Origin of the sequence: Delftia sp. WY8, assembly GCF_018437695.1 — a bacterium.
GTDB classification, from domain to species: Bacteria; Pseudomonadota; Gammaproteobacteria; order Burkholderiales; family Burkholderiaceae_C; genus Comamonas; species Comamonas tsuruhatensis.
Genome location: NZ_CP049795.1, coordinates 4302226 through 4359896 on the forward strand (window position 1 = coordinate 4302226; position 57671 = coordinate 4359896).

Genomic DNA, 57671 nt, shown 5'->3' on the forward strand with positions numbered 1-57671 from the left:
GCGGAACAGCAGCCACTCCAGCCCCAGCTTGGTCCTGCCCACCCAGGAATTGAGCTGGTCATTGGTGGTGATGGGCTGGCTGCATTCGTAGCCCAGGCGGATCTGAAGATGGTCCTGCAGGTTCTCGCCCACGCCCGGCAGATCGTGCACCACGGGAATCCCCAGGGACTGCGACAGCGCGGCCGGGCCTATGCCCGACAGTTGCAGCAGCTGCGGCGACTGGATGGCGCCTGCCGACAGAATCACTTCGGCCCGCGCCTGGGCCTGGCGCTCCTGCCCGCCTTGCAGGTAGCGGATGCCGGTGGCGCGCCGGCCGCGCAGCACCAGCTGCGTGGCCATGGCATCGGTCTCTATGCGCAGATTGGGGCGGCGCCGGGCCTCGCCCAGATAGGCCTTGGCCGTACTGCAGCGCAGGCCCTTGTGGGTGGTGAGCTGGTAGTAGCCTGCGCCCTCCTGGTCGCGGCCGTTGAAGTCCTCGGTGCGGGGCACGCCGACCTGGCCTGCACCGGCAATGAAGGCCTCGATCAGCGGATGCCGGGCGCCGATGTCCGAGACCTTGAGCGGCCCGTCCGCGCCATGGCCCGGGAAGGCGCCGCGCGCATTGCCTTCGGACTTCACAAAGTAGGGCAGCACCTCCTCATACGACCAGCCCGCATTGCCCAGCGCCGCCCAGTGGTCGTAGTCCTCGCGCTGGCCGCGCACGTAGATCAGGCCGTTGATCGAACTGCTGCCGCCCAGCGTGCGGCCGCGCGGCCAGTAGATGCGCCGGCCGTTCATGTTGGGGTCCGGGTCGGTCTCGAACTTCCAGTTGTAGACGGGGCTCCACATGGTCTTGCCGTAGCCGATGGGCAGGTGGATCCAGGGCGAGCGGTCCGGCGGGCCGGCCTCCAGCAGCAGCACCCGCGTGGCCGGGTCCTCGGACAGGCGCGCGGCCAGCACGCAGCCGGCAGAGCCTGCTCCCACGATCACGTAGTCATAGCTGTCGATGGGGTCCGGCATGCGGTGGCTCCTTTTGAGTTTCTTTTTAAGGAACTATTTGTTCCTTTGAATGAAACTTATTCGTTGCCGTCGTGGACTGCAACCCCGCGCAAACCCTTGCCGCCTCCTGGCGATCAGGCATGATCGAAAGCGTTTCCGGCCTTCCACACGACACGACACCGCCCCATGCCGCCATCCCTTGCCAGCGCTGCCCCGGACCCCACCCCTGCACGGCAGGACGAAGCGAACTCGGTCTCCGACCGCTCGCTGGCCGTGCTCGATTTCGTGACCCAGGCCGAGGCCCCGCCGGGCCTCATGGACATCGCAGCCGCGCTCAACCTGCCCAAGGCCACGGCCTCGCGCCTGTGCTCCCACCTGGAGGCGCGGCAATGGCTGCTGCGCCACGAGGGTGACCGCAGCTTCTCCCCGGGCCCCAAGCTGCTGAGCCTGGCGGTGCGCGCCCTGCAAGCCGACCCACGCCAGGCCCTGCGCCATGAGCTGCTGTCCCAGCTGGTGGCCCGTCTGGGCGAGACCTGCAACCTCACCGTGCTGGACGGCACGCGCGTGCGCTACCTGGACCGTGTCGAGACCCACTGGCCGCTGCGCATCCAGCTGGAGGCCGGATCGATGGTGCCCATCCACGCCACGGCCAGCGGCAAGCTGTTCCTGGCCCATATGCCTGCGGCCCGGCGCGCCGCCATCCTGGACAGCGTGGAACTCACCGCCTGCACGGCCAACACGCTGACCACGCCCGAGGCGCTGTCGCAGGAGTGCGCGCGCATCGTGCGCGAAGGCCACTCCTGCGACCGCGAGGAATTCATGCGCGGCATGATCGCCGTGGCCGTGCCCGTGCGCGATGCCAAGGGCCAGTGCCGCGCCACGCTGGCCGTGCATGCGCCGGAGGCGCGCATGCCGCTGGCGCAGGCGCTGGAGGGCCTGCCGCACCTGAAGGAAACGGCCCAGCGCATGGCTGGCCTGCTCTTCTGAGGCGCTGGGCACCCCGGAAAAAAGGCCCCCACGCTACCCTTGCTGCGCAAGGTCCGTTGCCCCCAGGGGGCCGCTTCTTGCCTTGGGGCGGCCCGGCGGCAAAAAAAAGGGCCTCACTCGGAGGCCCTTGTCGTCACTGGAAGCCCAGTGTATGCGGCAACCAGGTGGACAGCGCGGGGATGAAGGTCAGCAGGCACAGCACCACGAAGTGGGCCAGCAGGAACAGCGGCATCTCGCGCGTGAGATCGGTGATGGACACGCGCGTGGCCACCGAGGTCACGAACAGCAGCCCGCCCACGGGCGGCGTGATCATGCCCAGCGTCAGGTTCACGATCACCACCATGGCGAAGTGCGTGGGATCGATGCCCAGGCTGAACGCAATGGGCGCCAGGATGGGCACCAGGATCATCACGCCGGGCAGCGGCTCCATGAAGATGCCGAACACCAGCAGCAGGATGTTCACCGCGATCAGGAACAGGGTGGGCGACAGCTCCCAGCTCACGATCAGCTCGGACAGGTACTGCGGAATGCCCTCCACCGTCAGCACCCAGGCAAAGGCCGCCGAAGTCGCCATCACCAGCAGCACCGAGGCCGTCAGCATGGCCGAGCGCGCCGCAATGCCCGGCAGCGCCGACCACTGCAGCGTGCGGTACACCCACTTGCCGCAGACCAGGGCGTAGAACACGGCCACCACCGAAGCCTCGGTGGGCGTGAAGATGCCGAAGCGGATGCCCACCACGATGAGCACGATCAGCATCAGCGCGGGAATCGCCTTGAAGCTGTTGATCCACATCGTGCGGCCGTCGGGGCGCGGCTCGGTGGAGCGGTAGTCGCGCTTCCTGCACACCCACCAGTTCACGGCGGCCATGGCCAGAGCGATCAGGATGCCGGGGATGAAGCCGGCCATGAACAGCCCGCCCACCGACACGTTCTCATCCTGCAGCGCGTAGATGATCATGCTCACCGACGGCGGAATGATGGGCCCCACGATGGCCGTGCTGGCCGTCAGCGCCGCCGCGTAGGAGCGCGCGTAGCCGGCCTTGTCCATCATCTTGACCATCATCGAGCCGGGGCCGGCCGCATCGGCCAGGGCCGAGCCCGAAATGCCCGAGAACAGCGTCAGCGACAGCACATTGGCATAGCCCAGGCCGCCGCGCAGATGGCCCACGAACTGCGCGGCAAAGCGCAGCAGCACATGCGTGAGCGCCCCGCCCGACATCAGCTCGGCCGCCAGGATGAAGAAGGGCACGGCCATCAGCGGAAAGCTGTCTATGCCCGTGAACATCTCCTTGAACACGATGAGCTGCGGATAGCGGCCCCCCACGAAGACGGCCAGCGCGGCGGAGATCGCCAGCGCGAAGGCCACCGGAAAGCCCAGCGTGAGCAGGACGATGATGGCGATGAAAAGCGTGATACCCATGATGTGCGTTCGAATCAGTTATTCATGGCAGAGCGATGGAACTGACACGCTCCAAGGCAGGAGACACCAAGCAAGGGCCTGGGCCGGCCGCGCCGCCCCGCAGCGAGGGTGTCGTCCCCTGGGGGAAGGCGCGCAGCGACTCAGGGGGGTCATATGGATGCGGCTGCGTCGGCATCCATCTCGTCGGATTCGGCGAACGAGCCGTCTGCGATATAGCCGCGCGCAATGAACAGCAGATGCACCAGCATCAGCACGAAGCCCACGGGCATGGCCGCGTAGACGAAGGAGATGGGAATGTCCGTGGCCGCCGTGGTCTGGAAGCGCGTGGCCCAGACGTACTGCGACGAGGCCACCGCCATCACCGCGCAGAACAGGCCCACGCCCAGCACCACGAGGCGGCGTAGCCACTGCGCCTTGCGCGTGCCCACCGAGCGGTGCAGGTTGTCGATGGCCACATGGCCACCGAAGCGCAGCACCAGGCCCGCGCCCAGGAAGGTGACCCAGATCATCATGTGCCGGGCCACTTCCTCGGCCCAGACAATGGAGTCGCCCGTGGTGTAGCGCAGCACCACATTGGCAAACACGATGCAGGCCATGGCCAGCAGCAGCACGATCAGCAGCCAGCGGTTGCAGGCCACAAGGGCGCGTTCGATTCGGTTGAGCATAGGAGTGGGCGAGGGCAGGAGGGCAGGGGCAAAAAGCCGCAAGAGCCGCGATAGCGGCAAGGGCCGGGCTGCCGTCGGAGGTCAGATCATCGGCGCGGGCGCCGTGCGGGGCCACAGGTGTTGCCCGCAGCGGGGCGCCCTGCATTGCGGGCCGCAGCCCGCAATGCGTCAGGGGATTACTTGGCGTTGGCGATGGTGTCCAGCGTCTTCTGGCCGAACTTCTTCGCGTATTCCTTATAGGCCGGCTCCAGCGCGGTGCGGAAGGCGGCCTGGTCCACCTTCTCCACCACCTGCATGCCGTGGCTCTTGGCCTCTTCCACGCCCTTCTTCTCCACCGTGTCCACGAACACGCGCGAAGCGATGGCGCCCGACTTGGCGCCCTGCGTGAAGGCCGCCTTCTGGCTGTCGTTCAGCGTGCCCCAGAACGAGGGCGACACCAGCAGGGCCATGGGCGCGTACACATGGGCGGTCAGCGTCAGGTGCTTTTGCACCTGCCACAGCTTGGCCGAGGCCAGCACCGAGATCGGGTTCTCCTGGCCGTCGATCGTGCCCTGCTGCAGCGCACCGATCACCTCGGGCCAGGACATGGGCGTGGGCGATGCGCCCAGCGTGCGGAAGGCCGTGATGTGCACGGGGTTCTCGGTCACGCGGATCTTCAGGCCCTTGAGATCGGCCACGCCGTTGACGGCGTGCTTGTTGTTGGACAGGTGGCGAAAGCCCTGCTCGCCCCAGGCCAGCGCGACCAGGCCGCGCTTGCTGAACTTGGCCAGCAGCTCCTGGCCGAAGGCGCCGTCCAGCACGGCGCGCGCATGCTGCGTGTCGCGGAACAGGAAGGGAATGTCCACCACGCCCACATCGGGCACGAAGTTGCTGATGGCGCCCGTGGAGACGATGGCCGCCTCCACCGTGCCCAGCTGCAGGCCCTCGATCAGCTCGCGTTCGCCGCCCAGGGCGGACGCGGGGAACTGCTTGAACTTGTAGGCGCCGTTCGTGCCCTTTTCCACCGCATCGGACCAGGCCTGGGCGGCCGCGCCGTAGTGCGAATTCACGGCCAGGGCGTAGCCCACCTTGACCTCCTTGGTCTGGGCCAGGACGGCGCCAGCCGAGGCAGCCGCCATGGCGGCCACGCAGGTCGAAAGAAGGGTGCGGCGGATCATTTGCATAGCGGCAGTCTCACTTGTTGTGTGTTGAAAAATGGCCCCCACGCTCTCCTTGCAGGGCAAGGTCTGCGGTCCCCCGCAGGGGGCCGCTTTTCATCCTGGGGCGGCCCGGCGATGAAAAAAGAGCCCCTGGATTGTAGTGACCACTCCCCTTGTGGCGACCACGTACAAAGCGCTCGTCATGTGCGTTGAGGTGCATCTGATTTGGCGATGTCATAGGTGCTGAAATGACAAACGCCCGATGCGCGCAAGCGTCATCGGGCGTCGGGTTCAGGCGGAGCGGGTCAGCTCATTGCCACTCAGCGTGCCCCGATCCGCTCGAACTCGCTCTCCACCGCCGCATGCGCCTTCAGGATGCTTTGCGAAGGCGCAGGGCCCATGCGGCTGACGACCACCGTGGCCAGCCAGGCCAGGATGAAGCCGGGGATGATCTCGTACAGGCCCAGCCAACCGAACTGCTTCCACACCAGCACCGTCACGGCGCCGGTGATGATGCCGGCCAGCGCGCCGCCGCGCGTCATGCGGCTCCAGAACAGCGACAGGATGATCACCGGGCCGAAGGCGGCGCCGAAGCCGGCCCAGGCGTAGCTGACCATGCCCAGCACCTTGGAGTCGGGGTTGCTGGCGATGGCGATGGCGATCAAGGCCACCAGCAGCACCATGGCACGGCCGATCCAGACCAGTTCGATCTGGCTGGCGTTCTTGCGCAGGAAGGTGCGGTAGATGTCTTCGGTCAGCGCGCTGGAGCACACCAGCAGCTGGCACGACAGCGTGCTCATCACGGCCGCCAGGATGGCTGCCAGCAGCGCGCCCGAGATCCAGGGGTTGAACAGCTGCTTGGTGATTTCCATGAACACCGTCTCGGCATTGGCGTTCACGGCGGCCGCGCCAGCGGGGTTGGCCGCGAAGTAGGGGATGCCGATGAAGCCCACGGCCACGGCGCCGGCCAGGCACAGGATCATCCAGGTCATGCTGATGCGGCGGGCCGAGGGAATGGTCTGCACCGACGATGCCGCCATGAAGCGCACCAGGATGTGCGGCTGGCCGAAGTAGCCCAGGCCCCAGGCCAGCAGCGAGACCACGCCCACGAAGCTGGCGCCACGGAACAGGTCGAACTTCTCTGCCGCCACGATGGCGTGCAGGTCCTGGCCCGGCTGCAGATGGCCTTGCACGGCCAGCCAGGCGATCACGGGCGCCAGGATCAGGGCCGTGATCATCAACGATGCCTGGATGGTGTCCGTCCAGCTCACGGCCAGGAAGCCGCCGATGAACACATAGGCGATGGTGCACAGCGCGCCCACCCACAGGGCCGTGCTGTAGGGCATGCCGAACATGTTCTCGAACAGGCGCGCGCCCGCCACCACGCCCGAGGCGCAGTACAGCGTGAAGAACACCAGGATCACCACGGCCGTCACGATGCGCAGCACGCTGGAGTGGTCCTCGAAACGGTTGGCCAGGTAGTCGGGCAGCGTCAGCGCATTGCCGGCACGCTCGGTGTACAGGCGCAGCCGCGCCGCCACCAGGCGCCAGTTCAGGTAGGCGCCCAGGATCAGGCCGATGGCGATCCAGGCTTCCGACAGGCCGGACAGGTAGATGGCTCCGGGCAGGCCCATCAGCAGCCAGCCGCTCATGTCCGAGGCACCGGCCGACAGCGCCGTCACGAAGCTGCCCAGGCTGCGGCCGCCCAGGATGTAGTCGGAAAGATTCTTGGTGCTGAAGTAGCCGATGGCGCCGATGCCGAGCATGGCGACCAGGTAGATGGCGAACATGATCGCCGTCGGGTCGTTCCAGTTGAATTGCATTGAAGTGTCCTGCGTTGGTCGTGTTTTTTCGGGTGGTGCGGGGCGCTTGCCAGGGGCCGGTTGTGCCGGCCCCGGCGGTTCAAGCCATGGTCATCAGTTGAGCGTTTCCGCCTGCGGCAGCGGTATTGGTGCTGATGGATTGCTCGTGGAACAGCGCGGCCAGGTCATAGCCGCGGCCCGCATGCAGCTCGTCGCTGTTGCGGCTTTCCACGCGCACCAGGGCACCGTCGCGCGCGGCGACCTGGGCGCAGACCTGCAGCAGGGCGTCGCCATCGCCCTCGAACAGCAAGGCCGCCATGGGCGCTGCCGAATCGCCCAGGGAGTCGGCGCTGGCGCTGTGCAGCCATGGCACACCGGCATCGCCCGCAGCGGCGCGCAGCGCCTGCCAGGTGGCGGCGCAGCCGCTGTCGGCGCCTGTTCCGTTGTCGGGCAGCACCGCATGGCAGGCGTTGCCGCTGGCCAGGGCTGCTGCCACCTGGGCCACCAGGCCCAGCGGCGTACGCGGCAGTGCCCAGACGGGGCCGCGCGGCAGCAGGCGGTAGCGGTTGGATTCGCCCGTGGGGCCGGGCAGCGGCATGGCCGCGTCCAGGCGCGATGCGGAGGCTGCCGCGTCGCAAGCGGCCAGGGCCTGCACCTGCTCGTCGGCGGACATGGCATCCGGCGGCGCCTTGGACAGTGTCTCGCGCAGCAGGCCCAGCAGCTGCAGCGGCGCCTGGACGGGCGACTCCGCCCGTGCGAAGACCGACAGCGCCGCGCTGGCAGGCCCCTGCACCAAGCGGTGCAGATACAGCGGGCCGCCGGCCTTGGGGCCCGTGCCCGACAGGCCCATGCCGCCAAAGGGCTGCACGCCCACCATGGCGCCGATCACATTGCGGTTCACATAGATGTTGCCCGCATGCACGCGCTGGGTGAGGTGGGCAATGGTCTCGTCGATGCGGCTGTGCACGCCGAAGGTCAGGCCGTAGCCGGTGGCGTTGATGCCATCGACCAGCGCGTCCAGCTGCTCACGCCTGAAGCGGATCACGTGCAGCACGGGGCCGAAGACCTCGCGCTGCAGGCGCTCCGTGCTGTCGATCTCGATGAGGGCGGGTGCCACATAGTGGCCGTTGAGCACGCCGTCCTTGCGCTCCACGCGGGTGACCTTCTGGCCCGCTGCGGCCATCTGCTCTATGTGCTCCTCGATCTGGCGGCGTGCCGCGTCGTCGATCACGGGGCCCACATCGGTGCTCAGGCGGTCGGGGTTGCCCAGCGTCCACTCCTGCAGCGCATCGCGCAGCATGGTCAGCGTGCGGTCGGCCACCTCTTCCTGCAGGCACAGCAGACGCAGGGCAGAGCAGCGCTGGCCGGCCGAATCGAAGGCCGAGGCCAGCACATCGGCCACCACCTGCTCGGCCAGGGCCGAGGAGTCCACCACCATGGCGTTCTGGCCGCCGGTCTCGGCAACCAGCGCAATGGGGCGGCCTGCGGGCGACAGGCGGCGCGACAGCTGGCGCGCAATCAGGCGTGACACCTCGGTGGAGCCCGTGAACATCACGCCGGCCACCAGCGGATGCGCCACCAGGGCGGCGCCCACGGTCTCGCCCGCACCGGGCACCAGCTGCAGCGCATCGCGCGGCACGCCGGCCTCGTGCAGCAGGGCCACCATGGCGGCGGCCGTCAGCGGGGTCTGCTCGGCGGGCTTGGCCAGCACGGTATTGCCGGCAGCCAGGGCTGCGGCCACCTGTCCGCAGAAGATGGCCAGCGGAAAATTCCAGGGGCTGATGGCCAGCACCACGCCCAGCGGGCGCTGCGTGGCGTTGTCGAAATGCGCAGCCACCTGGGCGCCGTAGTAGCGCAGGAAGTCCACCGCCTCGCGGATCTCGGCCACCGCGTTGGGCAGGGTCTTGCCGGCCTCTCGCATGATCAGGCCCATCAGCGGCTGGCTGCGCTGCTCCAGCAGATCGGCGGCGCGGGCCAGCGCATCGGCGCGGGCGGCAGCAGGCGTGCCGGCCCAGATCGGCGCGGCCTGGGCGGCGCGGGTGGCGCAGGCCTCGGCCTCCGCAGCGGTGGCCTCGCGCACCCAGCCCACGATGTCGGACAGCTCGGCCGGATTGCGCATGGCCTGCCAGCCCTCGGCACGCGCCGGGTCGGCAGGCAGGTCGGCCTCTGCGGGCGCGGCCAGATAAGTCTGGCGCGTGCTGTGCAGCAGTGCGGCGGCCAATGAGGCCAGCTGCTGCTCGTGCGCCAGATTCAGCCCCTGGGAATTGGCGCGGGCCTGCGCGTCTTTCTCGCCCTGCCGTGCAAACAGGTCGGCCGGCAGTGCAATGCGCGGGTGCGGCGCACCCAGCCGGCCTTCAACGCGGGCGATCTTCATCACCTCGTCCACCGGGTCGGCCACCAGCTCGGAGACCGGCACGGAGGCGTCGCCGATGCGGTTCACGAACGAGGTGTTGGCACCGTTTTCCAGCAGGCGGCGCACCAGATAGGCCAGCAGCGTCTCATGGCTGCCCACGGGCGCATAGATGCGGCAGGGGCGGGCCAGCTTGCCTTCGGAGGCCGGGCCCGTCACCTGTGCGTACAGCGGCTCGCCCATGCCGTGCAGGCACTGGAACTCGTACTGGCCGCTGTAGTAGCTGCCGCCCACAGCCTGGGCCATGTGGTAGATGCTGGCCAGCGTCTGCGCGTTGTGCGTGGCGAACTGGGGGTAGATCGCATCGGGCGCATCCAGCAGCTTGCGCGCGCAGGCCAGGTAGCTCACGTCCGTATAGACCTTGCGCGTATAGACCGGGTAGCCGGCCTGGCCGCCTTCCTGGGCGCGCTTGATCTCGCTGTCCCAATAGGCGCCCTTGACCAGCCGCACCATCAGGCGGCGGCGGCTGCGGCGGGCCAGGTCCACCAGGTAGTCCAGCACCTGCGGGCAGCGCTTTTGATAGGCCTGCACCACGAAGCCTATGCCGTTCCAGCCCTTGAGCGAGGGCGCCGCGCACAGCGACTCCAGCAGGTCCAGCGACAGCTCCAGCCGGTCGGCCTCTTCGGCGTCGATGTTCATGCCGATGTCGTACTGCTTGGCCATCTCGGCCAGCCGCAGCACGCGCGGCAGCAGCTCGGCCATCACACGCTCGTACTGCGCGCGGCTGTAGCGCGGGTGCAGGGCCGACAGCTTGATGGAGATGCCCGGCCCCTCGAAGATGCCGCGCCCGTTGGACGCCGCGCCGATCGCGTGGATGGCCTGCTCGTAGGCCTGCAGGTAGCGCTGCGCGTCCGCCTCGGTGGCGGCCGCCTCGCCCAGCATGTCGTAGCTGTAGCGAAAGCCCTGCTTTTCATAGGCGCGGCTGTTGGCCAGCGCCTCGGCGATGTCCTGGCCCGTCACGAACTGCTCGCCCATCAGCTTCATGGCGCGGTGCACGCCCTGGCGGATCAGGGGCTCGCCGCCCTTGCCGATCACGCGCGTCAGCGCCGAAGACAGGTTCTTCTCGCTGCTGGTGGATGTGAGCTTGCCCGTCAGCACCAGGCCCCAGGCCGCCGCGTTCACGAACAGCGAGGGCGAGCGGCCCACATGGGCACGCCAGTCGCCCTTGCTGATCTTGTCGCGGATCAGCGCATCGCGCGTGGCACGGTCGGGAATGCGCAGCAGCGCCTCGGCCAGGCACATCAGCGCCACGCCTTCCTGGCTGGACAGGGAAAACTCCTGCACCAGCGCCGCCACGCCGCTGCCGGCCGGCGCATCGCGCAGGCCCTGTACCAGCCGGGTCGCCAGCTCGCGCACCCTGTCGGCCTGCTGGGCATCCTGGGCGCGTGCCAGCGGCAGCAGCACGGGCAGGCACTCGGGCTCGGGCCGGTGCCAGGCGGCCGTGATCGCGGCGCGCAGCGGCGTCTGCGGCAGGATGGATTGGGCGAATTCCAGAAAGGGTTGCACCTCTTGGCTGGCGTTGGGTTGCGCCTCTTCGATCGCGACATCGCCAGGGCTGTCGCCTGCGCCTGCAAGCCGGATGGTGGTTGCGCCGCGCTCCAGGGCATCGACGTACTGGACGACGGCCTGTTTGATCAGCCAGTGCGGTGTGCGACCCATCTGCTGGGCTGCGACGCGGATGCGCTCGCGCAAGGCGTCGTCGACTTTGATGCCTACGGTGGTGGACATAATGGATTGGAAAGGGAAAGTGGTTTTTCGATGACTGGGGTGCAACCGGATTCGGCGTGATTTCACATGGGTTGCACCTTTTTTGATAGGGGGTAAACCCTTTGTGTTTACCCAGGTAAGCTGGGTCCCGTGGAGCCCGTCCAGGCGGGCCGCTCTCACGGCCTCTCGGGTCTTCCCCCGGATGGCTCCAGCGCCTGCGCTTACTGATAGTGGATGGTGAACTCTGCGGAAGCATTGGCGCTGCCGGGTACAACCCGTTCTTCCGTTTGAACGTAGCGCCCCTGCAGCGGAATCGAGAACGCCGTCTGCCCTTGCGGAACGTCGCCAGCCAACCATCGGCTGGTGCCGTCCGCCTCTGAGCCGAACCGCACCGGCTTACCGTTGCTGAGGATTTGCGCGGCAATGCCGCGTGCCGTGGAGGTCCTGTTCAGCGTGAGGTTGGAGGACGTGTTGTTGCGGTCGGTCACATCGGTCAGCGTCACGTACACCTGCGTTGCGGTCCCTGTATCGCCGCCCGAGCAGTCCAGCTGAATGTTCTGTTCCTCGCTGCTGGCGCTGGTGGCTCCCACGCCACCGGACGACCTCATGAGCACGGCGCCCATGTCGAACCTTATTTCTTTCATCCTGACCTTGCAGGTAGGAACGCGGGGACGAATGACGACCGGGCCCGCGAAACGAAAATCGACCAGCAATTGTCCGGTCGCATCATTGGCACGGGATTGAGCGAATGAGCCAGATAATGTGCCCCCACTGGAGATGGGGCCCGTTTTGATTAATTCGATGTCATAATAAAAACTCGCTTCATTCCAATTACCGCTTGTCTTTGGAACTGTTGAGTAGACCAAAAAAGGGAACGGAATTGTGAAGGCGCTTAATTTTAACTTGATGTTCTTGATGGTTCCAGGGGCTGCATAGAGACCATTTTCATGAGGGCCGATGCCTGTGAGGTAGTCTTCTATTCCAGGAACACATTCAAACTGTGGCTTCTTGGATTCTGGGATTTTATTGGTAAGTTTCAACGGACCGCTGTATTTGTAGATGGTGCTTCCAATGTTGTAGTCACCAGGCGCGAATTCGGGAACTGTCATGCCGGAGAGCTCGGCCGTAAAGTACGGCAAGCCGTCGCTGGTGTTCAATTTGCACAAGGCCCATGTTGAAGGGGTAGTCAAGGCCCAAGTCAATGGAATAAATGAACTTTTGAGGAGGCGAAGTGCATTTTTCACGGAGTTTCCTTTCGAGCATCAGGTAAGGGCTGCCCAATGCACGCATGAACGTTGTTTCCCCAAAAGCTCAGAAGTACCAGACCGTGCTACTGATAGCTCATCGTGAATGTGGCCGCACCATTGGCCTTGCCAGACATCACCTGGGCGACGGTCTTCAGATAGCGGGCCTTCAAGGGGATGTCCAGTTTGCCTTGCCCAAATACGGCGTTGCCTGCAAACCACTGGTTTGTATTGCCCGCGGCTGCGGAGTTCTGGCCGAATTTCAGTGGAGTATCGAGCCTGGTGATCTGGATGCCTACGCCTGTTGCGTTGGATGCCTGGGACGCCGTTGCGATGTTGCCCCCAGCGCGATTCAGCGAAATATTGAAGGCTTGTTCGCTGGCTGTGGTGCCCACGGGCGTGGAAGACGGAAAGAACACATTCCCCAAAGGAAGATTTATGGTGGAGGCGGATACGCGGCAGGTTGGCACCTGAGGGATGATTTGTACTGGTGTGATTGTTTGAAAATCGACCAAGAGTTGGCCAGAATTGCTGCCGGCACGGTATTGCAATATTGAACCGCTCAATTTTTCAATCTGCTGCGTGCCGCTGGCGCGTAAATGGGCGCTATCGAAAAGCTTGTCGGTTGCCGCACCATGTGGTGTTTCCTGGGCGAGCGCGAACCCTCTTTTGGGAAGAGGGCTCACCTCGGGTTCAGGTCTTGTCCGCCGCCTTCAAGGCGCTGATCTTCAGGCTGGGCTGCAGGATGGCCAGCGGACGGTCAGCCCGCAAGGTTTGCTGCGGCGGCTTGTGCTTGCCGGTGCCTGCGTCGTGCCCTGCCGCTACGGGAGTTCTGCCCGCGTTGCCGATGACTGGTGCAGTGGTGGGCAAGGCGCTGATCTTGACGCTCATGCGCAGGCCGTCCAGGTTGCGCTCCAGCTTCAGTGCCTGCTGGCTGTCGCTCGGCTGTGTGGCACGAGCGGGCAGCACTGCAGCCGCAGTGACTGCCGGCGCGCTGGCGACTACCGTGGCCGGTGCCGTTGCTGCCGTGCGTTCCTGGGTCATGCCGGCCAGAGCCACGGCCGACGCCGCGTTGGAGGCCGGGGCGCCGGCCACGGCTGTCTTGGCATTGGTGGTTGCGGTTGAGGTTGCCGCGGTCTTGCCCGGCTTGGCAGATGCCACGTCGGTGGCCGCAGGCAGCAGCTTGTTGCTGGCCACGCAGGGCAGTTCCAGGCTTTGCGGCGGCTGGTGGGTGGTGCTGCGCTTTCTTTCAGGCAGGGTATAGGAGAGGTTGCAGCCCACCATGCCGGTGTCGGTCTTCCACTGCACCTGCAGCTCACCCTGGTCTGATAGCCCGCGCGCCAGCAGCTTGCCGGCCTGGCCGATCACGCCCAACTCCTTGCCGTCCATGTCCAGCACGCTGGCGCCAAAGGGCACAGGCATGTTGCCGGCCTGCCGCGCGCGGATCACGGCCGAGCGGCCGTAGGCCGTCTTGAAGACCAGCAGCGGCACGGCACCGGCCAGCGGCGCGACGTGCTGGCTGGTTTCCTTGAGCTCAACGTCGGTGGAAAGGCCCTTTGGATCAATGGAGACCTCGTTCATCGAGAACGGTGTGAGGTAGGGCACGACGGCATAGCCCCGGCTGTCCACCTTCACTCCGGGCGCGTTGTTGATGCGCGCGCCTTCCGCGTTCTTGGCCTCCACGATGGCAAAGGTGTCAGACACCGATTGCGACAGCGTCACGCCGCCCGGGTGGGCCACGATGGCGCCACGCGCGCCTACCGAGAACTGCTGGTAGCCGCTGCTGGCGCTGACGCTGCCGCTGAGTTCGGTCTGCGATGCGCGGTAGGTGGCGTTGGCGCTGGCACTGGTGCTGCTGCCATTCATGCCACCGGTGTTGTGGTTGGCGCTGAGGCCGTAGGAGATGGCGTTGTCGTCGCCCAGCAGCCCGGACAGGTTGGCCTGGGCCTGCACGCGGCCGCGCGAGTCGCGGTTGGTATTGGTGGAGAGCATCATGCCGCGCTCCATGCTGAGCGGAATCGACAGGCCCACGTGCAGGAACGTGTTGGACTGTCCCCAGGCATCGCGCTGGCGCGCCGCAGAGAGGTTGTAGGAGATGTTGCGGAACGAGTTGCTGTAGCCAATGGCGTAGTCGACGTTGGAGCCCTGTCGGTTCCAGTACTTGGCAGTGGACGCCGTGAGGCTGAGACTGCCTCCCCCGGGGCCAAACTGCTGGCCCATGACCAGAGAGGCGCGGTTGCGAGGCCGGTACAGGTCCGTGGAGGGCCGTAGCAGATTGGCCTGATCCCGTGCGCGCATGGCGTCGTTGAGGCCGAAGAATCCGTTGGTGGAGTAGCGATAGGCGGCAATGGCCACGTGGGTGCCGGTCTGCGCAAAGGACTTTGCGTAGCTGGCCCGCAGGCTCTGCCCGGAAAAGGAACCGTCGTGGGGGATGCTGGTGGAGGCGTGCGTGATGTCTGCACCGAAGGCGCCCCAGGGCGTGGTGAGCGCTGCGCCAATCATGGGCGAGATATGGCCCTTGGCCAGGGACAGGCCGCCGTAGCCTGTCAGCATATTGGTGAAGCCGTGCTGCCACGTGGCCTGGGAGAACATGGGCGAGGTGTTGGGCAGGTGGCGTACCACGCCCGCAGTGAGGCTGTATCGGTTCTGCCCTTCACGCAGCGACAGCGGCACGGCCGCGTAGGGAACGGAGAAGCTGCGCACGGCGCCATTGGCCTCGGTGATGCTGACTTGCAGGTCGCCACCGTAGCCCGTGGGATAGAGGTCGTTGATGACGAAGGCGCCGGGCGCCACCGTGGTTTCGTAGAGCTTGATGCCGTTCTGCGTGATGGTGACTCGGGCATTGGTGTTGGCCACGCCGCGCACCACGGGCGCGTAGCCGCGCTGGGAGTCGGGCAGCATGCGGTCATCACTGTTCAAGCGTATGCCGCGAAACGAGGTGGAGTCCATCAGGTCGCCACCCGTGTAGGTGTCGCCCAGTATGAGCTGGGAAGACCAGTCGGCAATGTCGCGCTGTGCGTAGGTGGAGATGTTCTGGTAGTTGCCCCGTCCAGTGTCCGCCCAGCTGAAGGAGCCGTTGTGCCGGAAATGCCAGCGGTCGATGTTGACGCCGCCGTTCAGGCCCAGGTAGCTCTGCGTGGTGTTTTCTGCGTTGCTGGAGCGCCCGTGGTAGGTGTTGAACTGGTAGCCGAGCAGGCCGACAGGCACGCCGGCGCTCCATTGGTCGGGACTGACATAGCCGCGCACCGAACGGCGTAGCGAGGCCTGGGGCACGCTCAGGTCCAGTCGCTGCTTGCCGAAGTCGAAACTGGTCAAGGCGCCCGCAACGATCTGGTCCAGACGGTTGCAGCCACCGTCGGCCGCCAGCTTCAAGGCGGCCTCGGGCGGCAGGCGTGAGAGGTCTATGCCCACCTTCTCCAGCAGGGCCTTGTCCAGGCAGGGCAGCGCGTCCTGTGAGCCGGACTGGGCCTTGAACTGCACTTCGCGGCGGCCAACCCAGTTGCCGTTGATGTAGATGTCGGGGCTGTAGTTGCCGGGCGTGACCACGTTGGCGCGCGAGTAGCGCGAGACGTCAATGGTCTGCTTGCCGGTGTTCAGAAAGCTGGGGTCGAAGTCGACGGCAGCCGGCGTGGGCTGCCACTGGCCGGTGGACGTGGAGGTCGTGACTTCCTTGACCTGCTGCCCCTGCTGGGCCTCGGACTGCCAGCACACCAGCACGGAGAGCAGCAGCGCATGGCCGGGCTTCAGTTGGAAATATCCGGCAGGGCCTTGGCCTGGCCCCGGCATTGTTCCTTTTCCTTGCCTTGTATGCCGGCTTTTGATTCCCTTTTCTGAATCTGGAAAGACTGGCCTGATCATTTGCTTATCTCCTAATGCTGTGCGCCCGATGCAAAGCGAACGGCCAAGGCCGATGTGCCAGTCCCGGTAAAGAGACCGATGCCGTTTCGCCGGGTATTAACGCTGGGTATCGGTGTGCTGACCGGGCTGAAAATGCAGTGGCATTAGATAATCAGGCCGGAAAGGACGGGGGATTCGCGTGGCTTTGCTCGCATTGCCCTGTTTATTGGGCGGAATTTCCGATTCTGGCTTCGTGGTTGAGACTGGCGCCCCAATCATTGATGCTGCTGAACATCACCGTGGCACCTGCCGCGCCAGCCATATTGACACCCGCAGGTTCCTTGATTGGAAAGGTGGCCACCTGGCCGGGAAGAACGGGCCCGACGCCTGCCTCGAAGGATTTGCCGCCGAGTTGCACTTCAACGCCAGCCACATTGACCACAAAGGCGCTGGGATTGCGTGCTTTCAACACAGGCTGGTTTTTGGCGTCAACGTCTACCGACCATTGAAGCTGGGCAGGAGCTTCCTGGGCATTGCCGGGCAGGTTGCTGGGTCGGTACATGAGCTTGACACGGGTGCGAAAGGCGAACTGGAGATTGTTGGAGTCGCCTTCCATTTCCGCCTTGGGCGGGACGTCCAGCACGTTGAGCCAGAACAGGGATTCCTTGTCGGCAGGCAGTGCTTCGCCCGAATAGATGATGCGCAACGTCTGGCTCTTGCCCGCCTCGATGCGCATGATGGTGGGCGTGATGACGAAGGGAACGTCGATGTTCTCAGGCGATTCCTGGTTGTTGCCCTTGTCCAGCCAGGTCTGCACCAGGGCAGGTTTGCTGCCTTCGTTGGTGAGCTGGATGGTGGCTTCCTTCTCGCCACTGGGGAAGATGATGCGCGTGCCCGTCAATGTCACGCTGGCCTGTGCCGCCGCTCCAAGAAGAAGGGACAACAGGATGGCAGCAAGCTCATATGAACGTTTGATCGTCAGCATCGGAGAACTCTCTGGGTTTTGAGCGAAAGAATGGGGCCGGGCCCATGTCACGAAAGCAGAAGACACGGCATATCGACCACCGCAAGGCGGCCGATATGCCTGAAAGTCAGTGATTACTGATAGACCAGCGAGTAGGTCACCGAGGTGTCGGTACGGCCTGCGGTCACGGGGCCGGTGGCCACGTATTCGGAGGCGAAACGCATGATGGCTCGGCCATTGCCACCGACCTTGTTGTCGATGTCCACAAAGCGCGATTGGGCGGAACCGATCTTCAGGCGCTCGTTGTTGCTGGGATCCACGATGGCGATCTGGACACCGGAGGCCACGGCGGGCGCACCAGTACCGCTGGCCGCTGCGGGCTTGAGCATGCCGGTGACCAGGTCCACGTTGGGGCCGGCTTCGAAGAACACGGCGACCTTGGAGACGGGCGCTGTGGAGGTGGCGGTGGCCAGCTCACAGCCGCTGAGTTCCAGCGAGAACGCCTGGCGGCCGACAGTGGCACCCACGGTGGCCAGCTGGTTGTTCGCCACGTTGGGCAGCTTCACGCCGTCCTTGGCGGCGCCGGCGACCGTGGTGTCCACCTTGCAGGTGGTGGTGACCACCTCGCCCGTGAAGTTGATGGTGCCGTCTGCTGCTTGAGCGGTGTTCATGGCCATCATGACCAGGCCGGCAACCGATGTCAGCAATGCGATCTTTTTCATGGGTATTCCCTCGAGTTGAAGAGATAAATGAAATTCCAGCAGCGATGAATGCGCTGATGGAATAGGAGAGTGTGTGAATGGTTGAGTGGTTAATAAATCATCAGTGTTCCATGTTCACCTCATCAATCCAATGGTTGGTAACTGTCAGCATGGTCAATGATTTGCAGGGGTTGCGATCATGCTGGAATAGGTGGTGGCGCTGACATGGAGAAATTGTTCGGATGAGGGAGCGTTGGCGAGGGATGGGCGAGGTTTGTTTCTCTGGCATGTTTGAAATTGAATTGCTCAAAGACACCAGTGCCCAATGGCGCGGACGGGGTTCAGGAGAGAATATGTCAAAGAAAAAGGTGAAAAAACCTGTTCTTTGGGTATGTGATGGATTCTAGGTGTGCGCCGCCGTTATATGAAATAGGGCGCATTCTGATTATTTGAGCCTGAATCTAGGAATAGTCCTAGATTTGCTCTGTCGAATGGGGGAAAGAGGGTGCGCAGCCCGCCTGCGCCGGGCGGTTGCCTGTGCTGAGGGTGATGGTGTCTGCGGAGGGGGCGCGGGTCCCGCAGATCAGGAGGGGTGGTCGAGGGCGAAGGCCTGCAAGGGCAGCACCGGCCCTCGGCCCTGTGGATCAGGGGCGCTGGGACAGCAAATACTGCGCCATTTCGGCAAAGCCGTCGCCGCGCTCGGCCTGCGTGACATGGCGAGGCAGGTGCTTGAGCTGGGGCACGAAGCGCGCGATGTTGGCCACGCCCAGGCTGTGGGGCATGTGCTCGAACATCAGCTGGTCGTTGGTGGAGTCGCCGATGTAGATCCAGCGGTCCAGCGTGGCGTCGAGGTCGATGTCGAACAGGGTGCGCAGGATCCATCGCGCGCCTTCGAGCTTGTTGTGCGCGCCAAACCAGCCGTTGATGTGGATGGAGCTGACGGTAGCGTTCATGCCCGCCGCCTTCATGATGGTCACGCACCGGTCAATGTCCTGCTGGGGCATCTGCGTGAATTCGCTGTGGTCCACGGCAATGTCGCATTCGCGGCCCGCCGAGTCGGTGGCGCGCAGCGCGCCGGGCACGGTGGCCTCGATCTCGGCCAGCACCTGCTGCATGCGCGCGTAGTTGGCAGTGCGTGTGGCCTCGTCCTGCTGGTAGAGCTTGTCCAGCCCGCCCTGCGCATTGCGCCGCAGTGCCACGGCGCCGTTCTCGGCCACGATGGCATCCACGGGCCAGGCCTGGGCAAACGGCTCGCTCCAGCCTACGGGGCGGCCGGTGATCGGTACCACGCGCAGCCCGGACTGCTTGAGCTGGGCAATGGCATCAACGACATGGGCCGGCACCACGCCTTCCGTGGTCAGGGTGTCGTCGATGTCGGTGAGGATGCCGAGCGGCGATGCGGGAGGTGTCCAGAGGGACAGCGGCTGGAGGGTTGTAGGCACGGTCGTCAAAATGCAAAAAGCCGCCCGGGGCGGCTTGTAAAAGGGCAGCGTTTGCACGCACGGACCGTGCGCGCAAGGGCTCCATCCTACTGCCTGGCGAACTCGACGATGGCCTTGTAGAACTTGTCGGAGCCGTCCTTGGGGTTGTCTGGGGACAGCTCCATGCGGTTGACGCCGTGTTCGGCTGCGCCCTTGAAGCGCTGGTTGATCACCGAGAAGTAGTAGGGGCTGATGAAGGTGGCGCCTGCGTCATAGTGGGCCTTCAGCGCGGCCAGGTGCGTTCCTTCCAGCTTCCATTGCTGGGGGTTGAATTCAGGTGCGCCATAGCCGCTGCCGATCTGGTGCTGCTTCATGAAGCCGCGAAGCCAGTCGCTGTCGGTGGCGCCGCCGTACATGTTCAGGCCCTGCCGCCAGGGTGCCTTGCCGTCAAGCGTCTGGGTCGAGGCGAACAGCTGTGGATTCCAGGAGGGGTTCACATCGGGAATGATCTGGTGGGAAAAGAGCTTGGCGGCGGGCAGGCCGGCTGCAATGGCACGTTCATGGAATACCGCAAGCTGCGCATACACCTGGGATTCGCGGTACTGGTTCCAATCCTTTGCCAGGGGGTTGTAGTAGACGTCCTGCAACTGGGCAGGCATGTCTAGCCAGAAGCGCACGCCCTGCTTCTCCAGCATGGACGTGGGGGGCATCCACCCGAGCCGTCTGGGGTACAGATTGACCATCTTGCCCTGATTGCGTGGAACGACAACGAAGTTGGCATTGGCCAACTGGTATTTGCGTCCTTTGGACTCGGCCACGACCTGCACGATGTGCTGTCCGGCGGTTAGGTTGCTGAAGTCGAGGTTGTAGCGGAACCCGGTGTTGGGACTGGTGATGTTGTCCACAGCGCGGTAGACATCCAGGCGATTGAGGCCACGTGCCATGGGCCCTGCGAGCTTGCCGTCCAGATAGAGATCCAGGCGTTCTATGGCCTGGTTTGGGTCCCACAGCCAGCCACCCACGGGCAGTGTGCCGTCGGCAAATGCATCGTAGTGTTCGCCGAAGCCGTTGAGTTTTTCCTTGCGTATGTCCTTGGATGGGGCAGGAATGACGTCGAACGACGCGTAGTCCAGCCCGGTCTGCGCCTTGAACTGCGCGATGCCTTTGTATTTGCTCTGCAGCCATTGGCGAAAGCCTGCCACCGAGCCTGGGCTGTAGTCGGTGACGCGGATGTCCTTGTAGGCGCCCATGCCGTTCTCGAAGTCCGGGAACATGTGGTGCAGTTCACCGGGCAGGGTGTAGGCAATGATGCGGTCCTGTACGGGCTGGGGCAGCTCCCGGATCTTCCTGGCCATGTATTCGAGGGCCTTGAAGCGGTAGTGATTGACGGGCACCGAGGGGTCTGTGGAGAGCGTGTAGGGCAGGATGCGGTAGCCGAAATAGCCCAGTTCCAGAGGCTTGCCGTCGCGTAGCTGCATCAGGTTGACGGGGTCCTTGGCCAGCTCGGCGGCAATGGGGCCGACCGAGTCGAAATGGTCTGCCGAGAAATACAGCACGACCGGACGCTGCACCTTGCGGATAACGTTCAGGAAGCTGTCCACCTTGGCTTCGTCGATTTCCCAGCCCTTGGCCGTGCGCTGGTACAGCCCCAGCAATTGCAGCGTGGCGGTGTAGCCGATCTGCACGTTACCCTTCGGGCCGCCCGGTTCCAGCGTGTCCAGCAGGCGGTTGACGGCCGCGGAGCCGTCCAGCTTGCGCTGCTGGCAGAAGGCGTAGGCCTCGTCCATGGACTTGATCCTGATGTCGGCAACGGCTTCATCGCACAGGAGCATGCCTTCCACCGTGGGCGCGATGACCAGGGGCTGGCTGCGCGTGGCACCAGAACCTGTCTGTGCATGGGCCGCCATGGATGCCAGGGCAAGGCCTGCGGCGATCAGCGTGGATGCGTATGGAAGGTGGAAGGTGCGAGGCAGGTGGGGCATGGATGGGCTGGTGGACAGGACTGGATGTGGCAGGCCGCGAAGACGGCGCGGTCAGGCGACGGCTTCGTCTTCAAGGGACAGGCTGACCGGCTCGGTGGGTACGCTGCTGACGTCGTAGTGCAGAAAGGCGATCAGGCACTGGATGCCGATGATGATGGGCAGTGCCGCGAGCATGACGGTTCCGCTGGTGGCCGGGTGGCTGGTACTGCTGCTGACGACCCAGCGCCAGAGACCAAAGAAGGTGCCTAGCAGCACGAGCAGCGTGCCACTCAGGCTGTACAGCGTTCCCACGTTGAAGTCGCGCACCAGATAGTTGTAGACATAGCGCCGCCACAGTCGCGAGGCGTGCTTGCGCAGGAATTCGGGCAGCACCTTGCCTATCTTGAGGTTGGATTCCTCATCGGCATAGACCGAATCCATGGGCACGTCCTTGACGACGGCGCGCACGGTGTTCAGGCGGAACAGCATGTCGGTCTCGAAGAAATAGCGGCTCTCCAGCTTGTCCAGCGGCAGTTCAGCCAGCACGCAGGTGCGTACGGCCGTGTAGCCGTTGGTGGGGTCCATCACGTTCCAGTAGCCGCAGCTGAGCTTGGTCATGAAGGACAGCACGGCATTGCCGAACAGGCGTACCGGAGGCATGTCCTGTACCGACTCAGGCCGGTAGAAGCGGTTGCCCTTGGTGTAGTCGGCCTGGTGGCGCAGCAGGGGACGCACGAACAGCGGCAGCAGCGAGGGGTCCATCTGGCCGTCGCCATCGATCTTCACCACGATGTCCATGCCGTCGGCAATCGCCGCCTTGTAGGCCGTGACGATGGCGCCGCCCACGCCCCGGTTCTCGGGGTTGTAGAGCACGCGCACGCGTGGGTCCGTGTTGTTCTCCTCGATGAAGCGTCCGCTGCCGGCAGGGCAGGCGTCGTCCACGGCATAGATGGCCTCTACCTCGGGACCGATGGCATTGATGACACCGAGCACGTGCTGGGTGACCTTGTAGCAGGGGATGGCGACGGCAATGCGCATGGTCGTGGACATGGAGCTCAGGATGCGTGGGCGGTGATGGTAATGCCGGCGAGGATCAGGGCGCCGCCGATCAGCGTGGGAATGCGGATGGGCTCACCCAGGAACAGCCAGCCCAGGCACGGTACGATCACGAATGCCAGTCCCATGAAGGGATAGGCCAGATGCAGCGGCGCATGGCGCAGCACCCAGATCCAGACCAGGGTCGTGATGCCGTAGAGGGCGAGTGCGGTGATGAGCCAACCGTTGAACACCCAATGCTGCCAGGTGGCGGCATCCGGTATGGATTGCGCGGCTTTCTTGAAAAGCATCTGTCCTAGCGATATGCCCAGGACGCACAGGATGGTGATGCTGGTGAGGAACGGAGTCATGTAGTGGATTGGACGAGGGCGTCAGCGAGGTTCGTGGCGGTAGTAGGGGTCGATGGGCACGCCTTGCTGTATCAACGCGCGAGCGGCTTCGGGAAGCGTGGACCTTAGCAGTTCCGCTCCAGACCAGGTGATGATGGCGTCCTTGGGGCAGTGGAAGGTAATGATCAGCTTGCCTGGTCCTGCCGGGCGAAGATGGTCGTTTCCGTGGAGGGCGTAGGTGTGGGCTTTCCCATCGGGGCGCAGCCGCAGGGCGGTATCGGGCTCATACCAGTCGTTCGACTGATAGGCGTTGGAGACCTGTACGGCGGCTTTGCGGCAGGTGCGGGCTTCTTCTCCCTGCAGCTCGATGGCGAAGCGCGCTCGCCAGATGGCATCCATGGTGCGATGCGGGGAAAGGATGCCGGGCTCCTTGATTTCCAGCGGTATGACCAGGGCGGCCGGGCTGGTGGTCAGCTTCCACCGGCCCTCGCCGAGGTCCGTGGCATCCTGGGACTGAAGGGCGCCCATGGCGGTGCGGTCCAGTGCCATCTCCACAGGGCCGGGCCGATACGGGTCCATGCCCCAGGTTTCGTGCCGGGCCGCGTAGCGTGCGAGCGCAGGCGGCAGCAGTGCGAGCACCAGCACGATGGCCACCTTGCGCGGCAGCCATTGCGCCAGCTGGCGCAGACCCCTGGCTGCAGAGCCGGAGGATGTGGCCAGCGCGGCAGGTTTTTGCAGCAGGATGGCGCATGCCACACCGCACAGCAGCATCAGCCAGGGTTCCAGGAAAAAGAGGTTGTAGCGCGTGTTGTAGAGCACAGGCGCCAGTTGCGCCGCCATGGCCAGCACCAGCAAGAGCAGTGTCAGCAGGATGGTGAGCCGTTCCGGCTCGTGCCCTGGAGGGCCGGGCAGCCGCAGGCGTTCGCCCTTGGGGCGTCGCCGCGCCTGGAGAGCGAGCGAGATGGCGGCAAAGCCGATGGCAAGCCACTCGAACACCCGCAAAGCGCGCAGTTTGCGCAGGAACTGCAGTTCGGGCGTGCTGTAGATCAGCCAAGCCTTGATTTTGTGGGCGAAGAAAACTGCGTTGTCCGCCAGCGATGTGTTCCTGATGATTTCCAGGCCTACACGTGCGTTGATGCGGTCTGACTCGTAGGCCAGGGGGTTGGCAGTGGCCATGTCTGAGGCGATCTGCGGGACAAGCGAGGCGTCATAGCCAAAGCCCGAGTAGATGGGTTCCAGCCCCATCTTGGTGGGGCTCACGCCGTACAGCAGGCCTGAGCCGGCGCCCGTTCCCAGCGCCCAGACGCCAAAGCATGTCCCGTTCTTGATGATGACGGCAGCGGGCAGCAGGATTGCGGCCAGCAGGGCCGCGCAGAGGCGGCGATCAATGACGCGTGACAGACAACACAGGGTGTTGCCGAGCGCCGGGCCACGCCATGTGGCGTATGCGGTCAGCACCAGTGCAGCGATCAGGGCTGCCAGTGTGAAGATCTGCAGAACAGGGCGTGACAGCAGGGTGATGGTGAGGCCGAGGGCGAACACGCCCAGCAGCATGCGAGGCCGCGGCCCTCCCAGCGCGTATTCAATGCCAGCCGTCATGCACAGCATCAGGCCGAAGAGGTAGATCGTTTCTGTCAGCACCTGCGGGATGAAGGACATCAGGTCCGGGTAGTAGACCAGAAGGCTGGTCGCAATCACCCCGGCCCACAGGCCGCCCAGTCGAGTAGCGCAGCGCCACATCATCAGCACGCATGCCAGGAAGAGTATGGAGTTGGCCAGTTCTATGCGAGCATGGTCAGCTCCCCATACGGCGGCCCAGACGTAGCCCAGCGGGGCGACGTAGTAGCTGGCGGGGTCGGTGGTCAGGAAGGTCCAGGGGTCTTCAAGCAGCCTGCGCGCGTTCGGCAGATAGGTCCAATTGGCATCCCCGTTGATTTCGGCATCTGCCGGAGGGAAATAGCGGATCAGCTGTTTGGTGGCTGCGTGCAGAATCCAGGCCAGCCAAGCAGCCGTCCACAGGCAAGGAGTATGTTCGGCGATCTTTTTCCAACGCGTCACTGCTTGGCCTCTTGTTTCTGGCGTCCCAGCCAGCGGCCTGCGCTGGCGTCATAAAGCCCCAACTCGGAAAAGCGTGCACGGGTGCCCACAGTGCATTCAAAGCGCAATTGCAGCTGGCGGCTGGGCAGGGGCATCAGAACCTGATTCAGTCCCCAGGAAAAATCGGTATCGCCCTTCCATGCCTGCAGTCGTATGTGGTGGACACGCTCTTGTCCCTGATGGTCTGTGTTGACCAGCCATGCATGTTTGCAGCAGCCTTGCATTTCGCTGATGCCCAGACGCAGGAGCATGGTCCCCTCCAGTTCCGGGAATGTGCTTTGCCAGGTGATTGAGAATTTTCCTGTGCTTGCCACCGCAGTTGTCTCCTGGAGCGGGGATTGGTCAAAGCCGCTGAAGGTGATTTCCAGAGGTTCCGCGGACTGCAGGCGCTGTGGCTGCATGACATCCAGCCTGGGCAGAGGCGCGGGGCTCTGGCGCTGATGCCATGCAGCTCCCAGCACAGCCAGCAGCACAACGCAAGCTCCCACCGGAGCCAGTATTTTCCGGCGGGATGAGTTCCACAGGGCTCCGATCCCCGCTGCTGCCAGCAAAGTCAGGCCCGTATCCAGTGCGCTAATGCTGTAGCGTGGGTTGTAAAGGACGGGAATCAGCACGGTCCACTGATAGAGCATGGCGCCTGACAGCAGCCAGATGATGGGCCGACGTCTGCCTACCCATGTCGCGAATATCGCCAGCACGAGCAGGACCACGCGCCAGATCCGTTCGGAGTAGTTGCGCAGGTGGCTTTTGCTGAAAAAGAGAAGTGAGCCTGCCTTTTCTGCATACAGCGGAATCAACGTGGATGCCGGAAGGGTAGAGACCATGTCCCGTGCGGCCTTGACAAGCTTGGCATTCCCCTCAAGGCTCAGGTGATTCACGAAGCCCGTGACTGTCACGTTGTCGTGCATGAGTCCGAAATGGTGGGGCTCCTGCCCTCGCAGCATGGCATTGCTTCCGAAATAAAGGGCTCCTCCGGCTCCTGTGGCGATCATTGGTTTTTTGAAAGTGTGCGCATTGAGGGCCATGTAGCTGCCCACACATGCCAGGGCGATCAGATGTGCTGCCAGCAGGCCTTGCCACGGAAGACTTTTCCGCCAGCGGGGAACGCATGCGACCACGCACAGCACAAGAAGGGCGGCCGGAATCCAGTACATGTAGGTGGCACGTGTCAGGGTCGCAAGACCGAGGGCAAGTCCTGCGGTGACAGGAGCTGCTCTTGACAGCGTGCGGCTGGCATTTGCGTCTAGGCAGCAGGTGCAAGACCATAGCCAGAGTGCAACCAGGAAGAGGAAAGGCGGCTCTGCCATAGGCCAGACGCTGAGCACGACCAGCGTGGGGGACACTGCACAGAACCATGCTGCTGCTGCAGCCGCGGCGGGGCCTGCGATGCGACGGCCGGCATCGAAGAGAAGGATCAAGGTAGTCAGTGCCAGTGCAAGATTCCAGCACTTGAGAGTCACCAGATCCGCGCCCGCGAAGGCCATGTAGACGAAGACTCCTGGAGCCGTCTGAAGCACGTCGGGGCTTTTCCAGAGAAGCCAGGGGTTCTCCAGGAGGCGCCTGGCCAATGGCAAGTAGGTGTACTCCGTGTCGAACGGCAGGTAAGGGTCCAGCAGGACGGGGAGGGCGCGCACCGCATAGACGAGCAGGGGCAGCACCAGCCCCAGGACCGTCCATCGCAGTGTGTAGGTTTGTCGTTGGTGGGCAGAAAGCATGGATAGCAAATGGTCCTGGCGCATCGTGCGCCTGTCTTGCGGTGTACCTGGTACAGCACGCTCCAGGGACTATCCCTCCGTGCTTCGGCAGTGGGCGGTTTGCGCAATGCGCAGGCGTACGCCTCAAGGCTGGCCGGCCCGAGAACTGGACCAGCGATTCTAGCGTTGCTGTCTACTGCGCAATCCGGTTCAAGATGTACGGGTGCCGACCGGTGTTCTTCCCCTGCCTGAATTCAGTGCCCACTGGAGGATGGCCTATCAGGCCTGCCCGTGGGCAATCATCAGTATCTCAGTGGTTTATTTTATATATTTGCTGACATGCCATGGTCAGTGCCACAAGTACGGCGGCAGAGAAACATAAAAAATAGACTGGATATCTTGAAATGAGAGATGTCGGTTGATTGTGGTAGTCGTGACGAATTTTCAGGAAAGGTCGCTCTACAGATATATATGAGAAGAAGGAAATGAAAAGGATGGGTGGCCACGTGTACAAAATTGTGGCAATCAGCCTGTTCTCCACAGTAAGTCCATGCGGCAGATTCGACATGGCGAAGATGTCAAGAATGATGGTGTGCCATAGGTACATGCTGTAACTTATTGTGCCTATGAGAATCATGAAACGATTGCCAAACAGACTGCTTGCAATTTTGCTGGGTGAGGCCGCTCCGTAGATAAGTGAGGCTGCCAGCAGCGCGACTACAGTCTGGAAGAAATAGTAGAACGGATCACGTTTTTCGAACATGTTCCCGCGATGGCCAATCACCGCGATGAAAACAATGAAGCCCAGTATGCTCAGGAGGGTGATGATGTTGCCCTGGCGAGCGGATGCCGGTTTGTTGAGAAAAAGGTGAGCGCAGAGAATCCCTATGGAAAACTGATCGACGCGTCCGAGAAATGAGAAGAGATATGCCCCCTTGGGTTGAAATAATGAAGTGTTGAGTATGGAAACTCTGAATGCAATTGTCAGAAGAACAAGAGAAATGAAAAAAGCGCGGAAGGATTTGCAGCGAAATGCAATCACAAGAAGAAATGGCAGCACGACATAAAAATGTGCCTCCACTGGCAGAGACCAAAATGCTCCCCTCAGAGCAGGTGTTCCAAAGAAAATGTTTCCGAGAAGAACGTGTTGGGCCATCTCTGTCGGGGTTGGTATTTTCCCCAGGCCATACATAAGTATGTAAAGAAGCACCAGCAGTGTGAAATAAAATGCTGGAAGAAGACGTAGTGCCCTGCGTTTGTAGAACATCAAAGTTCTTTCCCAGAAAGGCGTGCTCTCCATATTTTTAAGGAAAGGCATCGACAGCAGAAAGCCAGAAAGCACGAAGAAGATGTCAACGCCCCACTCACCCATGCGAATGTTTCGCGTGATCCCTACTTCGATGCTTGTAAACGGAATAGTGAGGTTGATGCTGTTGCCTCCGCTGATGGACCAGGTGTGCAGGAGCAGAACCCACAGCACCGCCAAGCCTCTTATTCCAGTCAAATTGTCAAGATAGAGACCCGACGTGGTCTTTTTTTCCAGTTCCAAAAATTGCTTGAGGCTCATGGATTGGTAAGCATGATAATTATTTGTCTGGCGAGATGCCCGGGCAACGGCGTCCCATTGATCATGGATCTGGGCCGTTTTTTTTGAGGTGAAGGCGCATTGTAGGGGCGTGTCAGATAAATGACAAAAGACATCATCTGGTTTGATGTCGCATGCCAAGACAATGGTGTTCTGTTAGCGCGGGTTGCCCGACGCCCTCCTGGCAAGAAAAGCCGGATAGAGTTTTTGCGGTCAAGTCAGGGGGAGTAAAAAGCTGCCCATTCCTGCGCTGCTGGTTGCAGAGCAGTGTGTGCCAACTCCTTTTTCCTGGGCTACGGTCTCGTCAATCTGTCAACCGCGTACATCGGGAGTCAGGTCCGGAACCGCGTTGAAAAGGCATTCAGAGCCTCGGCCTTGACGTCTGAGGCTCTGAATGCTTCGGTGATGCGGAAAGTGGCTGCAACGGTAGGCGAAATGTCCGTTGCGGTGCCATTGCACGGTGTTCAAACTTCAGCATGACAGGCCGACGCCAGGAGTTCACCTATACCAACTGTGCGCCCGCCAATGTCAGTCGATCTGCATGCGGCAGTCTTCAGAAGGCCGCACAGTGGTTGCAGTGCATTCTTGCGTGTGGATCTTCAGTTAATTGGCCTGCAACGCCAACCCCGCATGCTCGCGCAGCGGATGAAAGTGAATCTTCGGAAACCGCTCCTGCGCCAGCCGCACGTCATAGGGCGAGGTGCACAGATAGGCCAGCGTGTCGGCCGCATCGCGCGCCATGCGCAGCGGGTAGGCGTTCTCGAATTCACGCAGTTCGCCCGGCGTGTCGGCCGTGATCCAGCGGGCGGCCGTGTACTGGCAGCCTTCTAGGCGGATGTCGCAGTCGTATTCGGTGTTCAGGCGGTGCTGCACCACTTCGAACTGCAGCTGGCCCACGGCGCCCAGCAGCATGTTGCCGCCGGCTTCGGGTTTGAAGACCTGGATGGCGCCTTCCTCGCCCAGCTGCATCAGGCCCTGCTGCAGCTGTTTGGTGCGCAGCGGGTTCTTGAGCACCACGGTCATGAACATTTCAGGGGCGAAGAAGGGCAGGCCCGTGAATTGCAGGCTCGCGCCGTCGGTGATGGTGTCGCCCAACTGCACGCCACCATGCGTGGTGAAGCCGATGATGTCGCCCGCATAGGCTTCTTCGACGGCTTCGCGGCGCTGGCTCATGAAGGTCACGACCGAGGTGGGGCGCAGTTCCTTGGCGGTGCGCTGCACCTTCATCTTCATGCCGGGTGTGTACTTGCCCGAGGCCACGCGCACGAAGGCGATTCGGTCGCGATGGTTGGCGTCCATGTTGGCCTGGACCTTGAAGACCACGCCGGAGAAGCCTTCGTCCTCGGGGTGGATGATCTTTTCCACAGGCTGCTTGTTGACCAGCAGCGAGCTTTTGCGGGGGCCGGGCGGGGGCGACATGTCGACCACGGCATCCAGCACTTCCATGACACCGAAGTTGTTCACGCCGGAGCCGAAGAAGACCGGCGTGAGCTTGCCGGCCAGGAAGGCCTCATGGTCCCAGGGGGCCGAGGCGCCCTGGGCCAGTTCCATGCTGTCGAGCGCGTCGTCAAAGGCCTGCCCGAAGCGCGCGCGCAGCTTGTCGGCCTCGGCCAGGGGGATGGCCTCGAAGTCCTGGGGGCGGCGTTCGCTGCCAGGCTGGAACACCGTCATGGTCTGGGTGAGCAGGTTGATGATGCCGCCAAACTGCTTGCCCTGGCCCACGGGCCAGGTGACGGGGGAGCAGGGCATGCCCAGCTCGCGCTCCACTTCGTCAAGAATGTCCAGCGGATCGCGCACTTCGCGGTCCATCTTGTTGACGAAGGTGATGATGGGCGTGTCGCGCTGGCGGCAGACCTCGATCAGGCGGCGGGTCTGCGATTCCACGCCGTTGGCGGCGTCGATCACCATCAGCGCCGAGTCCACGGCCGTGAGCACGCGGTAGGTGTCTTCCGAGAAGTCCTTGTGGCCCGGGGTGTCGAGCAGATTGACCACATGGTCGCGGTAGCTCATCTGCATGACCGAGCTGGCCACCGAGATGCCGCGCTGCTTTTCGATTTCCATCCAGTCGGAGGTGGCGTGGCGGCTGGCCTTGCGGCCCTTGACGGCGCCCGCGATCTGGATCGCGCCCGAGAACAGCAGCAGCTTCTCGGTCAGCGTGGTCTTGCCCGCGTCGGGGTGGGAAATGATGGCAAAAGTCCGGCGGCGCCGGGTTTCAGAGGCGTATGACACAGTATTGAGAGCGCAGAGGCAGGGCGGTGCCTGCCAGGAAAGGGAGACGTAATGTCTGTCGCGGGCGGCCATTGGGACATGGAGCCAAGCGAGGCCGCAAATGGCCGCCATTCTACTTTCGCACCGGGAATATCGGCGAACAGGGATGTAAGTCGTGTCCCTGGTTTCTTGATGCCGTCTTGATACGGCACGTCGCAATCTCAATCCGCTTTTGACAGCCCCGGCCCTAGAGTTTTCCCCATCGCAACAACAGGTGCCGCCATGCGGCGCCGATGCGGGAGAAATCCCTATGACCCTGACCGAAATCACCGGATGGCTGGGCGCCCTGGGCGCCCTGGCTGTGTTTGTCTACCTCGGATACGCATTGCTGCGGCCCGAACAGTTCTGAGGTGGCGCAGATGCAAGACCTGATCTTTATCGCCCTGAGCCTGGGCTGCTTCGGGGGCCTGCTGGCCTTCGTGGCGGCGCTGGGCCGGATTTGACTGCCTGAAAGGAGACCTCCATGTGGTTGACCTGGATGGAATATGCACTGGTGCTGCTGCTGATGACGGCGCTGGCCGTGCCCATGGGGCAGTGGCTGGCACGCTGCTTCACGAGTGAGCACCATGCCTGGATCGAGCGGCTGAGCTTTCGCGCTCTGGGCGTGAACCCGGCCGAGCGCATGGGCTGGCAGCGCTACGGGCTGGCGCTGCTGCTGTCCAACGGCGCCATGCTGCTGCTGGGCTATGCGCTGCTGCGCCTGCAGGGCTGGATGCCGCTCAATGCGCTGAGCAATGCGGCGCAGACACCGGACCTGGCCTTCAACACGGCCGTGTCCTTTGTGACCAATACCAACTGGCAGGCGTATTCGGGCGAGAGCAGCCTGTCCAACGCCACGCAGATGGTGGCCATCACCTTCATGATGTTCGCTGGCGCGACCACGGGCGTGGTCGCCGCGGCGGGTGTCATCCGCGGCCTGGCGCGCTCCAGTGCCTCGGACCTGGGCAACTACTGGGTGGACTATGTGCGCATGCTCTGGCGCGTGATGCTGCCGCTGAGCTTTGTGGTGGCCCTGGTCTATGTGTGGCAGGGTGTGCCTCAGACGCTGGATGGCCAGGTCTGGGCGACGACGCTGGAAGGCGCTCGCCAGCAGATTCTTCTCGGCCCCGTGGCCAGCCTGGAGAGCATCAAGCACATCGGCACCAACGGTGGCGGCTTCTTCGGCATGAATGCGGCCCATCCGTTCGAGAACCCCACGCCGCTGACCAACGCATTCCACATCCTGGGCATGCTGCTGATCCCGTCGGCGCTGACCTATGCGCTTGGCTCCATGCTGCTGCGCCGTCGCCAGGGCTGGGTGCTGTTCGGCGCCTGCCTGGTGATGTTCGTTGGCTTTCTGGCGCTGGTGTTCACGGCCGAGCAGGCCGGCAATCCGCTGCTCACGGCCGCAGGTGCCGACCAGCAGATCAGCGCCACCCAGCCGGGCGGCAACATGGAGGGCAAGGAGCTGCGCTTCGGCATCGCCGATACGGCGCTGTTCGTGACCACGACCACGGCCGCGACCACGGGCTCGGTCAATGCCATGCATGACTCGCTGACGCCCCTGGGCGGGCTGGTGCCGCTGGCGCAGATGATGCTCAACTGTGTGTTCGGCGGCGACGGCGTGGGCCTGATCAACCTGCTGCAGTACGCCATCCTCACGGTCTTCCTGGCCGGCATGATGATCGGCCGCACGCCCGAGTTCCTGGGCAAGAAGATCGAGGCGCGAGAGATCAAGCTGGTGATGCTGGCCGTGATGGCGCACCCGATCTCCATCCTGGGCTTCACGGCGTTGGCTGCGGTCTGGCCCGACACCATGGCCAGTCTGACCAACCGGGGGCCGCACGGCTTCTCGGAGGTGCTCTATGCCTATGCCTCGGGCACGGCCAACAACGGTTCGGCCTTTGCGGGCCTGAATGCGAACACGCCGTTCTTCAACACCACCATCGGCCTGGCCATGCTGGCTGGCCGCTATCTGACACTGCTGCCCATGCTGGCCCTGGCCGGCAGCCTGGCGGCCAAGCCCACCGTGCCTGCGGGGCCGGGCACCTTCCCGACGGCCACGCCGCTGTTCATGGGCTTGCTGGTCTTCGTGGTGGTAGTGGTCAGTGGACTGACCTTCCTGCCTTCGCTGGCCCTGGGCCCTGTGGTCGAGCAACTGCAGATGCTGTCAGGACAGGTCTATCCCTGAACACCCCTGAGCCCGTTTTTTTCCTGGCCGCCTGCTGTGCCTGACACAGCAGCGCGGCGGAGGTTTCCGAAATGCAAGTTCAAACACACACTTCCGGCCCGTTGCCGGTGCTGCGCACCGATGCGCAGGTTCCATCCCAGACCGATGCCGGCGGGCTGCGCTCGCTGTTCGGCCCCAGCCTGCGGTCGGCGCTGTTCGTCGCCGTGGTCACGGGCCTGGCGTATCCGCTGGTCACCACGCTCGTGGCCCAGGCCGCGTTTCCCAAGGCCGCCAATGGCAGCCTGATCACGCGCCAGGGCTCGGTCGTGGGCTCGGCCCTGATCGGGCAGGAGTTCGCTTCGCCCCGTTATTTCCAGGGTCGGCCCAGCGCCACCACGGCGCCGGATCCCGACAAGGCCGATGCCACGGTGGCCGCGCCCTACAACGCCGCGCTGTCGGCTGCCACCAACCAGGGGTCGACCCACGCGGCGCTCAAGGAGTCCGTGGCGGCGCGCGTGGCGGCCTACCGCGAACTCAATGGTCTGGCGGCAGATGCCGCTGTACCTGTGGATGCCGTGACGGCCTCGGCCTCCGGCCTGGATCCGCACATCTCTGTGGCCAATGCCGAGCTGCAGCTGTCGCGCGTGGCACGCGAGCGCCAGCTGCCTGTGGCCAAGGTCCAGGAACTGCTGCGCCAGCAGATGCAGCCGCGCGTTCTGGGCCTGCTGGGTGAGCCGCGCGTGAACGTGCTGCAGTTGAATCTGGCGCTGGACGATCTCTCGGCCGCGACGCTGCAGCCTGCGGCAGCCAATGCCGCCAAGGAGTAAGCCATGTCGCGCAAAACTGCTTTGTCCCTGTTCGATCCTTCGCTGGTGCGCCAGGCGCTGGGTGACTCCATCCGCAAGCTGGCACCGAGCGCGCAATGGCGCAACCCGGTGATGTTCGTGGTCTATCTGGGCGCCATCTTCACCAGCCTGCTCTGGGCCCAGGCCCTGGCGGGCGAGGGCGAGGCGCCTGCGGGCTTCATCCTGGCCATTGCGCTGTGGCTGTGGTTCACCGTGCTGTTCGCCAATTTTGCGGAGGCGCTGGCCGAGGGGCGCAGCCGCGCCCAGGCCGCGAGCCTGCGCAGCATGAAGCGCAGCACGGTCGCCAAGAAGCTGGAGCAGGCCAGCTACCAAAGCCGCTGGCATCCCGTGGGTGCGGAAGAACTGCGCTCGGGCATGTGGGTGCTGGTCGAGGCCGGCGACACCATACCGCTGGACGGCACGGTGATCGAGGGCGTGGCCTCGGTGGACGAGAGCGCCATCACCGGCGAATCGGCCCCCGTGATCCGCGAGGCCGGCGGCGACTTCTCTTCGGTCACCGGCGGCACGCGCGTGCTGTCGGACTGGCTGGTGGTGCAGATCACCGTGAACCCCGGCGAGTCCTTCCTGGACCGCATGATCTCCATGGTGGAGTCGGCCCGCCGCCACAAGACGCCCAACGAACTGGCGCTGACCATCTTGCTGGTCGGACTGACGCTGCTGTTCCTGCTGGTCATCGTCACGCTGCGGCCCTATTCGGCCTTTGCGGTGGAGCTGACGGGCAGCGGGCAGGTCGTGGGACTGACGGTGCTGGTCGCCCTGCTGGTGTGCCTGATCCCGACCACCATCGGCGGCCTGCTGTCGGCCATTGGCGTGGCAGGCATGAGCCGCATGATGCAGGCCAACGTGATCGCCACTTCGGGCCGCGCCGTGGAGGCGGCCGGCGACGTGGACGTGCTGCTGCTGGACAAGACCGGCACCATCACGCTGGGCAACCGCCAGGCCAGCGAATTCCTGCCCGCTCCCGGCGTGACGGCCGCGCAGCTGGTCGATGCGGCGCAGCTGGCATCACTGGCCGACGAGACACCCGAGGGCCGCAGCGTGGTCGTGCTGGCCAAGGAAATGCATGGCCTGCGCGAGCGTGACCTGGCAACCCTGCATGCCGTCTTCGTGCCCTTCACGGCCCAGACGCGCATGAGCGGCGTGGACATGCCGCAGCCCGACGGCGGCACGCGCAGCCTGCGCAAGGGCGCGGCCGACGCCGTGCGCCGCCACGTCGAAGCCATGGGCGGCAAGTTCCCGCCCGCCATGCTCAAGGTGGTGGAGGATGTCTCGCGGCGCGGCAGCACGCCGCTGGTGGTGGCCGATGGCGCCCGCGTGCTGGGCGTGATCGAGCTCAAGGACGTGGTCAAGCACGGCATACGCGAACGCTTTGCCGAGCTGCGCCGCATGGGCATCAAGACCGTGATGATCACGGGCGACAATCCGCTCACGGCCGCCGCCATTGCGGCCGAGGCCGGCGTGGACGACTACCTTGCCGAAGCCACGCCCGAGGACAAGCTGCGCCTGATCCGCGAACACCAAGCCGCCGGCCGGCTGGTGGCCATGACCGGCGACGGCACCAATGACGCACCCGCACTGGCCCAGGCCGACGTGGCCGTGGCCATGAACAGCGGCACCCAGGCGGCCAAGGAAGCCGGCAACATGGTGGACCTGGACAGCAACCCGACCAAGCTCATCGAGGTCGTGGAGACCGGCAAGCAGATGCTGATGACGCGCGGTGCGCTGACCACCTTCAGCGTGGCCAACGACGTGGCCAAGTACTTCGCCATCATCCCGGCCGCCTTCGTGGGCACGTATCCGCAGCTGTCGGCGCTCAATGTCATGGGACTGGCCAGCCCGGGCTCGGCCATCCTGAGCGCCGTGATCTTCAACGCGCTGATCATCATCGTCCTGATACCGCTGGCTTTGCGTGGCGTGCCCTACCACGCCATCGGCGCCTCGGCCCTGCTGCGGCGCAACCTGCTGGTCTACGGGCTGGGGGGCCTGGTCGTCCCCTTCATCGGCATCAAGCTGATCGACATGCTGCTGGTGGCTTTCGGCCTGGCCTGATCTTTGGCGGCAAGCCTGCCCGCCCGGGCAGGCACCGCCTTGCTTTCTCTGTACAAAAACCAAGATGAAATCCGTTTCTTCCATGACGGCCGCTTGTGCCGTCCCCCGTTTCTTCCCCCGTGCCTCGCTGGCTGCACTGTTGTCGCTGGCGGCTGCGTCCTGCCATGCCCAGGCCGAGACCTCTCCCGTCAACGCTGCCAGTGCCGATGCCCAGCAATCGCCCGCACCCGCCTACGCGCTCACCGGCAGCGTGGCGCTGCTCAGCGACTACCGTTTCCGTGGCATCTCGCAAAGCTGGATGGGGCCGGCGCTGCAAGGCGGGCTGGAGCTGTCGCTGCCGCGCGGCGCCTACCTGGGCGTGTCCGGCTCCAGCGTGTCGCGCCACAGCTATCTGGACGGCCGCGCGCTGGAGCTTGACCTGTACGGCGGCTGGCGCACCGAGCTGCTGCCGGGCTGGACGGGCGACATCGGCCTGCTGCACTACAACTACCCCGGCGCGCGCGTGCCCCGCGGGGATGGCAGCGGCGGCGTGCGCTACGACACCACCGAGGCCTATCTGGGCGTCACCCACGGCGGCTTCAGCGCCAAATGGTCGCTGGCGCTGACGCCTTACTTCGGCCTGCGCGACAGCACGGCGGCCACGGCCTTTGCCGAGGCACTTCCCGGCAGCGGCAGCTCACGCGGCAGCAGCTATCTGGACCTGAACTACCAGCATCCGCTGGGCGACTGGGCGGTGCTGGGCCTGCATGCCGGCCACACGCAGGTGCGCAACTACAGCGAACTGTCGTACGCCGACTGGCGCGTCTCGCTGGCCCGCAGCTGGGGGCCATGGACGGCCACGCTGGCCTGGGCCGGCACCTCGGCCGACACGCGCTACTACCGCGCGGCCAATGCGGCAGGCCAGATGCAAAGCCTGGGCCGCAGCGGCTGGGTGCTGTCGCTGTCGGCGGCGTTCTAGTGTGGGAGCACGCTCTGGTGCTAGGCTGAGAACCATGCCCATTTCGTCCTCTGCCGAGCCGGCGCCGCCCGGTCTGCCGCGCCCCGATCCCGACGCCCTGGTCGCGCGCCTGCGCCATGAGCGGGCGCAGGAGGGGCGGGGCAAGCTGCGCATCTACTTCGGATCGAATGCAGGCGTGGGCAAGACCTACGCCATGCTGGCCGCCGCCCAGCGCGAACGCCAGGGGGGCCGCGAGGTTCTGGTGGGACTCGTGGAAACCCATGGCCGCAAGGAAACGGCGCAGCAGCTGCATGGCCTGGAGCAACTGCCGCTGCGCGAGCTGCCGCACCAGGGACGGACGCTGCGCGAGTTCGACCTGGATGCGGCGCTCGCGCGGCGTCCGCGCGTGCTGCTGCTCGATGAACTGGCGCACAGCAATGCGCCAGGCTCACGCCATCCCAAGCGCTGGCAGGACGTGCAGGAGTTGCTGGACGCAGGCATCGATGTCTGGACCACGATCAACGTGCAGCACCTGGAAAGCCTGAACGACGTGGTGGGCGGCATCGTCGGCATCACGGTGCGCGAGACCGTGCCCGACCAGATCTTCGACGATGCCGACGAGGTCATCGTCGTCGACATCTCGCCCGACGAGCTGCTGCGCCGCTTGAAGGACGGCAAGGTCTACATGATGGAGCAGGCCGAGCGGGCCTCGCGCAACTTCTTCAGGCGCGGCAACCTGCTGGCGCTGCGCGAGCTGGCACTGCGCCGCACGGCCGACCGCGTGGACGAGGACATGCGCGACTACCGGCGCGAGCGCTCCATAGGCACGGTCTGGCCTGCGCGTGAGCGCCTGCTGGTGGCCGTGGCAGGGCACGCGGGCGACGACGCCCTGGTGCGCCAGGTGGTGCGCATGGCACGCCGGCTGGATGCTGGCTGGATGGTGGTGTACGTGGACGCGCCCCAGCGCCAGCACCGCCCACGCAGCGTGCAGGCCGCCGTGCTCAAGACCCTGGCCCTGGCCGCACGCCTGGGGGCCGAGACGGCCACGCTGCCGGGCGCCGATGTGGCCGAGGCCCTGGTTGCCTTCGCGCGCGAGCGCAACGCCAGCCGCCTGGTGCTGGCCCAGCCGCCGCGCCCGGCATGGTCGCCCTGGCGCTGGTGGGGCCGCAGCCTGCCCGACCGCATCGTCCAGCTGCATCCCGACATCGACGTGCTGGTGCTCTCCGGGGGCTCCAGCGCGGCCCGGACCGAGGCCGCGCCTGCCGCACCGCTGCGGCGCAGGCCGCTGCCCTGGAAGGGCTATGCCGGCGTGACCCTGGCCTGCTTGACCGCCACGGTGCTGGCCGAGCAGCTGCTGCGCATCTTCGACCCGGCCAACGTGGTGATGCTGTTCCTGCTCATCGTCGTGCTGTCTTCGTTGCGCTGGGGGCGTGGCCCGGGCGCCTGGGCGGCGCTGCTGTCGGTACTGTGCTTCGACTTTTTCTTTGTGCCCCCGCGCGGATCCTTCCATGTCAACGACACGCAGTACCTGTTCACCTTCGTGCTGATGCTGGGCGTGGCCCTGGTCTGCGGCCAGCTCATGGCGCGGCTGCGCCACGAGGCGCGCGTGGCGGCCGAGCGCGAGCGGCGCGCGGGCGCCCTGGCGCGGCTGGCGCGCGACCTTTCGGGCGCGCTCACGCAGGAGCAGGTGGTGGAGATTGCGCTGAGCACGGTCTCGGGCGTGTTCGACGCCCAGGCCGGGCTGCTGTTGCCCGATGCCGACGAGCGCCTGCGCCCCGCCGGCGGCGGCTCCTGCCCCATGGACGACAGCATTGCGCGCTGGGCCATGGACCACGGCCAGCAGGCCGGCCAGGGCACGGACACGCTGCCGGCCGCGCCGGCCCGCTACGTGCCGCTGGCGGCGCCCGTGCGCATGCGGGGCGTACTGGTGCTGCAACTGCGTGCGCCCCAGCGCCTGGAGGTGCCCGAGGAGCAGCGCCTGCTGGAGGCCTGTGCCAGCCAGGTGGCGCTGGCGCTGGAGCGTCAGCACTTCGTGGCCGTGGCCCAGCAGACCCAGATCGCCATGGAGGGCGAGCGCATGCGCAACACCTTGCTGTCGGCCGTCTCGCACGACCTGCGCACGCCGCTGACCACCATCCTGGGCGCGGCCGAGGCCGCGCAGCGCCATGTGCCGCCGGGCGGCGCAGCCGACATGCTGGAGCAGGTCCGCATCCAGGCCCAGGCCATGCAGCGACTGGTGGAGAACCTGCTGGACATGGCGCGCCTGCAGCAAGGCGGCGTGCACCTGCAGCGCGAATGGCTGCCGCTGGATGAAGTGGTCGGCAGCGCGCTGCGCCAGATGCGCGCGCGCCTGCACGAGCATCCCGTGAGCACCGACGTGCCCGCCAGCCTGCCGCTGCTGCAGCTCGATGCCGTGCTCATGGAGCGCGTGCTGGTCAACCTGCTGGACAACGCCGCCAAGTACACGCCGGCCGGCACGCCGCTGACCATCCACGCACGCGAACAGGACGGCGAAGTGCTTGTGGCCGTGCAGGATGGCGGGCCCGGCCTGCCGCCACACCTGCCCGTGGAGACGCTGTTCGAGCCCTTCACGCGCGGCACGGCCGAGTCCACCGTCTCGGGCATAGGTCTGGGGCTGGCGCTGGTGCGCAGCATTGTCGAGGCCCATGGCGGGCGCATCGAGGCCGCTGCCGCGCGCCCAGGCCCCGGCACCGTGTTCACGCTGCGCTTTCCGGTGCCGGAGCAGCCATTGCTCGATTAGAGTCTTGCGCCATGAGCACGCCCACCAACCGCATCCTGATGATCGAGGACGACCCCGGCATCCGCCGCTTCGTGCGCCTGGTGCTGGAGGACGAGGGCTGGCAGGTCTTCGAGGCCGACAGCGCGCGCCGGGGCCTGATCGAGGCGGCGAGCCGCCAGCCCGATCTGGTCATCCTCGACCTGGGCCTGCCGGATGCCGACGGCAAGCAGGTTCTCACCGAGCTGCGCGGATGGTCCTCCGTGCCCGTGCTCGTGCTTTCCGCGCGCGAGCGCGAGGACGAGAAGGTGGCCGCCCTGGACGCCGGCGCAGACGATTACCTGGTCAAGCCTTTCGGTGTGCCCGAGCTGCTGGCCCGGCTGCGCGTGATGCTGCGCCGCCGCCAGCAACTGGGGGCCGCAGGCGGCGCAGTTGCATCCAGCCAGGTGCACTTCGGCCAGGTGCAGGTGGACCTGGCCACGCACGAGGTGCGGCGTGCGGGCCAGCCGGTGCACCTCACGCCCATCGAATTCCGCCTGCTGGCGGCGCTGATCGCCGCCCAGGGCCGTGTGATGACCCACCGCCAGCTGCTGCTGCAGGTCTGGGGACCCGAATACCTGGGCCGTGCCCATTACCTGCGCGTGCACATGGCCAATCTGCGCCAGAAGATCGAGGACGAGCCGGCCCAGCCGCGCCACCTGGTGACCGAGCTGCAGGTGGGCTACCGGCTTGTGGGGCTGGGCGGTGAGGCATCCCCGGGATCGGTATAATCAGCGCCTCTCCGAGGAGCGTTGCAGCAGGCCCATTCACCAGATGCGGTCTGCGAGGCTCGGAGTCATACCTGCAACGACGCTCGCCCACGCTTTCTGTGCGGTGAGCTTTTTTTCGTCTCCCGCAGAACGTGGTTTTTCATTCATCTTTTGGAGAAAACCATGAACGCTGCTGTTCGTCCCGTTTCCGCCGACACGGCCATCGCTGACATTTCCCTCGCCGCCTGGGGCCGCAAGGAAATCCTGATCGCCGAAACCGAAATGCCCGGCCTGATGGCCACGCGCGAGGAATTCGCCGCGGCACAGCCGCTCAAGGGCGCGCGCATCGCCGGCTCGCTGCACATGACCATCCAGACGGCCGTGCTGATCGAGACGCTCAAGGCCCTGGGCGCCGACGTGCGCTGGGCCTCGTGCAACATTTTCTCGACGCAGGACCATGCCGCCGCCGCCATCGCCGCCACGGGCACGCCCGTGTTCGCCATCAAGGGTGAATCGCTGGCCGACTACTGGGACTACACCCACCGCATCTTTGAATTCGGCGCCGCCGGTACCGAAGGCGAAGGCCCCAACATGATCCTGGACGACGGCGGCGATGCCACCATGCTGCTGCACCTGGGCATGCGCGCCGAAAAGGACCTGTCCGTGCTGGACAACCCCGCCTCCGAGGAAGAGAAGATCGCCTTCGCCGCCATCCGCGCCAAGCTGGCCCAGGACCCCACCTGGTACACGCGCAAGAGCGCCCACATCATCGGCGTGACCGAAGAGACCACCACCGGCGTGCACCGCCTCAACGAGATGTCGGCCAAGGGCACGCTGAAGTTCCGCGCCATCAACGTCAACGACTCCGTCACCAAGAGCAAGTTCGACAACCTCTACGGCTGCCGCGAATCGCTGGTGGACGGCATCAAGCGCGCCACCGACGTGATGATCGCCGGCAAGGTCGCCGTGGTGGCCGGCTACGGCGACGTGGGCAAGGGCTGCGCCCAGGCGCTGCGCGCGCTGTCGGCCCAGGTCTGGGTCACCGAGATCGATCCCATCAACGCCCTGCAGGCGGCCATGGAAGGCTACAAGGTCGTGACCATGGAGTGGGCGGCAGACAAGGCCGACATCTTCGTGACCACCACCGGCAACCGCGACATCATCCGCCACGAGCACATGGTGGCCATGAAGAACGAAGCCATCGTCTGCAACATCGGCCACTTCGACAACGAGATCGACGTCGCCTCCATCGAGCAGTACCAGTGGGAAGAGATCAAGCCCCAGGTGGACCACATCACCTTCCCTGACGGCAAGAAGATCATCCTGCTGGCCAAGGGCCGCCTGGTGAACCTGGGCTGCGCCACCGGCCACCCCAGCTTCGTGATGAGCGCCTCGTTCGCCAACCAGACCATCGCCCAGATCGAGCTGTTCACCAAGCCCGATGCCTACGAGGTCGGCAAGGTCTACGTGCTGCCCAAGATCCTGGACGAGAAGGTTGCCCGCCTGCACCTGAAGAAGGTTGGCGCCATGCTGACCGAGCTGACGGACGGCCAGGCTGCCTATATCGGCGTGAGCAAGCAGGGTCCCTACAAGCCCGAAACTTATAGGTATTAAGCACCCCCTGAGGCGCTGACGCGCCTTCCCCCTCTCTACCCGCTTCGCGGGGGAGGGGGACGACGCCCTCGCTGCGGGGCGGCCCTTGCTTGGCGTCCCTGAGTTGGGTCGCGCCGGTTTCGGGCATTAGTCAACTGAGATTTCCTGGAGCGACGCTATGCGCGCAGATGTATTTTTGGTGGAAGCCGGCCATGCGGCCACGCGCTCGCAGGCGCAGCGGCTGATTGCGGGTGGCGTGCAGTGGCGCATGACGCCGTTGACGCCGTGGAAGAAGGTCGCCAAGAACGGCGACGAGATTCCCGCAGGTGCCGAGCTGCAGTTGCTGGACGGGGCCGAGGCCCGGTTCATCTCGCGCGGCGGGCTGAAGCTGGAAGGCGCGCTGGCGGCCACCAAGCTGTCGGTGGACGGCCTGCGCTGCCTGGACGTGGGCCAGAGCACGGGCGGTTTCACCGACTGCCTGCTGCAGGCAGGCGCCGCCCAGGTCATCGGCGTGGACGTGGGCCATGGCCAGCTGCATGACCGGCTGCGCTCGGATGCGCGCGTGATCTGCGTCGAAGGCGTCAATGCCCGCGCGGTGACGGCCGAGGGCCTGCAGGAGGCCTGCGAGGAAGTGCTGTCCGAACGCTGGGAAGAAGATCCCGACGACAACGACACCCAGCCCGTGGCGCCCTATGCCTGGATGCGCAACGGCGGCGTGGTCGACGAGGACTACGACGACAGCGACGACGCCAAGGAAAACGAGATCGAGGCCTTCAAGGCCGAGCGCGCGGCCAAGGGCAAGGCGCGCGATGAGGGCACGGTGGCCACGCAGCGCCGCCGCCGCGCCGAGTTTGCCGACGTGGACATCACGCCGCAGTTCGACTTCGTCACGGGCGATCTGTCCTTCATCTCTCTGACCCTGGTGCTGCCGGCCGTCACGCGCCTGCTCAAGCCGCATGGCCAGCTGCTGATGCTGGTCAAACCGCAGTTCGAGCTGCAGCCGGGCCAGGTCGGCAAGGGCGGCATCGTGCGCGATGCGGCCCTGTTCACCGAGGTGGAGCAGCGCATCCGCACCTGCCTGGGCGAGCTGGGCCTGGAGGTCAAGGGCTGGATGGAGTCGGCCATCGAAGGCGGCGACGGCAACCGCGAATTCTTCGTGCATGCCCAGCAGGCGGCCGTGGTGAAGGAGCCAGAGCAGCCTGAAACGCAGGACGACGACGAGCCCCGCTCGGCCGTGAAGGCCGCTCCTAAGCCGGCCGCGCCTAAGCGCGTGTCCCGCACCGTGCTGCGCGAGCAGCGCAACGAGCGTGTGATCGACACCAGTACCGAGTTCGGCGTGCCCGGTCCGGGCCGCGCCAAGCTGCGCAAACGCAACGAATGAAACACTGAGCAGCGAGTCTTACATGAGCTTTCCGATCAGCTTCGAGTTCTTCCCGACCAAGACGCCCGAGGGCGCGACCAAGCATGTGCAGGTGCGCAAGAACCTCTATGCGCGCAAGCCCCAGTTCTGCTCCGTCACCTATGGCGCGGGCGGCTCCACGCAGACGGGCACCTTCGCCATGGTGCGTGACATCCAGAACGAAGGCGTCAGCGCGGCATCGCATTTCTCCTGCGTGGGCGCCACGCACGACAAGGTGCGCGCCGAACTGCAGGAGCTGAAGGCCATGGGCGTGCGCCGCATCGTCGCGCTGCGCGGCGACCTGCCCAGCGGCTATGGCCTGGGTGGCGAATTCCAGTACGCCAGCGATCTCGTGGAATTCATCCGCCGCGAGTTCGGCGACTGGTTCCACATCGAGGTGGCGGCCTACCCGGAGGTCCATCCGCAGGCGAAATCCCCACAGTCCGATCTGGATGCGTTTGCGGCTAAAGTGCGCGCTGGCGCGGATTCCGCGATCACCCAATATTTCTACAATGCCGACGCCTACTGCCGTTTCGTTGATGCGGCGCGCGGCATGGGGCTTGATGCACCGGTTGTTCCCGGCATCATGCCCATCACCAGCTCTACGCAGCTGATGCGCTTCTCGGACGCCTGCGGCGCCGAGATCCCGCGCTGGATCCGCCTGCGTCTGCAGGCTTACGGAGATGACACGGCGTCCATTCGCGCCTTCGGCCTCGATGTCGTGTCCCGTCTATGCGAGCAGTTGCGCAGCCAGGGCGCTCCCGGGCTGCACTTCTATACGATGAACCAGAGCGTCGCCACGCTGGAAATCTGCGATCGATTGGGCCTTTGAGCGCGCAGCCACTGCGCCGGCCCCGGGCGACCCTCTAGAACTTGGGAACGGTCAGGCGTTCCCTGGAGGTTTTTGCCCATGGATCGTGGTTTTCGACGCCTGCACTGGCGCTGGCTGGCCATGTGCGCCATCACCGCCACCCTGGCCGGCTGCGCGCCGGCTCCCGTGGCACAAAGCGATGCCGAGTCCGGCGCCCTGACCGCAGGTGCGGCGGCAATGGATGAAGGCCAGACGCCAGCGGCCGTGCCCTCGGCCGGCAAGCGCGGTGGCCGCACATCGCGGGCCGCGCAGCCGGCCAGCAAATCCCCGGATGCCAAGCCCTCCGAGTCGGCCTCGCCCGAAGACAGTGCCGAGGCTCCCTCCAATCCCGACTTCGCCCTCGTGCCCTCGCGCGACAGCGACCAGCAAGGCCTAGCCTCCTGGTATGGCCCGGGCCTGCATGGCCGGCTGACCGCCAGCGGCGAGCGTTTCGACAAGGAAGAATTGACGGCCGCGCACCGCAGCTTTGCCTTCGGCAGCCGCGTCTGCGTGCGCAGCGCCGCCACGGGCAAGACAGTGGTGGTGCGCATCAACGACCGCGGGCCGTTTGCGCCTGGCCGCGTGATCGATCTGAGCCAGGCCGCAGCGCAGGAGCTGGGCATGGTCGGCCTGGGCATCAAGCCCGTGGAGCTGTGGCAGCTCGACGATGGTGAGCAGGAATGCCCCGAAACCCTGGTCACGGCCAGGAAGGCCAAGTCCATCGAGAAGACGCAGCAGGCCAAGGCACAGGCACAGACAACACAGGCACGGACCCGGGTTCAGGCCAAGGCGCCGGTGCGTCCGCGTGTCCAGGCCAAGGCGCCTGCCCCCAGGCCCAATGCACGCACGGCCGTGGCCAGCCGTGCCGTCCCTGCCGCCAAGCCGGTGGCGAAGGCTGCGGCGCCCGCCGCTGCCTCGTCCACCGCAGTGGCCTCTGCGGCCTCGAACGCGCGCTGAACGGGCTCAGCCGCCGGATTCGAGCGTGAAGGCCGCGTTCTCGTCCTGACCGAGCAGCTTGACCAGCTGCGGCATGGCCGGCTTGAGCTGTTCCTTGAGATTGAACGGCGGATTGATCAGGAACATGCCGCTGGCCGGCAGGCCGCCGCGCTCCGAGGTCTTGTTGCTCTTGACCGTGAGCTCCACATGCAGCCAGCTCCTGCCGGCCTTGGTGGTCATGGTCTTCAGGCGGCGCGGCAGATCGTGCGCCTCGGGGCGCGGGATGATCGGATACCAGAACGCATACGTGCCTGTGGCAAAGCGCTTGAGGCTGTCGGCCGCCATGTCCAGCACCTTGGCGTAGTCGCTCTTGAGCTCGTAGCTGGGGTCGCACAGCACCAGGGCTCGGCGCGACGGCGGCGGCAGGAATTTCTTGATGCCCTCGAAGCCGTCCTCGTGCAGCACGGCCACCTGGCGGCCGGCTTCGAGCTGGGCAATGTTGCCGGCCAGCGAGCGCATGTCGGTGGGATGCAGCTCGAAGACCTTGAGCTTGTCGCGCTCCTGCACGCGCAGCAGGGACTGGATGATGAACGGCGAGCCCGGATAGTTGCGCAGCTGCGCTCCCTGGTTGAAGGAACGCACCGAGGCGATGTAGGCCTGCAGCACCGGGGCCAGCTCGGACTCCTTGGCCTGGGCCAGGCGCAGGATGCCGTCTGCGGCCTCGCCGCTCTTGTTGGCATAGTCGCCATCCAGACGGTACAGGCCGGCGCCGGCGTGCGTGTCCAGCACCGTAAGGGCGGCCTCCTTCTGGAGGAGGTATTGCAGGGTGGCGATCAGCACGGTGTGCTTGAGCACATCGGCATGGTTGCCTGCATGGAAGGCGTGGCGGTAACTGAACATAGGCGTGATGGTAACCAGCCGCGCTGGCGGGTGGACACCCATGGCGGCTGCAAGGTTGCCCGGCGCTGGCGCCTCGCGGCGAGGGCTGCCGGGGACTTGCGGATCGGGGGGATGGTGCGGTTGCGCCAGTTTTGTATAATGGCGGGCTTCGCAGCGATTTTATGGGTCCCGCGGCGAAGTTTACATCCCCGCCTAAGAGGCTTCCTTTTTGAAGAAGCACCGACCGCGGAAAAGGGCCCGCCAAACCTTTCTTGAAAGAGAAAACTCATGTCTACATTCAGCGCAAAGCCCGCTGAGGTGCAACACGAGTGGTTTGTGATTGACGCCACCGATAAGGTGCTCGGACGTGTCGCCAGCGAAGTGGCACTCCGTCTGCGCGGCAAGCACAAGGCCATTTACACACCTCACGTTGACACCGGCGACTTCATCGTCATCATCAACGCCTCCAAGCTCAAGGTCACCGGCACCAAGAACCTGGACAAGGTGTACTACCGCCACTCTGGTTTCCCCGGCGGCATCACTGCCACCAACTTCCGCGACATGCAGGCCAAGTTCCCCGGCCGCGCTCTGGAAAAGGCCGTCAAGGGCATGCTGCCCAAGGGTCCCCTGGGCTACGCAATGATCAAGAAGCTCAAGGTGTACGGCGGTGCTGAGCATCCCCACACCGCCCAGCAGCCCAAGGCTCTGGAAATCTAAGGAGACCTAGATGATTGGTGATTGGAACAATGGCACCGGCCGTCGCAAATCCAGCGTCGCACGCGTGTTCCTGAAGAAGGGCTCCGGCAAGATTACCGTGAATGGCAAGGACATTCAGGAATACTTTGGCCGCGAAACTTCGATCATGATCGCAAAGCAGCCCCTGGCTCTGACGAGCAACCTGGAAGCTTTCGACATTCAAGTGAACGTCCACGGTGGTGGTGAATCCGGCCAGGCCGGCGCTACCCGCCACGGCATCACCCGCGCCCTGATCGACTATGACGCAGCGCTCAAGCCCGTCCTGAGCCAAGCCGGCTTCGTGACGCGTGACGCTCGTGAAGTCGAACGTAAGAAGGTCGGCCTGCGCTCCGCACGCCGCGCCAAGCAGTTCTCCAAGCGTTAATCCGCTGGCACTGCAGGAAAGTCCCCCGGGGCTTTCCCCAGAAAAAAACCGCCTTTGCCGGCGGTTTTTTTCTGGGCGATGCAAACCTTTCTCATTCAGTGGGCAATGCCCCCACTTGCACTGTCGTCAAGCCGGCAGCCCCGGGAATTCCCGAGCCCTTTGCTGTACCATTCGGGCCAATTGAGAACTTCGGAGTATCCCCATGAGCGCCGTCGCAGAAATCACCGAAACCACCACCGCCGAAATGCCCACCCCGATCGTCTTCACCGACAGCGCAGCTGCCAAGGTGGCCGATCTGATCGCCGAGGAAGGCAACCCTGACCTGAAGCTGCGCGTGTTCGTGCAAGGTGGCGGCTGCTCGGGCTTCCAGTACGGCTTCACCTTCGACGAGATCACCAACGAAGACGACACGACCATGACCAAGAATGGCGTGTCGCTGCTGATCGACGCCATGAGCTACCAGTACCTGGTGGGTGCCGAGATCGACTACAAGGAAGACCTGCAGGGCGCGCAGTTCGTGATCAAGAATCCCAACGCGTCCACCACCTGCGGCTGCGGATCGAGCTTCTCGGTGTAAGCCTTGTCGGCCGCGCTGCAGTGAAGCCCGCAGCAGCCCGCCGCACAACACGCCACCAACCGCCGCGCAGCAATGCGCAGGCGGTTTTTTAACGCCTGCGCCCTCCCTGCCTTGCCATGATTCCTGAAGACAAAAGCGCTTCCGCCTCCACCACATCCTCCTCGCGTTCGGTGCTCCTATGGCTCGTGGCCATCGGCTTTTTCATGCAGACGCTGGACGGCACCATCGTCAATACCGCGCTGCCCACCATGGCCGAGGCCCTGGGCGAGAGCCCGCTGCGCATGCAGTCCGTCATCGTCGCCTATTCGCTGACCATGGCCATGCTGATCCCGGCATCGGGCTGGATGGCCGACCGCTTCGGCACGCGGCGCGTCTACCTGTGGGCGATTGCGCTGTTCGTGCTGGGATCGGTGCTGTGCGCGATTGCTCCCAACCTGCAGCTGATGGTGGCCGCACGCGTGCTGCAGGGCATGGGCGGGGCGCTGCTCATGCCCGTGGGCCGGCTGGCCGTGCTGCGCGCCTTTCCGCGCGAGCAGTTCCTCAAGGCCATGAGCTTCGTGGCCATTCCCGGCCTGGTCGGGCCGCTGATCGGCCCCACGCTGGGCGGCTGGATGGTGGAGTACGTGAGCTGGCACTGGATCTTCCTGGTCAACGTGCCCGTGGGCCTGATCGGCCTGGCCGCTACCCTGCGCTTCATGCCCGTGGGCGACCGCTTCGCCGTCAAGCGCTTCGACGGCGTGGGCTATGCGCTGCTGGCCTTCGGCATGGTGGCCGTGTCGCTGGCGCTGGACAGCATGTCGGGCAAGGGCATCCACGGCGCCATGGTCTTCGTGCTGCTGATCTTCGGCTTGGCCAGCCTGGCCGCCTACTGGCTGCATGCGCTGCGCCGGCCCGACCCGCTGTTCGCCCCCGAGCTGTTCGCCGTGCGCAGCCTGCGCGTGGGCCTGCTGGGCAATCTGTTCTCGCGCCTGGGCAGCTCCTGCATGCCCTTCCTGATCCCGCTGGTGCTGCAGGTCTGCCTGGGCTTTTCGCCGCTGCAGGCCGGCATGATGATGCTGCCCACGGTGCTGGCCAGCATGGCCATGAAGCGCCAGACCACCACGCTGATCCAGCGCATCGGCTACCGCCGCGTGCTCATGGGCAACACCCTGGTGCTGTCGCTGATGATCGCCAGCTTCGGCACGGTCTCCACGGCGCTGCCGCTGTGGGTGGTCATCGTCCAGCTGCTGATCTTCGGCGCCACCAACTCCATGCAGTTCACGGCCATGAACACCGTCACGCTCAAGGACCTGGATGCTGGCAACGCCAGCAGCGGCAACAGCCTGCTGTCCATGGTGCAGATGCTGGCCATGGGCATGGGCGTGGCCGCCGCAGGTGCGGTGCTGGCCGGTTTCAGCGAATGGTTCGGCGGCGATACGCCGCAGCACACCCTCAATGCCTTCCGCGCCACTTTCGTCTGCATGGGCGCGGTGACGCTGGCCTCGACCATGATCTTCTCGCAGCTGGGCGACGATGAGGATGTGCGGCCCAAGCCTTTGGTGCCGGCCGAGCACGAGTGAGGGCTGCCGTCGGGCTTCACGCCTTCTTGGAGAAGAACACCACTTCGGGCAGGCCCTCGAAGTGGGCGTCACAGGTCAGCAGTCCGGCCCCATGGTGCCGTGCCGTGGCGTAGACGATGGCATCCGCCATGGCGAGTCCGTGGGCCCGGTGCATGTCGGCGGCCAGCAGGGCAAGCCTGGTATCGAGCGGCACGACCACGCATTTCTGCGTATAGGCAATCATCTGATCTGCCGCTTCCTCGCCAATCTCCCGAACCAGCCATTTGGAAAGCTCCAGCTGAACGATGGTGGGAACGATGCACTGCGGCTTGTCCGGAAGCTGCGCGGCCAGGCGGCGACCCAGGGCGCTTGCGATAAGCCATTCGATCCAAGCGGAAGTATCGACCACGCGCATGGCTAAGGCTGCCATCAGCTTCGGTCTTCGCGATCTCGGTAGCCGTCCGTGCGTGCTCCCTTGGCGATGCCGGCCAGTTGTTCGAGTTCAGGCACGGGCATCAACAGCACGCCCTTGCCTTTGGGAATGAACACGAATTCCTGACCCGCCTGCCAGTGCTGCTCATCGCGCACGTTCTTGGGGATGGATATCTGGAATTTGCTGGACAGAGTGGCCGTGGTGCTCATCGCTGCGCTCCGGGGATCGATGGAGATTTGGTAAGAATACGCGAAGGCAGGTGCAAGTCACACTGGTTCCCATGCAGCGTGCTTGCGTACGGTTTCGCGAAGGCAGGCCAGAGCCTGGGTCGCAAGTTTTGAAACCTGAACCGCTGCAATCCACACTTTTGTTGCGGGTTTACCCTTGTTTTTGGCAAGGATATATGGCAGCCCGCATAGGAAATATCGAGGCCGTCTTATGCGTTTGGGCGGGGCTGGACTTAATCTCGCGTACATCCGCAGGACTTACGCAAGCAAGAACGCAAACACGCCATCGCCACAGGGCCAGCGGCTTTCTTCCTCGGAATTTGCGTAAGTCGTGATCCGAACAGTCCACGCACCAGCAGTTGCCCCCACGAGCATGAGCCAGAGCCCCAGTTCCCAACCCATCCGCTTCTATCACCGCGGCCAGATCGTCGAGGTACAGGGGCCGCATCCCACGCGCTCGGTGCTCGACTGGCTGCGCGGCGACGCGCGCTGCACCGGCACCAAGGAGGGCTGCAACGAAGGTGACTGCGGCGCCTGCACCGTGGTCATCGCCGAGCTGGCCGAAGACGGCGCGCCCGACGCCGTGGGCGGCCTGCAGCTGCAGACGGTCAATGCCTGCATCCAGTTCCTGCCCACGCTGCACGGCAAGGCGCTGTTCACGGTGGAGGACGTCAAGGGCCAGTGCGCCGGCAAGCAGGGCTGTGCCACGGGCAAGCCCGCAGGCGGTGCCGAGCTGCACCCCGTGCAGCAGGCGCTGGTGGACTGTCACGGCTCCCAATGCGGCTTTTGCACGCCGGGCTTCGTGATGTCGCTGTGGTCGGCCTACGAGCACCACCAGCAGGCCGGCACGCGTCCCTCGCGCCAGCAGCTGGCCGACGAGCTGTCGGGCAATCTGTGCCGCTGCACGGGCTACCGTCCCATCCTGGACGCAGGCCAGCGCATGTTCGACCTGCCCGCCACGCGCATGGCCACCGAACCCGTGGTGCAGGCGCTGCAGGGCCTGCGCGCGCAGGATGCCGGCTTGGACTACGCTGCGCCCAACGCCGCCCAGGGCGGCCGTGTGGACAGCTTCCACGCTCCGCGCACGCTGGACGAGCTGGCCGCCGTGTGCGAGGCCAAGCCCCGCGCTCGCCTGCTGGCAGGCTCCACCGATGTGGGGCTGTGGATGACCAAGCAGTTCCGCGACCTGGGCGACATCGTCTATGTGGGCGACGTGGCCGAGATGAAGCGCGTCGAGGAGCGCCGCGGCGCGGGCAGCCTGGACGGCGGCGAGCTGTACATCGGCGCCGGTGCCTCGCTGGAATCGGCCTGGTCGGCGCTGTCGCAGCGCTTCGAGGGGCTGACCGATGTGTGGCTGCGCTTTGCCTCCGTGCCCATCCGCCATGCGGGCACCATGGGCGGCAACGTGGCCAATGGCTCGCCCATTGGCGACTCCCCGCCCGTGCTGATGGCGCTGGACGCGCAGATCGAGCTGCGCAAGGGCGCACGCGTGCGCCGCATGCCGCTGCATGACTTCTACCTGGACTACATGAAGAACCAGCTGGAACCGGGCGAGTTCGTGCAGGCACTGGCCGTGCCGCTGGACGCTGCACGGCGCCAGACCCGTGCCTACAAGATCAGCAAGCGCTTTGACTGCGATATCTCGGCGCTGTGCGCGGGGCTGGCCATCGAGCTCGATGGCGAGGTGGTGAAGTCCGCCCGCCTGGCCTTTGGCGGCATGGCCGCCGTGGTCAAGCGTGCGGCCCTGGCGGAGGCGGCCATCGTGGGCCAGCCCTGGGACCAGGCCGCAGTGAAGGCCGCCCAGGCCGCGCTGGCCCAGGACTTCAAGCCCATGTCCGACATGCGCGCCAGCGCCGACTACCGGCTCAAGGTGGCGCAGAACCTGCTGCAGCGCCTGTGGCTGGAGACACGTCTGCAGCAGCCGCTGCCGCTGCAGGCCACCAGCGTCTGGAGCGTGATGCCCCACGCAGTGCACCAAGGAGCCTGAAATGAACCGCCCCATCGACCCTTCCCTGCTGCACTCGTCCGAGGCCTTTGCGCATTACCTGAAGAACGCCGCCTTCCGCGTGGACGAGCGTGCCGAGGCCGGCGCCCACACCCAGGGCCAGCGCGTGGGCATCAGCCGCCCGCATGAATCGGCCCATCTGCATGTGGCCGGCGAGGCCGCCTACATCGATGACCTGCCCGAGCTGGACGGCACGCTGCACTGCGCGCTGGGCCTGTCTCCCGTGGCCAATGGCCGGCTCAATGCGCTCAGGCTGGATGCCATCCGCGCCATGCCCGGCGTGGTGGCCGTGCTCACCGGCGAGGACATTCCCGGCGTCAACGACTGCGGCTCCATCATCCACGACGACCCCATCCTGTGCAGCGGCGAGATCCGCTACCTGGGCCAGCCGCTGTTCGCCGTGATCGCCGAAAGCCGCGAGGCGGCGCGTCTGGCTGCGGCCCAGGCCAAGGCGGCGGCCGACATCACGGCCGAGCCGCCCGTGCTCACGCCCCAGCAGGCGCATGAGCTGGGCCAGTACGTGCTGCCGCCCATGCACCTGGCGCGCAGCACGAATGAAGGCGGCGCGCGCCGCGCCATGGACGAGGCGCCGCACCGCCTGAAGTCCTCGTTCTACGTGGGCGGCCAGGAGCAGTTCTACCTGGAAGGCCAGATCAGCTACGCCATTCCCAAGGAGGACGGCGCCGTCCACCTGTACTGCTCCACCCAGCACCCCAGCGAGATGCAGCACCTGGTGGCGCATGCGCTGGGCGTGGCCTCGCACGCCGTGCATGTGGAGTGCCGCCGCATGGGCGGCGGCTTCGGCGGCAAGGAGTCGCAGTCGGCCCTGTTCGCCTGCGTGGCCTCGGTGGCCGCGACGCGGCTGCGCCGCCCCGTCAAGCTGCGCCTGGACCGCGATGACGACTTCATGATCACGGGCCGCCGCCACTGCTTCTGGTACGAGTACGAGGTGGGCTACGACGACGAGGGCCGCATCCTCGGCGCCGAGATCTCCATGGTCTCGCGCGCCGGCCACTCGGCCGACCTGTCCGGCCCCGTGATGACGCGCGCGCTGTGCCACTTCGACAACACGTACTGGCTGCCCGATGTGTCCATGCACGGCTACTCCGGCAAGACCAATACGCAGAGCAATACGGCGTTCCGCGGCTTCGGCGGCCCGCAGGGCGCGATCGCCATCGAGAACATCATGGAGACGGTGGCGCGCGAGCTGGGGCGCGATGCGCTCGATGTGCGCCGCGTCAACTTCTACGGCAAGACCGAGCGCAATGTCACGCCCTATAGCCAGGTCGTGACCGACAACATCATCCACGAGCTGGTGGCCGAGCTGGAGACCTGCAGCGACTACCGCGCGCGCCGCGATGCCATCGCCGAGTTCAACGCGGCCAGCCCCGTGCTCAAGCGCGGCCTGTCGCTGACGCCGCTCAAGTTCGGCATCTCCTTCAACGTCAAGCACTTCAACCAGGCCGGCGCCCTGGTCCATGTCTACAACGACGGCTCCATCCTCGTGAACCACGGCGGCACCGAAATGGGCCAGGGCCTGAACACCAAGGTGGCCCAGGTCGTAGCGCATGAGCTGGGCGTGGGCTTCGGTCGCGTGCGCGTCACGGCCACCGACACCACCAAGGTGGCCAATACCTCGGCCACGGCGGCATCGACGGGGGCCGACCTCAACGGCAAGGCCGCGCAGGACGCGGCGCGCCAGATCCGCGAGCGCCTGGCCGCCTGCGCCGCAGAGCGCCATGGCGGTCGCGCGGAGGACGTGCGCTTCGCCAACGACCAGGTCCACGTCAACGGCAAGGTGCTGGACTTCAAGGCCGTGGTGGGCGAGGCCTACATCGAGCGCGTGCAGCTGTGGTCCGACGGCTTCTATGCCACGCCCGGCCTGTCGTGGAACAAGGACACCATGCAGGGCCGGCCCTTCTTCTACTATGCCTACGGCGCCGCCGTGAGCGAGGTGGTGGTGGACACGCTGACCGGCGAGTTCAAGCTGCTGCGCGCCGACGTGCTGCACGACGTGGGCCGCTCGCTGAACCCGGCCGTGGACGTGGGCCAGGTCGAGGGCGCCTTCATCCAGGGCATGGGCTGGCTGACCACGGAGGAGCTGGTCTGGCATCCGCAAAGCGGCAAGCTCACCACGCACGCGCCCAGCACCTACAAGATCCCGACGGCCAACGACTGCCCGCCCGTGTTCAACGTGCGGCTGTTCGAGGGCGACAACTTCGAGGACTCCATCCACCGCAGCAAGGCCGTGGGCGAGCCGCCGCTGCTGCTGCCGTTCTCGGTGTTCTTCGCCATCCGCGATGCCGTCTCGGCCGCGGGCGGGCACCGCAGCAACCCGCCGCTGCAATCGCCGGCCACGCCGGAATCCATCCTGCGCGCCATCGAGGCCGTGCAGGCCGCCGGGAGCTGAGCGGACCGGCGCCGCCCCCTCATTCCTTGAATCCGCGCGCAGCGATGCGCGCAACCAGGTCCATGGCCGCCCGGCAGGGTGCCATGCCTTGTGCCGGCCTGGACAGCCGGTGCTCAACCCTGGGCGCTTTCACAACCGTTGCGCCCCGCATGCGAAAACAACACGGAGACAATGCGATGAACTGGATGGAACGGGTGTTCAAGCTCAGTGAGCACGGCACCAATGTAAGAACCGAGCTGGTCGCGGGCCTGACGACCTTTCTGACGATGGCCTACATCATCTTCGTCAATCCCTCGATCCTGGGGGATGCGGGGATGCCCAAGGGGGCCGTCTTCGTGGCCACCTGCCTTATCGCGGCGCTGGGCACGACCATCATGGCGCTGTACGCCAACTATCCCATCGCGCTGGCGCCGGGCATGGGCCTGAACGCCTATTTCGCCTACGTGGTGGTGCTGCACATGGGCTTCACCTGGCAGGCCGCGCTGGGCGCGGTCTTCGTCTCGGGCTGCCTGTTCCTGCTGGTGACGCTGTTCGGCCTGCGGGAGCTGATCATCAAGGGCATACCGCAGTCCATACGCATAGCGATCACCGTGGGCATCGGCCTGTTCCTGGCGCTGATCGCGCTCAAGAGCGCGGGCATCGTCGCCGCATCGCCGGCCACCTTCGTGACCCTGGGCGACCTGCACAAGCCCGAAGTCATCCTGGCCTCGCTGGGCTTTCTGATCATCGTGGTGCTGGACCGCCTGAAGGTGCCGGGCGCCATCCTGATCGGCATCGTCGTGGTCACCGTGGCCTCGTTCTTCTTCGCGGGCAACGAGTTCCACGGCGTGTTTTCGGCGCCGCCCTCCATTGCACCCACCTTCCTGCAGCTGGACATCAAGTCCGCGCTGACCGGCGGCATCCTCAACGTGGTGCTGGTGTTCTTCCTGGTCGAGCTGTTCGATGCCACGGGCACGCTGATGGGTGTGGCCAAGCGCGCGGGCCTGCTGGTGCCCAGCCGCATGGGCCGCTTCAACCGCTCGCTGCTGGCCGACAGCGGCGCCATCTTCGCGGGCTCGCTGCTGGGCACCTCCAGCACCACGGCCTACGTGGAAAGCGCGGCCGGTGTGCAAGCGGGTGGCCGCACGGGCCTGACGGCGCTGACCGTGGCCGCGCTCTTCCTGTGCTGCCTGTTCCTGTCGCCCCTGGCCGGCGTGGTGCCCGGCTACGCCACGGCGCCCGCGCTGTTCTTCGTGGCCTGCCTGATGCTCAAGGAGCTGACCGAGATCGAATGGGGCGAGACCACCGAGGCCATCCCCGCTGCCGTCACGGCCCTGCTCATGCCCTTCACCTACTCGGTGGCCAATGGCCTGGCCTTCGGCTTCATCACCTATGCCGTGCTCAAGCTGTTCACGGGCCGTTCCAAGGAAGTGCACTGGATGGTGTGGCTGATCGGCGGCGTCTTCCTCTTCAAGTTCGTCTATATAGGCGGATAGCACCCCCTGAGGCGCTTACGCGCCTTCCCCCGTATGCACGGCGCCCTCTCTCGCTTCGCGGGAGGGGGACGACGCCCTCGCCGCGAGGCGGCTCTTGCTCGGCGTCCCTGCTTTTGGGCCGCGCCAGTTTCATAGGCTTTGGGCTCAGGCAAGATGTTTGGTGGGCCCATGCTTGGCGGATGCCTTGCACGGTTTTTTTATGCGGGGTGGATGGCGCCCAGGATGCGCGGGCCGCGTGCGCCCGTCACGGCGGGCAGGTTGCCGGGCAGGCCCAGCAGGGCCTGGCGCGCCAGCCAGGCGAAGGCGGCGGCCTCCACCTGCTGCGGAGGCAGGCCGCGCGCGGCCGTGGTGTCCACCGCCACGCCGGGCAGCAGGGCGGCGATGCGCTGCATCAGCTGCGTGTTGAAGGCGCCGCCGCCGCAGACCAGCAGCTCGCCGCCGCCACGCCCGAAGCGCTGCACGGCACTGGCGCAGGCCCGGGCCGTGAATTCGGTGAGCGTGGCCTGCACGTCGGCGGGGCGCGCATCGGCGGCGCTGGTTGCACTGGCGGACAGATGGCCGGCCAGCCAGTCCGCGTGGAACAGGTCGCGCCCCGTGCTCTTGGGTGGCGGCTGCTGAAGGAAAGGCTCGGCCAGCAGGCGGTCGAGCAGGGCGGGCAGCACCTGGCCCGTGGCCGCCCACTGGCCGCCGTCGTCATAGGGCTGGCCCGTGTGCGTCTGGCACCAGCCGTCCATCAGCGCATTGCCGGGGCCGCAGTCGAAGCCCAGCACCGTGCCATCGCCGGCCAGCACGCTGAGATTGGCGATGCCGCCGATGTTGAGCACCAGCACCGTCTCGCCGGGCCGGCCGAACACGCCCTGGTGGAAGGCGGGCACCAGTGGCGCACCCTGGCCGCCAGCGGCCACATCGCGGCTGCGCAGGTCGGCCACCACGGCAACGCCGCTGAGCTCGGCCAGCAGGGCCGGGCTGTTGAGCTGCAGCGTGTAGCCCATGCCGTCGAACATCTGCGGCCGGTGGCGCACGGTCTGGCCGTGGGCGCCGATGGCTGCGATCTGGCCGGGCGCCAGGGCTGTGGCCTGCAGCAGCTCCCGCACCACCTCGGCATAGCTGCGCGCCAGCGCATTGGCCGCCAGCGCCGCGCGGTGCAGCTCGTCGCGGCCCTCGGGGGTGTTCAGGGCCAGCAGCTCGGCGCGCAGCGCGGCATCAAAGCCCCGGCTGGCATGCCACAGCACCTGCGTGCCTTCGGCAAAGTCCACGAGAACGCCGTCCACCCCGTCGAGCGAGGTGCCGGACATCAGGCCGATGCAGTAGCGGTGGGCGATGGGGGAGGGGGCTGGCTGGTTCATGCCGGCAATGGTAGCCCTGCGGGACCCCGGGGCTGGCGATCACAAAAGGATGCGTCTGAAACAACAAAGGCTGCCAGGGCAGCCTTTGCGTGATCGCAGCGATGGTTCAGCGTTCGCTGGCCAAGGCCAGCGCCTCGTTCGATGCCTGCAGCTCGATGCGCATCTGCGCGGCCATCTTGTCGAAGGCGGCACGGCCGGCCTTGGAGACGGGGCGGGCGGCATCGGTGGCCTGGACGATGGTCATGGGGTCGCGGTGCTCGCCATTGACGCGGAACTCGAAGTGCAGGTGCGGGCCCGTGGCCCAGCCCGTGGAGCCCACGTTGCCGATGATGTCGCCCTGTTCCACGCGCTGGCCGCGCGTGACGCCGATGTGGCTCAGGTGGGCATAGACCGTGGTGTGGTTGTTGGCGTGGTCCACGAAGATCACATTGCCGTAGCCGTTCTGCACTCCCGCGAAGGAGACGGTGCCGTCGCCCACGGTGCGTACCTTGGTGCCCGAGGGTGCCGCGAAGTCCGTTCCCAGGTGGGCTCGCCAGGTCTTGTGGATGGGGTGCATGCGCATGGCAAAGCCGCTGCTGATGCGCGAGAACTCCACGGGCGAGGTCAGATAGGCCTGGCGGCGGCTCTTGCCGTCCATGGTGTAGTAGTCGCCCTTGGCCTTGCCTTCGTCCTGGAACCACAGGGCCTGCACGACCTTGCCGTTGTTGTGGAACTCGGCGCTGAGCACGCGGCCCGCGCGCAGCGGCTCGCCATCGGCTTCCAGCGATTCGTAGACCACCGAGAAGCGGTCGCCCTTGCGCAGGCCGCGGCGGAAGTCCACATCGCCCTGGAAGATGTCGGCCATCTGCATGGCCACGGCGTCGGGAATGGAGGCCGCATCGGTGGCGGCGAACAGCGAGCTGCGGATGATGCCGCCGGCCAGGCGCGGCGAGGCGGTCAGCTTGCCCGTCTCGATGCGTGTGCTCAGTTCATTGTTCTTGCGCTCGACCACGAGGCGGCGGAAGCTGCCGTCCTCGTCGGGTGCCCAGCGCACGGTCAGCAGGGACAGCTGGTGGTCGGGCGTGGTCTCGGCCGTCACCAGGCGGCCGGCGCGGCCCAGCACATGCTGGCGCACCTGGTCGTTGCCGCGCA

Annotated in this window: 43 protein-coding genes and 1 riboswitch (2 of these 44 only partly in view); of the genes, 19 read left to right on the top strand and 24 right to left on the bottom strand. The window is 65.4% G+C overall.

The features are described from left to right. Positions 1-999 carry the 5' portion of a GMC family oxidoreductase gene (locus G4D77_RS19830; protein WP_213757726.1) on the bottom strand. It extends 654 nt beyond the left edge of the window, so 999 of the gene's 1653 nt are visible here — the first part of the coding sequence; the start codon lies at positions 997-999; its stop codon lies beyond the left edge, outside the window. 165 nt (positions 1000-1164) lie between these two features. On the opposite strand from G4D77_RS19830, the gene G4D77_RS19835 reads away from it, so the two are divergent. Continuing rightward, positions 1165-1965 carry an IclR family transcriptional regulator gene (locus G4D77_RS19835; RefSeq protein WP_043790447.1) on the top strand — a complete coding sequence of 267 codons (801 nt, stop codon included), beginning with the start codon at positions 1165-1167 and terminating at the stop codon, positions 1963-1965. A gap of 133 nt (positions 1966-2098) precedes the next feature. Here G4D77_RS19835 and G4D77_RS19840 read toward each other — a convergent pair whose 3' ends face one another. From G4D77_RS19840 to G4D77_RS19925, 18 genes are all read right to left on the bottom strand, one after another. After that, positions 2099-3385, bottom strand: a complete 1287-nt coding sequence (locus tag G4D77_RS19840; RefSeq protein ID WP_047327929.1) for a TRAP transporter large permease — start codon at positions 3383-3385, stop codon at positions 2099-2101. A 149-nt stretch (positions 3386-3534) separates the two neighbouring features. After that, complete coding sequence (locus G4D77_RS19845) at positions 3535-4050, bottom strand: TRAP transporter small permease (RefSeq protein ID WP_013800419.1); 516 nt, start codon at positions 4048-4050, stop codon at positions 3535-3537. A gap of 176 nt (positions 4051-4226) precedes the next feature. Next, the gene (locus G4D77_RS19850) at positions 4227-5213 is read right to left on the bottom strand and encodes a TRAP transporter substrate-binding protein (protein WP_046237939.1); all 987 of its coding nucleotides are present in this window, start codon (positions 5211-5213) and stop codon (positions 4227-4229) included. Between the two features lie 296 nt (positions 5214-5509). Then, on the bottom strand, positions 5510-7012 hold the full coding sequence (gene putP / locus G4D77_RS19855) for a sodium/proline symporter PutP (RefSeq protein ID WP_046984091.1): 1503 nt from the start codon (positions 7010-7012) through the stop codon (positions 5510-5512). A gap of 79 nt (positions 7013-7091) precedes the next feature. Beyond that, positions 7092-11129, bottom strand: coding sequence for a trifunctional transcriptional regulator/proline dehydrogenase/L-glutamate gamma-semialdehyde dehydrogenase (putA, locus tag G4D77_RS19860; RefSeq protein WP_154833368.1), 4038 nt, complete (start codon positions 11127-11129; stop codon positions 7092-7094). A 200-nt stretch (positions 11130-11329) separates the two neighbouring features. Then, the gene (locus G4D77_RS19865) at positions 11330-12352 is read right to left on the bottom strand and encodes a fimbrial protein (protein WP_227740889.1); all 1023 of its coding nucleotides are present in this window, start codon (positions 12350-12352) and stop codon (positions 11330-11332) included. 86 nt (positions 12353-12438) lie between these two features. Further along, entirely contained in the window at positions 12439-13038 is a 600-nt protein-coding gene (locus tag G4D77_RS30905; RefSeq protein WP_223275367.1) for a fimbrial protein, read from the bottom strand. A gap of 7 nt (positions 13039-13045) precedes the next feature. After that, positions 13046-16138, bottom strand: coding sequence for a fimbria/pilus outer membrane usher protein (locus G4D77_RS19875; protein ID WP_154833370.1), 3093 nt, complete (start codon positions 16136-16138; stop codon positions 13046-13048). A gap of 274 nt (positions 16139-16412) precedes the next feature. Further along, positions 16413-17174 (bottom strand): fimbrial biogenesis chaperone, encoded by a 762-nt coding sequence (locus tag G4D77_RS19880; RefSeq protein WP_154833372.1) that lies wholly within the window; start codon positions 17172-17174, stop codon positions 16413-16415. A gap of 113 nt (positions 17175-17287) precedes the next feature. After that, entirely contained in the window at positions 17288-17875 is a 588-nt protein-coding gene (locus G4D77_RS19885) for a fimbrial protein (protein WP_034363243.1), read from the bottom strand. A 623-nt stretch (positions 17876-18498) separates the two neighbouring features. Continuing rightward, positions 18499-19296, bottom strand: coding sequence for an HAD-IIB family hydrolase (locus G4D77_RS19890; RefSeq protein ID WP_154833374.1), 798 nt, complete (start codon positions 19294-19296; stop codon positions 18499-18501). Between the two features lie 86 nt (positions 19297-19382). Next, the gene (locus tag G4D77_RS19895; protein WP_154833376.1) at positions 19383-21257 is read right to left on the bottom strand and encodes a hypothetical protein; all 1875 of its coding nucleotides are present in this window, start codon (positions 21255-21257) and stop codon (positions 19383-19385) included. 51 nt (positions 21258-21308) lie between these two features. Beyond that, entirely contained in the window at positions 21309-22286 is a 978-nt protein-coding gene (locus G4D77_RS19900; RefSeq protein WP_154833378.1) for a glycosyltransferase, read from the bottom strand. Between the two features lie 5 nt (positions 22287-22291). After that, the gene (locus G4D77_RS19905; RefSeq protein ID WP_017407606.1) at positions 22292-22642 is read right to left on the bottom strand and encodes an EamA family transporter; all 351 of its coding nucleotides are present in this window, start codon (positions 22640-22642) and stop codon (positions 22292-22294) included. A 21-nt stretch (positions 22643-22663) separates the two neighbouring features. After that, the gene (locus G4D77_RS19910; protein WP_154833380.1) at positions 22664-24679 is read right to left on the bottom strand and encodes a hypothetical protein; all 2016 of its coding nucleotides are present in this window, start codon (positions 24677-24679) and stop codon (positions 22664-22666) included. Beyond that, positions 24676-26433: a glycosyltransferase family 39 protein gene (locus G4D77_RS19915; RefSeq protein ID WP_193726190.1), complete on the bottom strand. Its 1758-nt coding sequence runs from the start codon at positions 26431-26433 to the stop codon at positions 24676-24678. The genes G4D77_RS19910 and G4D77_RS19915 overlap by 4 nt, the downstream gene beginning before the upstream one ends. A 289-nt stretch (positions 26434-26722) precedes the next feature. After that, positions 26723-28138, bottom strand: a complete 1416-nt coding sequence (locus G4D77_RS19920) for an acyltransferase family protein (RefSeq protein ID WP_154833384.1) — start codon at positions 28136-28138, stop codon at positions 26723-26725. A 462-nt stretch (positions 28139-28600) separates the two neighbouring features. Continuing rightward, complete coding sequence (locus tag G4D77_RS19925; protein WP_154833386.1) at positions 28601-30226, bottom strand: peptide chain release factor 3; 1626 nt, start codon at positions 30224-30226, stop codon at positions 28601-28603. 289 nt (positions 30227-30515) lie between these two features. On the opposite strand from G4D77_RS19925, the gene G4D77_RS19930 reads away from it, so the two are divergent. From G4D77_RS19930 to G4D77_RS19980, 11 genes are all read left to right on the top strand, one after another. Next, complete coding sequence (locus G4D77_RS19930) at positions 30516-30614, top strand: potassium-transporting ATPase subunit F (RefSeq protein ID WP_013800438.1); 99 nt, start codon at positions 30516-30518, stop codon at positions 30612-30614. Between the two features lie 114 nt (positions 30615-30728). Then, positions 30729-32435, top strand: a complete 1707-nt coding sequence (gene kdpA, locus G4D77_RS19935) for a potassium-transporting ATPase subunit KdpA (protein ID WP_213757727.1) — start codon at positions 30729-30731, stop codon at positions 32433-32435. A gap of 71 nt (positions 32436-32506) precedes the next feature. Further along, complete coding sequence (gene kdpC / locus G4D77_RS19940) at positions 32507-33241, top strand: potassium-transporting ATPase subunit KdpC (RefSeq protein ID WP_154833388.1); 735 nt, start codon at positions 32507-32509, stop codon at positions 33239-33241. 3 nt (positions 33242-33244) lie between these two features. Further along, a complete protein-coding gene (kdpB, locus tag G4D77_RS19945) occupies positions 33245-35329 on the top strand; it encodes a potassium-transporting ATPase subunit KdpB (protein WP_016452759.1) in 2085 nt (694 codons plus the stop codon). 82 nt (positions 35330-35411) lie between these two features. Then, positions 35412-36287 (top strand): TorF family putative porin, encoded by an 876-nt coding sequence (locus G4D77_RS19950; RefSeq protein WP_016448466.1) that lies wholly within the window; start codon positions 35412-35414, stop codon positions 36285-36287. A gap of 34 nt (positions 36288-36321) precedes the next feature. Further along, a complete protein-coding gene (locus G4D77_RS19955; protein WP_213757728.1) occupies positions 36322-39027 on the top strand; it encodes a DUF4118 domain-containing protein in 2706 nt (901 codons plus the stop codon). An 11-nt stretch (positions 39028-39038) separates the two neighbouring features. After that, a complete protein-coding gene (locus G4D77_RS19960; RefSeq protein ID WP_016448464.1) occupies positions 39039-39773 on the top strand; it encodes a response regulator in 735 nt (244 codons plus the stop codon). Positions 39774-39780: 7 nt separating this feature from the next. Further along, a riboswitch (S-adenosyl-L-homocysteine riboswitch) is annotated at positions 39781-39865 on the top strand. A gap of 70 nt (positions 39866-39935) precedes the next feature. Further along, the gene (gene ahcY / locus G4D77_RS19965) at positions 39936-41366 is read left to right on the top strand and encodes an adenosylhomocysteinase (RefSeq protein WP_016448463.1); all 1431 of its coding nucleotides are present in this window, start codon (positions 39936-39938) and stop codon (positions 41364-41366) included. Positions 41367-41523: 157 nt separating this feature from the next. After that, a complete protein-coding gene (locus tag G4D77_RS19970; protein ID WP_016452756.1) occupies positions 41524-42726 on the top strand; it encodes a TlyA family RNA methyltransferase in 1203 nt (400 codons plus the stop codon). A gap of 22 nt (positions 42727-42748) precedes the next feature. Next, positions 42749-43576, top strand: coding sequence for a methylenetetrahydrofolate reductase [NAD(P)H] (metF, locus tag G4D77_RS19975; protein ID WP_016448461.1), 828 nt, complete (start codon positions 42749-42751; stop codon positions 43574-43576). A 78-nt stretch (positions 43577-43654) separates the two neighbouring features. Further along, complete coding sequence (locus tag G4D77_RS19980) at positions 43655-44551, top strand: septal ring lytic transglycosylase RlpA family protein (protein WP_047218458.1); 897 nt, start codon at positions 43655-43657, stop codon at positions 44549-44551. Positions 44552-44557: 6 nt separating this feature from the next. Here the strand turns inward: G4D77_RS19980 and G4D77_RS19985 are convergent, their stop codons facing one another. Continuing rightward, positions 44558-45430 carry a 23S rRNA (adenine(2030)-N(6))-methyltransferase RlmJ gene (locus tag G4D77_RS19985; protein ID WP_017406717.1) on the bottom strand — a complete coding sequence of 291 codons (873 nt, stop codon included), beginning with the start codon at positions 45428-45430 and terminating at the stop codon, positions 44558-44560. 267 nt (positions 45431-45697) lie between these two features. Between G4D77_RS19985 and rplM the strand changes: the two genes are divergently transcribed. The 4 genes from rplM (at position 45698) to mdtD (ending at position 48665) form a co-directional block, all read left to right on the top strand. Next, positions 45698-46126, top strand: a complete 429-nt coding sequence (gene rplM / locus G4D77_RS19990) for a 50S ribosomal protein L13 (RefSeq protein ID WP_012207711.1) — start codon at positions 45698-45700, stop codon at positions 46124-46126. A gap of 10 nt (positions 46127-46136) precedes the next feature. Then, positions 46137-46529 (top strand): 30S ribosomal protein S9, encoded by a 393-nt coding sequence (gene rpsI / locus G4D77_RS19995; protein WP_012207710.1) that lies wholly within the window; start codon positions 46137-46139, stop codon positions 46527-46529. A gap of 202 nt (positions 46530-46731) precedes the next feature. Beyond that, positions 46732-47106, top strand: coding sequence for an iron-sulfur cluster insertion protein ErpA (gene erpA / locus G4D77_RS20000; protein ID WP_016448458.1), 375 nt, complete (start codon positions 46732-46734; stop codon positions 47104-47106). A 116-nt stretch (positions 47107-47222) separates the two neighbouring features. Continuing rightward, positions 47223-48665, top strand: coding sequence for a multidrug transporter subunit MdtD (gene mdtD / locus G4D77_RS20005; RefSeq protein ID WP_043790458.1), 1443 nt, complete (start codon positions 47223-47225; stop codon positions 48663-48665). 16 nt (positions 48666-48681) lie between these two features. Here the strand turns inward: mdtD and G4D77_RS20010 are convergent, their stop codons facing one another. Both G4D77_RS20010 and G4D77_RS20015 read right to left on the bottom strand, forming a co-directional pair. Next, complete coding sequence (locus G4D77_RS20010) at positions 48682-49059, bottom strand: type II toxin-antitoxin system VapC family toxin (RefSeq protein ID WP_154833391.1); 378 nt, start codon at positions 49057-49059, stop codon at positions 48682-48684. A 14-nt stretch (positions 49060-49073) separates the two neighbouring features. After that, a complete protein-coding gene (locus G4D77_RS20015; protein WP_154833393.1) occupies positions 49074-49286 on the bottom strand; it encodes an AbrB/MazE/SpoVT family DNA-binding domain-containing protein in 213 nt (70 codons plus the stop codon). Positions 49287-49677: 391 nt separating this feature from the next. Between G4D77_RS20015 and xdhA the strand changes: the two genes are divergently transcribed. From xdhA to G4D77_RS20030, 3 genes are all read left to right on the top strand, one after another. Then, positions 49678-51291, top strand: coding sequence for a xanthine dehydrogenase small subunit (xdhA, locus tag G4D77_RS20020; protein ID WP_154833395.1), 1614 nt, complete (start codon positions 49678-49680; stop codon positions 51289-51291). Position 51292: 1 nt separating this feature from the next. Beyond that, positions 51293-53719, top strand: a complete 2427-nt coding sequence (gene xdhB / locus G4D77_RS20025) for a xanthine dehydrogenase molybdopterin binding subunit (RefSeq protein ID WP_154833397.1) — start codon at positions 51293-51295, stop codon at positions 53717-53719. A gap of 176 nt (positions 53720-53895) precedes the next feature. After that, entirely contained in the window at positions 53896-55194 is a 1299-nt protein-coding gene (locus tag G4D77_RS20030) for an NCS2 family permease (protein WP_016448452.1), read from the top strand. 197 nt (positions 55195-55391) lie between these two features. On the opposite strand, the gene G4D77_RS20035 is transcribed toward G4D77_RS20030, so the two are convergent. Then, positions 55392-56540, bottom strand: a complete 1149-nt coding sequence (locus G4D77_RS20035; RefSeq protein ID WP_017407536.1) for an anhydro-N-acetylmuramic acid kinase — start codon at positions 56538-56540, stop codon at positions 55392-55394. Between the two features lie 106 nt (positions 56541-56646). Continuing rightward, a protein-coding gene (locus G4D77_RS20040) for a peptidoglycan DD-metalloendopeptidase family protein (protein ID WP_154833399.1) crosses the window boundary here: on the bottom strand, positions 56647-57671 show its 3' portion. 370 nt of this gene lie beyond the right edge of the window; only the last 1025 of its 1395 coding nucleotides appear in the window; the start codon falls outside the window, past its right edge; the stop codon is at positions 56647-56649.

Bases quoted from the DNA above. Each gene is read 5' to 3' on its own strand.
- G4D77_RS19840 (WP_047327929.1), bottom strand. From the start codon at position 3,385: ATGGGTATCACGCTTTTCATCGCCATCATCGTCCTGCTCACGCTGGGC.
- rplM (WP_012207711.1), top strand. From the start codon at position 45,698: ATGTCTACATTCAGCGCAAAGCCCGCTGAGGTGCAACACGAGTGGTTT.
- G4D77_RS19960 (WP_016448464.1), top strand. From the start codon at position 39,039: ATGAGCACGCCCACCAACCGCATCCTGATGATCGAGGACGACCCCGGC.
- G4D77_RS19980 (WP_047218458.1), top strand. From the start codon at position 43,655: ATGGATCGTGGTTTTCGACGCCTGCACTGGCGCTGGCTGGCCATGTGC.
- erpA (WP_016448458.1), top strand. From the start codon at position 46,732: ATGAGCGCCGTCGCAGAAATCACCGAAACCACCACCGCCGAAATGCCC.
- xdhA (WP_154833395.1), top strand. From the start codon at position 49,678: ATGAGCCAGAGCCCCAGTTCCCAACCCATCCGCTTCTATCACCGCGGC.
- G4D77_RS19955 (WP_213757728.1), top strand. From the start codon at position 36,322: ATGCCCATTTCGTCCTCTGCCGAGCCGGCGCCGCCCGGTCTGCCGCGC.
- kdpB (WP_016452759.1), top strand. From the start codon at position 33,245: ATGTCGCGCAAAACTGCTTTGTCCCTGTTCGATCCTTCGCTGGTGCGC.
- xdhB (WP_154833397.1), top strand. From the start codon at position 51,293: ATGAACCGCCCCATCGACCCTTCCCTGCTGCACTCGTCCGAGGCCTTT.
- kdpC (WP_154833388.1), top strand. From the start codon at position 32,507: ATGCAAGTTCAAACACACACTTCCGGCCCGTTGCCGGTGCTGCGCACC.
- G4D77_RS19875 (WP_154833370.1), bottom strand. From the start codon at position 16,138: ATGCCGGGGCCAGGCCAAGGCCCTGCCGGATATTTCCAACTGAAGCCC.
- putA (WP_154833368.1), bottom strand. From the start codon at position 11,129: ATGTCCACCACCGTAGGCATCAAAGTCGACGACGCCTTGCGCGAGCGC.
- ahcY (WP_016448463.1), top strand. From the start codon at position 39,936: ATGAACGCTGCTGTTCGTCCCGTTTCCGCCGACACGGCCATCGCTGAC.
- G4D77_RS19835 (WP_043790447.1), top strand. From the start codon at position 1,165: ATGCCGCCATCCCTTGCCAGCGCTGCCCCGGACCCCACCCCTGCACGG.
- G4D77_RS19905 (WP_017407606.1), bottom strand. From the start codon at position 22,642: ATGACTCCGTTCCTCACCAGCATCACCATCCTGTGCGTCCTGGGCATA.
- G4D77_RS19985 (WP_017406717.1), bottom strand. From the start codon at position 45,430: ATGTTCAGTTACCGCCACGCCTTCCATGCAGGCAACCATGCCGATGTG.
- G4D77_RS19895 (WP_154833376.1), bottom strand. From the start codon at position 21,257: ATGCCCCACCTGCCTCGCACCTTCCACCTTCCATACGCATCCACGCTG.
- G4D77_RS19950 (WP_016448466.1), top strand. From the start codon at position 35,412: ATGACGGCCGCTTGTGCCGTCCCCCGTTTCTTCCCCCGTGCCTCGCTG.
- G4D77_RS20015 (WP_154833393.1), bottom strand. From the start codon at position 49,286: ATGAGCACCACGGCCACTCTGTCCAGCAAATTCCAGATATCCATCCCC.
- G4D77_RS19930 (WP_013800438.1), top strand. From the start codon at position 30,516: ATGACCCTGACCGAAATCACCGGATGGCTGGGCGCCCTGGGCGCCCTG.
- G4D77_RS19900 (WP_154833378.1), bottom strand. From the start codon at position 22,286: ATGTCCACGACCATGCGCATTGCCGTCGCCATCCCCTGCTACAAGGTC.
- G4D77_RS20030 (WP_016448452.1), top strand. From the start codon at position 53,896: ATGAACTGGATGGAACGGGTGTTCAAGCTCAGTGAGCACGGCACCAAT.
- kdpA (WP_213757727.1), top strand. From the start codon at position 30,729: ATGTGGTTGACCTGGATGGAATATGCACTGGTGCTGCTGCTGATGACG.
- G4D77_RS20035 (WP_017407536.1), bottom strand. From the start codon at position 56,540: ATGAACCAGCCAGCCCCCTCCCCCATCGCCCACCGCTACTGCATCGGC.
- G4D77_RS19880 (WP_154833372.1), bottom strand. From the start codon at position 17,174: ATGCTGACGATCAAACGTTCATATGAGCTTGCTGCCATCCTGTTGTCC.
- rpsI (WP_012207710.1), top strand. From the start codon at position 46,137: ATGATTGGTGATTGGAACAATGGCACCGGCCGTCGCAAATCCAGCGTC.
- G4D77_RS19885 (WP_034363243.1), bottom strand. From the start codon at position 17,875: ATGAAAAAGATCGCATTGCTGACATCGGTTGCCGGCCTGGTCATGATG.
- G4D77_RS19850 (WP_046237939.1), bottom strand. From the start codon at position 5,213: ATGCAAATGATCCGCCGCACCCTTCTTTCGACCTGCGTGGCCGCCATG.
- mdtD (WP_043790458.1), top strand. From the start codon at position 47,223: ATGATTCCTGAAGACAAAAGCGCTTCCGCCTCCACCACATCCTCCTCG.
- G4D77_RS20010 (WP_154833391.1), bottom strand. From the start codon at position 49,059: ATGCGCGTGGTCGATACTTCCGCTTGGATCGAATGGCTTATCGCAAGC.
- G4D77_RS19915 (WP_193726190.1), bottom strand. From the start codon at position 26,433: ATGCTTTCTGCCCACCAACGACAAACCTACACACTGCGATGGACGGTC.
- G4D77_RS19845 (WP_013800419.1), bottom strand. From the start codon at position 4,050: ATGCTCAACCGAATCGAACGCGCCCTTGTGGCCTGCAACCGCTGGCTG.
- G4D77_RS19970 (WP_016452756.1), top strand. From the start codon at position 41,524: ATGCGCGCAGATGTATTTTTGGTGGAAGCCGGCCATGCGGCCACGCGC.
- metF (WP_016448461.1), top strand. From the start codon at position 42,749: ATGAGCTTTCCGATCAGCTTCGAGTTCTTCCCGACCAAGACGCCCGAG.
- putP (WP_046984091.1), bottom strand. From the start codon at position 7,012: ATGCAATTCAACTGGAACGACCCGACGGCGATCATGTTCGCCATCTAC.